This is a genomic window from Vibrio eleionomae, assembly GCF_009874545.1.
GTDB classification, from domain to species: domain Bacteria; phylum Pseudomonadota; class Gammaproteobacteria; order Enterobacterales; family Vibrionaceae; genus Vibrio; species Vibrio nitrifigilis.
Map to the genome: position 1 here is coordinate 1 of NZ_WEKT01000028.1, position 56,727 is coordinate 56,727.

A 56,727-nucleotide genomic window follows, 5' to 3' on the forward strand; every position below is an offset into this window, starting at 1 on the left:
CACTTATGTAGGGTAATTATCTGAATTATATTCGGTAAATTATCAAAAATGATGTCAAATGTTGGTTTTCATCAAATTATATGCGCCTAGTTTTGTTAAAAAGTGCAGTTTAGGTTGCGAAAAAAAGTTGGCGAAAATCATAAGCTTGGCATACACTTTTCAGGTATTGCTGATATGTTGTTGATTCAGCAAGGCAAATTATTGCCACGGCGCTGTCATCAAGACAGCAAGATTAACTAAGCTTTGAGGGAAGTTTTATGGCGCTCACAAAAGCCGATTTGGCAGAAAGCCTGTTTGAGAAATTGGGTTTTAGCAAACGTGATGCCAAGGAAACGGTTGAGGTGTTTTTCGAAGAGGTTCGTAAAGCACTCGAAAGTGGTGAACAGGTAAAACTCTCTGGTTTCGGCAATTTCGATCTACGTGATAAAAATGAACGTCCTGGTCGTAACCCGAAAACTGGGGAAGACATTCCAATTTCCGCTAGACGTGTCGTAACGTTCCGCCCAGGGCAAAAATTAAAAGCCCGCGTCGAGAACATTGAAGTCACTAAATAAGGACCGAGCATAAAGACCTTGTGATTAGGCAAGGTCTGTATGCCCTCGTGACGTTACTTACACGGATTTAAGCAGCCTGGAGTTGTGTAGTGATATATGGCTGCCAGGCTTGTTGATATAAGTCCTGTGAGCGACTGCGTATTCGATCTATTTTGGTTAACTCTAATTCCGTCAATTCACGGTTTTCCAGTAGAGCCGTGCGTTCAATTTTCTGTACCTGTTCATAAATCGTATGTTCAGGGCCGCTCTTTACTTGTGCAATATTTGCCAAGTGTAACTGAACCTCTGCCACAATATTTGTTTTTGGCAAACGAACCAACAAATTCAAGTCGCGATAACCGGAAGGGGCTGGTTTTTTAAAGCGGTTTTTCACCTTTACCACTGTCGCTTCACGATTCAAAATTTCATACGCTTTTACTAAACTCGGTACATCATCGGCTACGATGGTTGCACGGGCTAAGTCTGTAATACGAGTATTGTCTCCAGCAAATTCCGCTCGTATTTTCTCTTGGGCACGCTCTTTTGATTTTACCCCTGCAAAATGGGGCTGAGTACCAGTGAGCATTGCTGTCGATTTACAAAGATTCTCTAATTCCATTTGTGCTTGATGAGCTTTGGTATACAGAATATCGAAATCATCATAGGGCTGTTTGATTGCCGCGTTGGTCGTTTGAATGCCGTAAAGACCACTTAAACTATGACGAAACAGTTTGCTGCTGACTTCATTTTGAGATTCTGCTCGGTTTTCTGGTGCAGAAGTATCTGCAGGCATTGCTGCAAATGCTGGACCACGGCTGAAGATTAATAGCATGAGTGCCGTGGTACGTAATAAAAGGCTCATTGACTCTCCTTAGCTTACACAGTTGGGTCAGAGTTTGGAGTTAAAGTTTTTCGACACCAAGTAAAGCTGATAGATAGTGAGTACTTATCACGTATATCTATATATAAGGATATTGAGAGCAAACACAATCCCTTTGACGCAATGCTGACATAAACTTTGCAGTTCAGTTGGATAGTTTAATGGCGACTGTTTCCAGGATTAAGATTATCTATCAGTAGGTTAAGTTAAGATTGAGGGCGGTGCTAGGATTCGGTTAGAGAATACGATAATCTTACGCTCATTCCCTTTAAAAGACAGAGAACACTAATGAGAGATCCGGAATTTTGGCACAGTAAATGGGCGTCAAATAAGATTGGGTTTCATCTCGATGATGTTAACCCGTTGCTGGAGACGTTTTGGTCACAGTTAAATCCGCAACGCGAGCAATCCGTGCTAGTGCCACTGTGTGGTAAGTCAGAAGATTTGGTTTGGCTGGCAGAAAGGCATAATGACGTTACAGGTGTTGAGCTCAGTCCAATAGCTGTGAGGGCCTTCTTTGCTGAACACTTTTATACACCACTGGTGACTCAAATTAATCATGCTCATGAATTGTATCAGTTTGATGAACTCTCTATCTTTACGGGTGACTTCTTTACTGCGCCATTGGATAGTGTCGATCTTGTCTATGATCGGGCCGCTATGGTCGCTCTGCCTGAAGATATGCGAGTAGAGTACGTCGAGCATATTAAACGTTTACTAAAACCAGGTGGTAAGGTGCTGCTCGTCACGTTAGATTACCCACAGCAAGAGTTAAGTGGTCCTCCTTTTAGTATTCCGGAGCAAGAGGTGCGTCGCCTATTTGCGGACTGGAATATTACTATATTACAAGAAGATATCGCAGATGAGGATCATCCAAAAATTGCGCAGAAGGGACTATCGCGTTTTTCTGAAGTGGTTTGGATGATTGAAAAAGCCTAGTGGGTCGTTTTACGTCCTAGACGAAAATAAAAATAGCATGCCAAGGCATGCTATTTTTGTATCTGTGCAACGTGTGAAAGCGAACTTAGTTGTAATGAACTTGAATTGCTTTCATTGCATCAATGGCTTTATCAACTGCGCTTTGGGTATCTTTATCGCGGACTAAAGCGACACCTAAGCGACGACGACCAGCGATTTCAGGTTTGCCAAATAGACGAACTTGAGTTTGAGGTAGCGCTAGCGCGTCCTCTAAGCCACTGAATTGAATGTTTTGTGATGTACCATTACCTAGTAGCGCCGCGGAAGCCGCAGGACCGTATTGCGTGATTGAGCCAATCGGTAGACCTGTGAAAGCGCGAACATGCAAGGCAAACTCGGAGACATCTTGTGAGATCAATGTTACGAGGCCAGTATCATGTGGGCGAGGTGACACTTCATTGAAAATGACTTTGTCACCTTTTACAAATAGCTCAACACCAAATAAACCATAACCGCCTAAGGCATTAACCACTTCTTCAGCAACAAATTCAGCAGCTTTACGGGCATTTTCTGACATCACTTGTGGCTGCCAAGATTCACGGTAGTCACCATCTTCTTGGCGGTGACCGATCGGTGCACAGAAGTGCACGCCGTCTACTGCACGAACAGTTAATAGCGTGATTTCATAATCGAAATCGATAAAACCTTCAACAATCACGCGACCAGCACCGCTACGGCCACCTTCTTGAGCGTATGTCCAAGATTTTTCGACATCTTCAGGCGTTTTAATGACACTTTGGCCTTTACCTGACGAGCTCATCACTGGCTTACACACACACGGTGTACCGACGAATTCAACCGCTGCTAAAAATTCTTCGTAGCTATCAGAAAAACGGTAAGGTGAAGTTGGCAGAGAAAGTTCTTCTGCGGCTAAGCGACGAATCCCTTCTCGGTTCATAGTTAGGCGAGTGGCGTTCGCAGTAGGAACAACATTGAGCCCTTGCGCTTCCAGCTCCACCAGTTTTGGTGTAGCAATCGCTTCGACTTCTGGTACGACATAATCGGGTTTCTCTTCCGCGATGACTTTTGCTAGCGCGTCGCCGTCGAGCATGTCAAAAACATGACTACGATGAGCCACTTGCATTGCAGGTGCATCAGCGTAGCGATCACATGCGATCACTTCTAATCCAAGACGTTGACATTCGATCGCTACCTCTTTACCAAGTTCGCCTGAACCTAGAAGTAGTACACGGGTAGCGTTAGCGCGGGTAGCAGTCCCCAACATAGAGAATCCTTTTAAAAATTAATCGGCTTAGTCAAGATAGCCGCAATCATACTGAAAAAAACGAAAAAAGCAAACGTTTGCGTGAGCGTTTCTTTGCGGCAAGAGCTGGTCAATTTAAGCCGTTTTTATGACGGTTTGATGTCAGCTATTAGGCAATGAAAACGCAAACACCAGTAGTGCAGGCAAGGTAACGATAGCGAAGAAATTGCCAAACAAGACCATAGAGGCGACCTTGGTGGGCTCCACTTGGCATTGTTCCGCAAAGAGATAGTTCATCACTGCAGGCGGTAACATCGTGAACAGCACCATCATTTGCATTTGCATTGCTGGTAAAGGGATTAACCAATAGATCAAAGCAAAAGCGACGAAACCTGTGGCAAGAGATTGTAAGGTTGAGATGATGCCAATTTTTAACCCTGACAATTGCATATTGGTCATTTGCGACCCGAGCGACAATAGCATAATTGGGATACAAGCTTGGCCCAATAAATCTGAGGCTTGATAAAGTGGTTCCCATACAGTGACACCACTTAAGTTAATCGCGATTGCGAGCACGGCGGATAAAAAGAGTGGGGACACGAACACTTGTGCCACAGAGGCAGATTTTTTCAAAATACTTTGGCCGACACTCACTTGTAAGCAGGTTGACACTACCATTAGCATCACAGCAGCAGGCATCGCTTGTGGGCCAAATGTATAAGTAAAAATGGGAATGGCTAAATTGCCACTATTACGAAACATATGCAGTGGTGCCCAAGTTTTGTATTGCCAGTTACCCCAGTGGCAAATTGGAATCATCAGTAAGCCGGGGAGTAGAACCGCGATAAGCGACGCACCGATTAAGGGAAGCTGACTCATATCAAGCTTCATATGCAGTAATGATGAAAATACCAATGCAGGCGTGAACGCCACCAAATTCATCTTATTGAGAGGGCGAAAGTCGGGTTTAAACCAAACCGCTAACAAATAACCGACCACCGCAAGTGCCATGACGGGAAACAAAATCGCAATAACTTGGGAAAACATACCATTCCTTGGATAACGTTTAGCAACGTATTTGTATAACTGATTGACTGAGATGAGATTGAGAACTGCGCTTATCTTAACGTGTCTCGAGCGACGTGCCTACATCAAATTCGCTCGATTTATTGGTTAGCAATGAAAGAGGCATAGGACTGCCTCTTTCTAAAAGGGAGGGAGTTTAATCTAAGGCAAGGTACGCAAGGTCGATGTCTGGATTGATGGCTTCTAACGTTGATTGAGTACAAGCAAGGTGACTAATCGTGCCTTGCGCCATTTCAACCAAAGCGGCATGTTCGATAGCGGTAAATTCTTCGCCTCCCATGCGCACTAAGACAAGAGCAACTTGCAGTGGTGGCAGGCTGGGATTAAACGCTGCATTTTCGGCGTAAGCACCGGTGTAATAACGTCCTGATCGCGTTTGTAACGCCACTCCACTCAGGTTATGTGTGTAAGGTGCATGGCTGCGATTAAGCGCGGAAAGTGCGTGTTGAACAATGGCTTCGTCAACATCACAGTGCTGCCCATTGTCGATTTTGGCCATCAATGCAGATTCGATACCTAAATCCTTTGGTCCGAATGACTCTGGCAAATAGTGTTGAAGCGATTGGCTATCACGTGCTGGCAGTTGGATTTGCAGGGAATCAGCTGTGGTTAACTCATTCATAAATTGGCGACAGTGACCACATGGCGTGTGGTTGACTGTGAGATCTTTAATCCCTTCTTCTCCTTTGGTCCAAGCATGGCTAATTCCGGCTTGTTCAGCGTGAATGGTTTGTCCAAGCTGGGCTCCTGAAAATTCCATATTGGCACCAAAATAAATACGACCACTTAACCCGCGTACAATAGCGCCAACATAAAAGTTTGAAATAGGTACATAGGCAAAAGCGGCGGCCAATGGCAGCAGAGCGATACGCAGTTCAGCATCGCTATAACCGGACAACGTTAATAGTTGGGTAAAATGCTCGGCAGATAGTGTTGCATCAAAATCGTCGGCAAGCACGATAGGGGAAAGATAATCGGAAATGGCTTCAGGTAACGTTTTTAGTGCTTCTTCAATACGGCCTTTCATAAGCTGTCCTTGTTTATTTATGGAGAATTAGTGTAGGAAAATGAGGATTTTTATAAGTGATTTAAATCACAATTTTATTGAAATTGAATTTATTTGTTACATAAATAGAGTGCGATCACACATGTTATCGATTACAGGTGTGCAACTTGTGAACTATATCTATATTCATTCGCTCGCATACGAAAAAGCCGAGAACGGTGGTTTCTCGGCTTTAGATAAGTGCAATACAGTATGTTGATGGGTCAATTCACTATGAAGTGGTGTAACCAAACGATAATGCCAAAAAAGATGGGGGCAAGAATAGAGGTAATTACGCCACACATGACCAACGCTAATGAACTAAATGCGGCATCTTTAGGTTCACGTTCTGCACACGTTGCAGTACCTAGTGCGTGGGAAACTGATCCCATGGTAAGCCCTTTAGCAATAGGGTGAGTAATATTTAACATTTTAAATATTGGATAACCCATAATGGCGCCGAATAAGCCTACGAGCACAACGACAATGGCAGCAATAGAAGGTTCGCCGCCAAGATTTTTTGATACTTCCATCGCGATAGGAGTCGTAATGGATTTCGCCATTAAAGATGCAATCAGCGTAATATTGGTTCCCATTAATACAGCGATAATACCCGCTGTCATCATCGACATAATGCTGCCAACGGTACATGCCAACATGATAATTCGCCAGTTTGCCCTAATTTGCGGTAACTGTTCATACAATGGGAAAGCCAGAGCAACCACTGCAGGAGCTAAAAGATCACTGATATAAATGTTATCTGCGTAGTAGGTATCAAAAGGAACACCGAGTAGCATCAAAATAGCAATTAAAATGACAATACTCATTAGCAGTGGATTGGCTAACGGTGAATGGATTTTAGTTGCAATCCAGCGGCATAAGAAAAAAACCACAAGCGTAAGAATGAGCCACATTATGCTTTCTCCTTAATGCTTTGAGCGCCGACGCGCTGGAGCTTTTTTTCTTTTTTAGGCTTCTTATCGGTATTGAGGTAACGGTCTAAAATGAGACTTAACGTCACCATGACGATAGCACTGCCGCCAATAGCACTGGCGAGAATAGACCAAGCGTTATCCAGTAGCATGTCAAAATGGTTCATCAGCCCTACGCTGATAGGAACAAATAACAGCATCATATAACGGATGAAAATGTGACAGCCGGGACGAACCCAATCGACAGGCGCCAAACCACTTGCCAGTAAGGCAAACAGAATGAGCATACCAAAAATACTCCCTGGAACGGCCACGCCGAGCATTTTTTGAATCCAGTTTCCTATCGCTAAGCTGATGAAAATCAGTGCGAATGAAACGATATATTTAAATAGTGTGTTTAACATATATACTTCGCATACAAGAATTTAATACCCATTAAGAGGCGAGTTGTTCTACGTATTGATATACCGATTTTAAGAGTGCGATTTTCTTTGTATCGCTTTCATGTTCATGAACCAAGTTTTCTAAATTGAGCATATAAGATTCAAGATTTTGCTCGAAATAATCTCGGCAATGATGTGTCCATTGGCGCTGTTCGGTATCATTGAGCGTCCATGGGTAATTACGAGCTCGATAACGGAATAAAAGAGGCGCAATACGCGGGTCATTAAACTGAATATCAAGGGAACCTAAGGCTTCGGGATCACTTTCACGAATAATTTCCATTGCAGCTTTATCAGCTGGAGAGAAAAATCCGTCATACAGCTGAGTATCGACGTCACTGCTTTTTTCAAACTCACGCTCAACACCAAATAGCGCGATAAGTTTTTCGCGAATCTCTGGGTGACTTTTGATCGTAGCTAAGTGAGCCAAACATTGTTCACGATTAATACCAATCGCGTGTGCGTTATCTGCAGTTAGTGTTTTCGCTGGCGCTAATATCGGACACTTATTTAGTTGCACCAATTTAACGGGAACAGGGAGCTCATCAGGCGCTAAATCATCATGGCGAGTGTATAAACGCTCACGCAATGCATCTGCATCTAAATCGAGCAGTGGCTGCGGATCTTTAGCTAAATCAACCACAATCACGGCATTTTGATTCGTTGGGTGCCATGCAACGGGCACGACCCAGCTAGTGTATTGGCATTCTCTACCTAACATGCCTGACACATGCATTAACGGTGTCAGGTTTACGATATCGATCAGATCATTAAGTTTACGTTTATTACGCATGCTGTAGAAATAATCAAACAGCTTTGGTTGAGCGGCTTTGACTTTTTTCGCCATCTCAATTGTTGCAATAACATCGGCGAGCGCATCGTGCGCATTTTCATGTTCTATACCGTTAGCTTTCGATAGATGTTCGAGTTTAAAGCTAGTAAATCCATCTTCGTTTTCCGGCCACTCGATTCCTTCAGGACGCAATGCATGACATGCGCGCATCACATCTAATAGATCCCATCGAGAATTTCCGTTTTTCCAGCTCCACTCATACGGATCTAAGAAATTACGGTAGCAGGTATAACGTGTCACTTCGTCATCAAATCGAATGCTGTTATAACCAAGGCTGGTTGTATTTGGTGTCGCGAGCTCATCATAGATACGACGAATAAACTCTGGCTCTGGTAATCCTTCGGCCATTGCTTTTTGTGGTGAGATTCCAGTAATAAGTGCGGCTTCAGGCCCCGGTAGATAATCGGCAGGTAGGCGACAATAAATCACCACAGGTTCGCCGATGATGTTAAAGTCTTTATCCGTTCTTACTCCAGCGAACTGACTTGGTCTGTCTTTGGCTGGGCTGGTACCCCAAGTTTCGTAGTCAAAGAAAAAGAAAGTCGGCTGGTGTTCCTGTTGCATGTCTTATTACCTAGTGATCAATGATTCAAGGCTATTAGACCATTGCAACGATTACATAGCAATCGCCGCTCTTAGGATAAATGCACTGAGAATCATAAAAAGTGTTTAACCGAAAACGTTCGGTTAAAACAACGGCAAAACAATATTCCATCTATTACATAAAGACAAGGCGGTAGATCAATAAGTTGCTGGTTAGTTGATGCCAATTAAGCTCGGTTATTTTTGGGGTAGGAGTGAGGTTACTTGGGTATGGGCACTTATCGAGTATAGAAATAATGAGAGGGAATATTTTGTACCATTCCCTCGTTTTTATTATCAACAGCTTAGTGGCTGTTCTGATCATTGATAATTACTTGCTGGCGGCGATCCCTTTCATCACAATAATGCTGTAAATCACGTTTAGGATAAGCGTTGTTCGCTTGTTTACCGATAGCAGAGATTAAGTCATTGGTTAGCATATCAGGCTGACCAATTGCGTTAGCTAGACCCACACCAATATGTTCCAGTAAGTGGGTTAAACCACCTGCGCCGCCACCTAAATGAAAAGCGAGTAGCGGCCCAACACTTGCCCAGCGGATACCAAGGGAATGAGTCACGATATCATCCAGCTCTTTGATACCGACCACGCCTTCGTTAACCAGTTTAATCGCTTCGAGTACTAGCGCCATTTGGAGTCTATTGGCGACAAACCCTGATTTTTCATGATTCAGTGCGACAGGGAATTTGCCAAGAGATTGATAAAACTCAGTTGCTTGTTGAATCAGTTGCGGTGACGTTGTTTTAGCGGCGCAAATTTCTACTAAGGGTAGAATATGAGGAGGATTAAACGGGTGACCAATCACAATACGATGACTGTTATTCATTTTCGCCCCTTGCGTGCTGGCAACGATACCCGAGCTTGAGGACAATAATAAACAATCGGCGCTGACATATTGCTCAATCTCTGCCCAAAGCGCTTGCTTAAATGTCACAGATTCAGGACCAGATTCTTGAATGTATTTAGCATCCATTGTCGCTTTCTTGAGGTCGTGACAAGCATGAACGCGCGACAATATCGAGTTAACATCTTGTGGGAGGTCTGGAATCTGTTTTAGGTAGAGTGGGAGAGTATGGGTCAGTTGATCATCGAGATCGTCACGAGGATCGTATACTTGCACTTCGTACCCTTTGGCAGCAAATAACGCCGCCCAGCATAAACCGATGACACCAGCCCCTATGACTGCAACATGAGTTGAGTTATTCATAAGCATTTCCTTACGCAATCCAATTGAGATGTGCTGGGCAATGCTAAAACTGATATTTGTCGTTATGCACCGCCTAGCGATTAGCATACGGTTTACGCTAACGCTACATGGCGGTGGGTACTAGAAGAAAAGGTCACAAAATAGGCATTACTTACTGAGTTGCTGTTTGTATTCGATCATATAACTCAGTTTACTGAAGCGTTTTTGTAAATGCTTAAGCCCTTTTTTACTGACTTTTGGATATTGACCAAGATCGACGGCGTTTTTACCCGATCCGCCAAGGTTTGGGCTACGCAAGCGAATAATGGCATCGCCACCTTCGGCTAAGGCTTTCAAGTAACCTTGTTGAGTGTTGAGATCATACTGATTCAAATCAAACACAGTACGCACTGCTGTAGCCCAGTAAAACTCAATATACGGCATGGCTGGGTTAGGTTTATCCCAACTGATGCCTCGTGAAAAATACATAAATGACCGATAACGGTCATCATCAAATTTGCTTAACTCAAGATCGGTAGGTAATTGATGCCATGAAATTGGATTGTGGTAACGGTTGAATAGCCAAGCGTTATTATCCATGATCATGTTTTGCCAAAAATCAGTGGTACTTTCGCTGCGGTAATCTTTAGTGATAATGACATGCACTTTAAGGTCTTTCCCCGCTTCAGGCAGTTGCCATAAACTTACAAAAGTGTGGTGACCATCGGTAAGGTATAGTTTTGCATCAGGACCAATCACTGCGGTTTTCATATCATCGCGCTCAGTACCAACAGGCTCTTTACATTTATAGCTAGAAGCATCGGTTGGTTTGGAGTGCTCGTAAAAATGGGCAATCCCTTTCTCGCCGTTTATCTCACATAGCGTGTCATAAAGTTTTTTAGGCTCATGGGAAAACCGGCCCAATTTATAGTAGATTTCGTCGTAACCAACAGAAGGCTGAGTAGGATGTAGTTGTGACAGTGTCACTGATATGATTTGATTCGGTTTTACGTTATCAAGATTCTCAGCCAAAGCAGTATGAGATCCTGCGAGAAAAATGAAGGCTGACAGTATATGGCCTAGTTTCATTAACATCGTCCTTTTATAAGCAAATTAAGCCGTCACAGTGTAGAGAAGTGGTACGGTATGGCAGGTATCACACTTATTATCGAAGCGGCTTTTATCTCTATGATAATCCGCTAGGGATAAGATTGGGTTAAGATTTTGTTTAGATACCTAACAGCGGCTACTCATTGCGTGGAATAGAGAGAGTAATCGTCGCTTTAAGACCATGCGGGGAGTTGGCTGCAAGCATTAAACGACCACCAAAACTGGATGCAAGTGAGTGGGTGATGGATAGTCCAAGTCCGACATTCGATGAGCCGGTGTCTCGCGCTTCATTAAGGCGTGTAAAAGGTTTGAGAACTTCGGCTAATTGGTGTTCGGGAATGCCCACCCCAGTATCGGCTACGCAAATCTGTAATTGTTGTCCAGTTCGTCGCACCGACAAATCAATATCGGCTTCGTCACCGGCATATTGGATCGCATTATTAATTAAATTTTCGATCATGCGCTGCACACTTAGTGTTGGAATCGACGCTGTTAAACTCGATGTTGCTTGATAGTGTATTTCGACGCCTTTCTCATCGTATTCATCCACAATGGTTTGCAACAGGCTATTGATGTCTGTCATTTGACGTGGTTCGCGCTGCACATCGTTGCGGGCAAATTGCATGGTGGCAGTGAGCATTTTTTCCATGGTGTTGAGTGTCGATAACATTTGCTGTTTATCGTCACTGTCTTCGATAAATTCTAATCTCAGTCTTAAGCTGGTTAATGGTGTTCGCAAGTCATGGGAGATTGCTGCGAGAAGTTTAGTCCGCTCGGTAATATAGTCAGTTACTTGGTGTTGCATATCGTTAAAGGCATCAATCGTTGGAGTGAGGTCTCTAGGCGTGTTAGTCGAGTTCACGGGGTAGACTTGTTTGTTTCGCGCAAATGCCTGTGCCGCATTACCAAGTTCAGTCACTGGCGCTAAAGCGCGGCGTACCACCCACAGTACGAGCAAGATGGTGAGCACCATGACTGTCGCTAAACCAATTAAAACGCTGGTTGACCAGTGGGTGATGTTACTTTCAATGCCTGATGAGAAATTAAGCCATTGGCCGGAAGAGAGTTCAATCGAACCATTGACCGTTGCGGTATAACTTAACATCGCATTGGCTTGGCGATAATAAGCCATATTATGCCGGTGACTGGCTGATGAGTTAGCCATCATTCCATTTCCCATCATGGCACGATTATCCATCATAGATTCACCGCGGAGATTATCGGCTCGATGATTTTGTTGTGGCTGGGATAATGCCATTAATGGTCGTTGGTTTTGGGTGACGAGCTCAATGTGAGCGTTTTTAACCCCAATTTGCTCTAAGCGTCTGAGAATCGTTTGTTCCATCTCATTGGGTGAAGAATTTTGAGGGATGGTGGGCGTGTCGGTTAAAGAGAGTTGCAAATCAGAACTGCGACTAGCCGTGATGATCGAAGCGTGCACATTATCCGGCGTTTGCTCTAACGTATCTGCTACTGAAAGAACGCGTTGGAGTGAGCCTGATACCGATAACTGATTAAGCCGTTGAGATTTATCGTAACTTAGCAGGTAGAGTGACAGCACAAAACTCAGTATAAAACCGACCAGCACCACCAAGCCAATTTGATGAATCAGTTTCAGTTTTGAATACCAGCTAAACATGGGTTACCTCGCAGCTAAATTGATAGCCGCCTCCCCAAATGGTCTTGATCAGTCGAGGTTTTTTAGGATCAGTTTCGATCTTCTTCCTTAAGCGGCTGATCAGTGTATCGATCGCTCGGTCATAGACATCAGCGCCACGCCCTTGAACTAATTTAAGGAGATCTTCACGGCTAAGCACCACATTAGGATGCGATAAAAAGGCCAATAACATGGTGAATTCGGTTGAGGTGAGCGGCACCAACACTTGCGTTGGATTTTTTAGTTCACGGCTGGTGGTATTGAGCTGCCAATCGGCAAAAAGGTATTGAGTTGGGTTAGACGCAAGCTGCTCTTCCACATTTGGAATCGCAAAATGACGCCTTAATACGGATTTTATACGAGCCAGCAATTCTCTTGGATTAAAGGGCTTAGGAACGTAATCATCAGCACCGACTTCTAATCCGATAATACGATCAACATCTTCCCCTAGTGCCGTGAGCATAATGATCGGGATATTACTGTCACCGCGAATTTCTCGGCATAAAGTGATCCCATCTTTACCGGGAAGCATTAAATCGAGGATTAACAGATCAAACTTTTGTGCAGCAAGATGTTGATACATTTCAACCCCGTCCGCAGCTGTTGTGACAAGCAAGCCATGCTGTTGCAGAAACCTCTGCAACAAATCACGAATATCTTTGTGATCATCAACGACCAAAATTCGATACGCTCTTTCCATTTCAACCTCTTACTTCTCTGCTCCCTTACTACTATAAACAGATTTTTTGAGAATATGTGACAAAGTTTGTCAAAGAGCGCTTTTGCCATATTTTATTAGAAAGAGGGCGTTTCCACGTTGATATGCAGTCGAACGGAAAGAAAGCATCGTTCTGATAGGAGCCGTGTTTTCTTAGTTAATTGGGACCGAATAGGGGCGATGGTGGCAAACTCATTTCTGTCCTAAAACTGTTTATCTCAAGATTCCTGACCTACATATTCTAATAACAGGTGATGAGCCTAGTTGAGCTCTTATAATTATACAGATGCTTTCTACAATTTATGAGTGGAAGAAAAATAAAGAACTATAGAACAGCATGTTAATTCTAGGTGTCTGTATTTTCTGAAGATCTTATCAAGACAGTGATTTGGACCAAATGTTAGTAATGCTTTGAAGTTGATGGTTCCGTCATTCAGGCATCAAACAGTTCTGCTAGATGCTGTTCATCAATACTTTCACTAGGGGAATAAATATTTAGACGGCTATTCGAGTTTCCGTCAATGTTCCACCATATCTGTTTATCTAACGTTATATGCCCAATAGAAGCATGATTGTAAGTGTATGAGGTTTCCTCTGGCTGTAGCACGCTGTTGTTCTGCCAAGCAGACACAAATATTGGAGATTGAGAGATAAATGATTCAATTTTCAGTTTTAATTTTTCGTCGTTAGGATTCGCTGCCAGCGCATTTCTCAGAAATCCTGCTATTCGATATATCTGTCTTTCAAGCTTAGATTTGCTATCGATATTGAGAAATTTGTTCCAGTCAGTATTTGAGATGGTAAGGTACAAGTAATTTCTATTTTCAGGTTCGATTTCCATTACAGAAAACCCAACCATGAGATCAAATGCTTTATTAGAGCCAATAATATCGAGATATTCATTTTGCAATAATGCGGGCAGTGGGTTTAGTTGAAACAGGAGTTGGCTGGTTTTTGATGTTAATGTCGCAGATTGAACAACAGGTAGTCCGTTGGGTACTGAATTAACTAGGTTACAAATATATTTGTACTCAGAAGGGGATAACAGCAATGTATCTGATATTGCTTTTAAAACTTGCATCGAGATACCCAATGCTTGCCCACGTTCTATTTGGCTATACCAAACGGTACTGATACCAGCTTTGTATGCCACATCCTCTCTTCTCAATCCTTTAGCTCTAGAGCGAATAGGTCTTGATAGTCCAATCGATTCAGGTTGAACCTGCTCTCTCTTTATGCGTAAAAAATCACCTAAAAGCTTCAGATGTTCGTTTTGCACGACTACTTACCCTATACAATTTATATACATATAAACACTTACTTGTGCGAATTCTTGCCCATTTCATAATGACCACCTTCGTCTTAGTCGTATGACTTAAGACAAATTTACATCGGTTGAGTTGAGGGTAAGAGAAGTAATGAATGATAAGTTAACCAGACCACATTTTCTAGCAATCCTATGCATACTGATGGCGTTTGCCTCTTTATCTATTGATTTGTATCTACCCGCTATGCCATTGATGGAGAAAGAACTGCATGGGGACATTGAATTAACCGTTACCGCGTTTCTCATAGGATTTTCTATCGCTCAATTAATATGGGGACCTATTAGTGATTCTTTTGGGCGTCGTTTGCCTCTTTTCATCGGTATGTTTATGTTTATCGTAGGCTCTGCTGGATGTGCGTTCTCTATCAATATTGAGCAGATAGTGCTTTGGCGAATTGTTCAAGCATTTGGTGCTTGTACCGGTCCCATGCTTGCGAGGGCAATGATCCGAGATTCTTTTAGCCGTATTAAGGCGGCACAGATGTTTTCAACACTATTTTTCTTTATGGCTGTTGCGCCAATTGTCGGTCCTTTAATTGGAGGGCAGATAATTCGTTTTAGTCGTTGGCAAGTCATTTTCGGAATGTTAATCGTTCTCGGTGTGTTCATGTTTATCTCATTGTTTGCATTACCTGAAACGTTACCTGAAGAGAAGAGAGTCACGTTGTCTTTTGTAAACGCATTTCATAACTATCTAGTACTTCTGAAGAATCGAACCTTCATGAAATATACGCTTTGTCTGACATTCTTCTATGTTGCTGCATACGCTTATATGACTGGCTCGCCATTTGTTTACATCAGCTATTTTGGAATAGCGCCACAATACTTTGGTTTACTCTTTGGACTTAATCTTTTAGGAGTTATGGCAATGAGTATGATAAATCGGCGCCTTGTTTTACGATACCCATTAAAATACTTACTAAAAGCGGCAGCTTTCGTTTCTTTACTAGCAGCAGCTGTATTGGCTTTAGTGGTTAAGTTACAAATCGGAGGGGTTATTGCTGTTGTACTATCAATCTTTTTATTTTTTTCAATGAATGGGATCATCGCCGCTAATACTACAACAGCTGCATTAGATTCCGCCCCATTTTTAGCAGGCTCTGCTTCAGCCGTTATTGGCGCTCTGCAATATGGAAGTGGTATTGTATCGACTCTTTTATTGGCATTTTTTCATGATGGAACACCCTGGACGATGGCTTGGATTATGTTGGTGTTTACATTTGCTAGTGTTGTAACACTGTTACTACCAAATACCACAGTAAAAGAAAGTGTAGTGGTTGAGTAAAATAGACCACCGGTTTAGACGTTGACGTTTCTCATATATTTCATCTGAAATGAGCTAGTTACTATCCAATTCCTAGCTCATTTCTGTCCAAAAATGTGTTTCAATCTTTGTTAGTATCAATGGAAACAAGCTTAAAAATAGAAAATTTTCCAACTGTAATGTGCTCTGACGCGATATAGAAGGGGAAAGCGGCGAATTAGCGCTATTCCGCGTGGCTTTCCCTTGTTGTAGTGTTATCGGCTAAAACCGACAGACTTGAGGTAGTTCAGGCTTTCGGTGACGTCGGCTAAACTCCCGTCAACATTGAGGGGATCACGTTCTTGTTCAATCGTAATCCAACCTTGGTAGTCAACGTCTACTAAATATTTGTGGATTGCGGGATAGTCTATTGCCCCTTTACCTATCGGGCACATTACCCCTTCGGCACAAGCTGAGAAAAAGTCTAACTCTCGATTAATCACTGTTTTGTGAATTGCTGCATTGACGTCTTTAAAATGGATATAGTCGATGCGATCAAGGTATTTAGTTAACCACACAATAGGATCCATACCTGAGTAGTAAAGATGTCCTGTATCAAAACATAGCCCTGCAATGTCATAGGGAATCGCTTGCACTAACTGTTCAATTTCATCTGCAAATTCTATATATCCACCTGCATGCGGATGGATCACAGGTCTTACGCCATATTCTTGCCATGCGAGCTGGCTAATCTCCTTAATATGTTGCACCATTTTATTCCAATCATAGCTGTTCATTCGTGGTGCCTTATTTGAATTGCCCGCATAACGTGCGCGTTCACTATGACCAAAATCGATGATGACCAAATAGGGGGCGGGATAGTTGGACCCGAGCAGCCGTTCTGATGTGGGGATTTGAGACAAATTGCGGCAAATATTATGAGTCAACTCCAGAATGTTGGCGAAATTATCTTCGCTGACTAAATCATCAAAAATCGTGCCTGCGACGATAGAGAGGTCGCGCTGATTTAATTCGTCACTGAGCACTTTAGTATTAGTCGGTAAATAACTCCACGGCCCTAATTCAATACTTTTGTATCCCGCTTGGTGAGCTTCATTTAACACTTTATCCCACGGCGGAAGATGAGGGTTGTTGGGATCGTCCACCCCCCAACTGCAGGGGGCATTAGCAATATGAATCGTCATGATAATTGAGTCCTATTTAACATTTAGTTTGTTGCTTCTTTAGTGGCGTGACTTTTTATTGGCACATAGTTGTGATCAACACGTGCCGTCAGTAAGTCTTCAACTTCTTCTAGTGGGATCCCTTTAGTTTCAGGAATATAACGTTTCACGAACCATAATGAGAGCAGGCACGTCATGGAGAATAATAGTAATGGAAAACCACCATTAAATTTTTGGTGTAGCCAAGCATTGTTATTAATGACCGGAAATAACTGACTAATAATGAAATTCGATCCCCACATAGCGGCATAGGCAATCCCCATACCGATACCGCGGATGCGGTTAGGTAATATTTCACCAACGACAGTCCAAGCAATTTGCGACCATGTCATCCCGAAAATGAACATGAACCCTAGTAGGCCAATAATTGAAACATATCCTTTAATGCCTAGGTAAAAAATGACGAATGTTAAGGCGAGACAAAAGAAGGTGCCGAAAGAGCCAATCAGCAACAATACTTTGCGGCCGACTTTATCGACGAGTGCCATACCAGTGAGCACGCCAAGAAATTGCAAACCTGCGAGCCAAGTAACCAAAAACATCGCTTGTTCCATACTGTCGGTGACGTTTCGCAGTAAAGTTGGACCAAAATATTGAATGATGTTGATGCCGGTAAATTGGTTAAAGGCAGCGACTAAAGATGCGATTAAAATAAAGATTTTTGCGTTACGGCCAAGTGGTGTTTTCTGGGTAAGTTTTTTATTCATCCGATCCAATTTATCGATTTCGAATGATTTTTTAATTTCTTCTAAGACATGTGCCGCATGCTCTTTAGTCGAAATTCGCGCCAGTGTTTTCAGCGCTTCATCGTTACGCCCTTGCATCACATTCCAGCGAGGAGATTCAGGAATAAATCCCACAAAGATAAGGAAAGCGGCACAAGGAACAAGACCAAAACCAAGCATATAACGCCAACCTGTGGCGGTAAGCCAACTGTGATCCGCTCCTTTGACGATTAAGTAATTCACCGCTAGAACAAGTACTTGTCCACCCACAAAACAAATCATATTCATGGTGACAACACGACCCCGATAAGCCGCAGGAGCGATTTCGGTCATATAAATAGGTGAGACGACGGATGATAATCCGATACCAAATCCACCTACAATACGAAAGATAATAAAGGTAGTGAAGTTGGTCGCAAGTGCCATTCCTACGATTGAAATAAGCATAAAGAATACCGTTATCGTAAGAGCCATTCTGCGACCATAACGATCGGCAAGTTTGCCTGCTAGATAAGCCCCCAAAACGCATCCGATAACAATACTGGACACTGCCCAACCTGTTTGTGATGAGGTTAATGCAAAATGTGTTGTTAGTGGCTCAATAACCCCGGAAATAACCGATGTATCATAACCTTGTAATAAACCTCCTAATGCAGCAACCGTGCATATAGCAATAACATAAAGTAAGTTATGCTGCTTTGTTCCGCTGTTCATGATTATATCCTTTTGTAGAACATAATATTATTTAAGCGTGTAGGGTATTGCTTATATAACATATGTATAAGTTATTGGAATTAATATTTTTGTTCTTATTTTTAAACTAATATCTATATTTTTTGTGTGGGTATAAATGTGATCTTAGTTAATAGATGAATATTTATCTTTTCCTTTTGTTGTGGAATAAAATGTTCGTTTATAAATAAAGAGGAATATTGGTTCTATTTCTTTGATGAAGATCTAAGTTGTTTTACTTCGATGTTCGAAATAAAACAAAACATTTATTCAACATATTAAATATAATTTTGTTTTTATATAGTACTGAAAATTAATAACTTAATAGTAATTTTGTTTGAAATTTGAAGGTGTAGTGATCTGAGTAACAAAACGAAAACAATTTAATGAGCGGTTAGATAAGAAGCATTTTTTGGTTGTTGTGCTTATAATGTGACTGTCTTAATGGTGATTATTTTTCATTATGTATATTTTTGATCTAAATATTTCAATCAATGTAATTAATAGGTAAGTGTATTTAAATAGCCGTTTGTCTAATTTAAATATATCGAGGATTTATTATGAAAAAAGCGCTTCATGGGGTGTCAGTTTGGTATAGCAATGCAGCTACTCAATTACGAATTGCTAGAGATTGTGGTTTTGATGCACTAGAAATTCTGCCGGAACATTTATTTAGGTATTTAGATAATGGTGGAACTTTTGATAAATTCATTCAATTAATGGATGAATATAATATTGAGATCAGTTGTATTAATGCGTTGAAGCGTATTGGTCGATATAAAAATGGTGAACGTGATCAAATGCTACGCGAAGCAGAACGAATCTGCCAAGCCGCTAAGCGGTTAAAATGTCCAGTTGTGCAAATAATGGCTCTTAACGAACTTGATGATTTAACTGAAGGTGAGCGCACCTCCATTTTGGTCAGAAATATTCGCGATATAGCCGATATTGGAAAAAAATACGGGGTTAAATTTCAAATTGAAGTCGTTGCTTTCACTAAGTTTAATAGCTTAAGCCAAGGGTTAGAGATCATTCGCCGGGTTGATCGTGACAATGTTGGTCTTGTCATCGATTTTTGGCACTTACACTCTGGGGGCGCGACGACTCCAGATGAAGTTGCGAATATGGACGTAAACCTAATTTATGGTGTTCATTTTTGCGATGGCAGAGTAGTGAAACAAAATGAAAAATGGGATGAGTGGGTGCAGCGAGATTATCAACCGGGAGAGGGGGAAGTCGATGTACCTGCATGGATCAAGGCCGTTAAAGCCACTGGATATGATGGTGTTTGGAGCCCTGAACAATTGAGCCCAACTCACTGGGAAGATGATTTATGGAAAATTGGCAAAGATAACTACAACAGTCTTGTCAAATATTGTGCTTGAGATTTGTAGGATTCGTGGTTGGCGGCTAAGTAAAGCCTCTTAGCGCCATCCATTGAAGCAGCGCTAAAACGGTCACTTTGTGACAAAGTTTGTCAAAGTACAGTGTTGTCATATTTTGTCAGAAAATAAGGGATTTACGACACACATTATTCTCTTCGGAGTGCTGTAATAACCACAGTTACCGAGCAGGAGAATGAACATGAAAACATTAACTAAAGTGGCGTTAATTATTGGTGCTTTAACATTATCTGTTGGAGCGTATGCGCATTGGGGGAATATGGGAAATGGTTATTCGATGATGAGCAGTAACAATCCCAATTATCAAACCATGCAGTCATTAAAACAGAACCCGCAAGCCATGGCACAATGGCACCAAAATATGCAAAATAACCCCGAATTGCGCCAACAGTGGATACAACAAATGCGCTCAAACGGTGGCATGGCAATGAATGGCTCACAAATGGGAATGAAAGGGCATAGCCATCGTGGGCAAGGAAGTTGCCCAATGGCACTTACTTCGTTTGATTCAACACCAACAAAATAAGATCGTAGGCAGGGGATTCTCACTAGGTTCGATGCCTAAATACAGTAACAGCAGAGTGAGCAATCATTCTGCTGTTTTTTTGCGCAGACAAATCACAAGCTGTTTTTATCTAGGATGTTCTCATTCAAGACACATTGATAAAGGTCGATACTTTCGGCACTGACTTTGCTTGAGTTTTGTTGTATAAAGGCTTAATACCATAGATAAAAATCAATGGCTTAACGTTTTTGGCACTTGAATAGAGACATGAATATGCTCGACTATATGCTTAAACAGTTTTCCGACCTACCATGGCCAACTACCGTTTTACAAGAAAACTTGCAATCTTATATTAATCAGCAAGTCAGTTATTGCTCTGATCCTGAGTTCGCTTCTCGCTTTCCCTATCACCAATTAGAATTGCCTAAATCATTTTTTCATCAAGTTATCATGGATATTGATGGAATTAGCTATCTCACCGGGCCGCGATTTAAAGATGATGATATTACTCAACCGTATGTTGATATTGTTGCGAGTAATGGTCCTCTCACGCAAAATGCAGTGAATGAAATATTACGTTATTGGGCGCCGCTAAAAGCGAAAAAATTGCGAATATTGCGCCAACCCGACCCTCAAGGGGTTGGTGAAATTCAACGATGGTTTTATGCAGCCGGTATTGATCAAGTCATGAATGAAGGGAACGAAGACGCCGTAGCCTCTTTAGTTCAAGCCAGCGCTAGCGATTTAACTTGGTGTTTATGGGCGGTATCAGAATCTCATAGCCAAGCTTTACGCGATATTCCCCGTTTAAGAGGAACGCTACAACGAACGGATGAAGAGGTGTTATCCGATTATATTAGTCACGGATATGTCTGGATCATCATGTCAAACGGTGCAAAAGCCGGGTTAATCTGTTGTGTGCCCGGAACGACGTTATTTTTGCCTGGCTGGTGGATAGAAGAGGAAGTGGTGGTGCCTCGTTATAGAGGACATTATTTAGCCGCTGAAGTACAAAAGTTACTGCTCAAGCAAATTACAGACAATGACCCGCAATCCTTGCTGCTCGGTACTATTGCAGCAGAAAATCTCCCTTCTTTAAAAACAGCAGAACGTTCGGGCCGACAAGTGATACTTGAATATGCATTTGTTACTGAACAGGATTTCTCTTAGTTTGCCAGTTAACATCAAATTAAGCTGCCCCCAATAACGGGGGCGGTTTGTCTATGTTCTAAATAATGACTTTGCTTGATAAAGTCCAACCTGATGCTTACTTACCAGTTAAGTGAAGTTTTATGATATTTATGTTGTTAACAATCTGTTTTGTATTGAGTTTATTATAACAATAATTTGTGTTTACATATTTGTTACATTCATTCGTGTGTTTATTCAAATAAATGATAAAAGATAAGTTGTAACTTCTTAATACTTACTCTTACTGCTATTTCACTTCCTATAATTATCGCTGTCATTTCCACAACTATCTAATCGACAAAGGAATTTCTATATGGTTCGTGTAAAACACGTAATTTCAGGGCTTATTGCCTCTGTCGTACTCGGTACTTCAGCTCAGGTACTTGCCGCAGAAATTAAAGTTGGGATGTCTGCTGCGCTAACGGGTCCAGCTTCAGCCTTGGGTATCGCAGTGAAAGACGGCATTGAAACCTACTTTGATGAAGTGAATGCCCAAGGTGGTGTAAAAGGGAATAAGATTACGTTTGTTCCGTTAGATGATGGCTATGAGCCTGCTAAAGCCGCGCCTAATATGGAAACCTTGATAAAAAAAGATAATGTATTAGCCGTGCTGGGTAATGTGGGCACACCAACAGCGATTGTGACCGTGCCGATTGCTAACAAAGACAAAACGCTGCTGTTTGGTGCTTATACCGGGGCAGGGGTATTACGTCAAACACCACCAGACCGATACGTTATTAACTACCGAGCTAGCTACGCTGAAGAGACAGCCGCTATGGTGAAGAACTTACTTGCCAATGGTATTAAACCAGAAGAAATCGCCTTTTTTACGCAAAATGATGGTTATGGCGACGCAGGCTATAACGGTGCAGTAAAAGCGTTAAAAGCCGAAGGATTTAATGATGTCGACAAACTAGCGCATGGTCGTTATACCCGCAATACCACCAACGTTGAACAAGCGTTAGGGACCATTTTGGATGCCGAAGTTGAACCGAAAGCGATCATCATGGTTGGAGCCTATGCGCCTTGTGCGGAATTTATTCGTCAGGCTAAGCAGGATTTTGATGACATGATTTTCCTTAACGTCTCTTTCGTTGGCAGTATCCCTTTGATGAAGGCTCTGGGTGATGATGCTGAAGGCGTGATTGTGACCCAAGTTGTTCCTCACTTTGATTCCGATCTTCCGGGGGTCGCTGAATATCGTAAAGCACTGGCGAAATACAAACCGAATTCTTCTCCTGATTTTGTGTCACTTGAAGGGTATCTGCTAGCGAAAATTTTTGTCGCTGGTTTAAACGATGCACCATCAATGACCAGAGAAGGTGTGATTGATGGGTTGGAAAAACTGAAAAATTTGGACATTGGTATCAATGTACCTATCAGTTTCAGTGCCTCTCAGCATCAAGCAAGTCACAAAGTTTGGCCAACCATCATCCGCGGTGGCAAATATGAACCTTTGGATTGGGCAACGTTGCGTTAATTCTTGACCTCTTGAGGTAATTTTATGCTTAGACTTTCTGTTCGCCAGCTACTTGTTACATTATCCGCTGGAGCAATTGTATCGGTACTTGTGGTATCTGGAATGATGTATTGGCTTGGAGATGTTGCCAATACTTTAAGCGGGGTAATGAGTAGTAACGTTAAGCAGTCTGAGCAGGTGAATAACGTTAGCCAAGCGGCGTCGACGCTCTTGGCTAACACCTTAAAGATCTCTTCAGCTAATTCAAAAGAAGAGCTTGGTGGTATGGATAATTACAATGTCACGATTCCTCGTGCCCAGAACACTGAGCTAAATACGCTTATCGAACAGTTTTTCTCTGCTAGCCAAAAGTTATACAACACAAAACTAGCGGTGTTGAACAATCAGCAACAGATCGAGCAGTTATCCGAGCAAACATCGACTCTTGTGGATGAAATTCGCAAGGATGCTGGAGCACTGTTAGGGAAAACGTCATTACAACAAAAGCGATTAACACGAAGAGTCGAACGGACATTTCGTAAATTAAATGAAAACTCCTCCATCTCTGATTGGCAAAATGGATCGAAAAAGGTGATGGATGTTTTAGAAGGAGACAGCGATAAGGTTATTTCTGCAGCCACCGACTTAAGTCAGGCTATTACGCGGTTAGAAACAATCAGTTTTGCGATCCAAAACGCAACAGATCAGTCACGCTTGATCAGTTTGGAAAAAAATAGCGCAGCTCCAATTATTGCTTTGATTAACGACAAGACACTCCAACTCAGTGAGCTGTTAAATAAAGATAAAGGTTTAAAGCCGCTGATTGACGAAATGAGTGGTGAAAAAGATAAGCTTAAAGATTTATTGTTTAGCGGGGCAAATTCAGTATTAGCTGTGCGAAAACAATATATTGAATTACAAGAGCAATTAACTTCACAGAGCAGTGAACTGGCGACTTTTGCTGAAAAAGTTCGTATTGAAGTGAGTAAAGAAATCGATGCTAGCCAAAAGCAAAGTCTCATGGTTACAGCTGAAGCTGATACCAGCATTTCAAAATTGATGAGCAGCAGTATTACTGTATCGCTTGTTATTTTGGTGGCTCTGATCGTCTCATCGACCTTAATTACCCGTTATATTACTCGTCCAATCGCGATGATATCGAAAGGATTAGAGGACATCGCTGATGGGGAGGGGGACTTAACTCGCCGCATTGAGGTAACAGGAATTAAAGAGGCGGTGGATTTATCTGAGACGTTTAACCGTTTTATTGGCCAGCTACAAAGCACGGTTTCTTCTGTCGCAGATGTAGAGCAAGAGTTAAGTCAGGCGGTAAAAGGCACGGTGAGTGTTGCGCATCAAAGCCGAAGTAATATGACGATTCAGGAGAAGGAGACTATCCAAGTTTCCTCAGCAGTTGAGCAACTTAGTCAAAGTTTCGCTCAGGCTTCTGGCCTAGCTTCGCAAGCTCTCGATGCAACGAATGAAGCCTACACAAGTGCAGAAAACGGCCAAAAAACGGTGCATGATTCTGCGCAAGCCATATCTAAATTGGCCAGTAGCATAGAGAGTGGTGTGACATCAATGGAGAAACTCACTGAGACCAGCCGTCACGTGATGTCAGTACTCAGTGTTATTAGTGAAATCACAGAACAGACTAATTTATTGGCGCTCAATGCTGCCATCGAAGCCGCTCGTGCAGGCGAGCATGGTCGGGGATTTGCGGTCGTTGCCGACGAAGTGCGCTCTTTGGCAGGGCGAACACAGTCTTCAGCCACGGAAATCGGTGAAATATTAGAGGTGTTTAACCAAGATGCGCAAACGGCGCTCAAAACAATGACCGAAGGTAGAAAGCACGTTCAGACAAGTGTTGAAAAGTCCGACTTAGTGTCTGGTGCTTTTGGTGATATTAATCATAGTATTGCCGCTATTCGAGGGATTAATGAACAAATTGCACAATCTGCGACCCATCAAAATGAGGCGGCACAGTCTGCATCGGGTAGTGTTCAACAAATCAATACCTTGAGTCAGCAAACTACTGAATCAATGCAGCAGATTCAAGATTCGTCAGAGCAACTGGGATTATTATCGGGCCGATTACATACCGCCATTAACCGTTTTAGATTCTAATGTTGCTTTGATATAAATACAAAAAGGTGCTGAGACTGTTCAGCACCTTTTTTATCATCTTAACGATTAATCGAGACCTCGTTTGTGACCAACTGATGGTAAACGTTATACCCCTTTAAACAGTGTCACTTGCTGTTTAAGGTTTTCCATTTCCGTACTAATGGAATGAGTGGCTTGTTTACTTAGATCAAAGAGGCGAGATGTTTGATCGCTTTGTGCACCTAACTCCACTAGCTGCTGATTTATTTCAGAAACCGCAACATTTTGTAGCTCTGCTTGTTGAGCGACTTGTTGGTTCAAGCTAAAGAGTTGCCCCATAAACTGATTCAGTTGTTCAACAGTTGTGACTACCGTGTTTTGGCTTTCAAGCGTTGTTTCACTCGTTTCACAGGCGGTATCAATGCAATGTGTTACCTCTTTCGCAGAGCTGCGTAATTGACTAATAATAGTCTGGATTTCACCAGTAGAATCATGCGTGCGTTGTGACAACATGCGTACTTCATCGGCTACCACCGCAAATCCTCTGCCATGTTCTCCCGCTCGAGCGGCTTCAATGGCGGCGTTAAGGGCAAGTAAATTGGTTTGGTCAGAAATCGACGTGATAACACTTAATACCGATAGTATTTGTTCAATATGCCCATTCAGTTCATCAAGGCGCTGTTTACTGCTTTGCATTTCACTGCCGAGATCACGAAGGTACGCCAAGCTGTGTTGAATTTCGCTGTCCGCACGTTGTAAATCATGCTTGCCTTGCTCAGATAAGTTTCCAGCTTGATCAGCCAATTGCGTCATTTGCAAACTTTGCTGGGTAATATCTTGTGTGGCAGTGAATATATGTTTTACCGACTGTTCTTCAGCGGCCGCGGCTTGGAACAGTTCTCGCGATTGCTGATTGAGTAAGGTAACTGAAGAGTCGGTGGCATTGACTGCATGATTAACCGTTTGAATGGAGCTTTTTAATGTATTCAATAATGAATTAATTGCATCGGCAAGCCGTCCAATTTCTGCTTTATCTTTCGTTGGAATAGTCCGATTAAGGTCAAGATCTTCAGCCGTTTGATGGACTTCTTCTAGTATGGATTGCAGCGGCTTAGTTAATGAGCCTACAGCAAAATGCAGAGCTATCAGAGATAAAATAACAAATACAACAACAAATAAGATGATACTCACGAGCTGCTGATAGACGGGGCCGGTAATTTGTTGATAAGGCACTTCAACCACTAAATAACGACCAAGGGTCGGAACCCATAAAAAGCCTAAATAATAACTTTTTCCGTCAATTTCTTTGGTGATGATATTCACCGCATTCTTATTACCAAGTAAAGATTGGATGTTGTTACTGTTAAAAGCGGAGAGTATCTGCTCATCAGGTTTGGCTTGAATTTCTCCGTTTTCCGTAACGATCATTCCTCGACCATGTTCGCCAATCTTAAGCTTAGTGACCATATTAATTAAGCGGTCGACTTTTAATCCCAATCCAGCAACGACATAAGGTTTATTGGTATTGGGGTTGATTTTTTGGCTACGGTAATTAATAAATAGAACAAATCCTGTTTTAAAATGTTCCATGTTTAATTCATATTCTTTATTAGTCGCTAAGAAATTACTGTAGAAATCTTTAAATGGATATTTTGCTAAGGGGATCCGAGTGTATTGATCGGCATATTGAATATACTGAGTGCCATTCGAGCCATCTAATGCCAAAAATGTGTTGTCACTTCCTACTTTCTCTTTTATCGAGCGAAGGGTTTTTTGCACCGTTTGTTCGTCGTCAGCGGATAATTTTTCATCGACCCAGCGTTCGATAAACGGGCTGTTCGCCATCATCTCTGAAGCCGTAATATATGGATTTATTTCAGCACTTATTTGCGCCGATAGATCATGTAAATAAGTGGGGAGTGTCTCATCTCGAAGCTGGTCGAGTTCGTGGGAGATCGTCGTTGTTGTTTGTTTAACAGTAAATATTGAGCTGAAGATAATTAACAATAACCCTGTTACAACAAACATGCGGCTGCGAATAGACAGTTGGCGCCAATTCATTGGTCTTCCTTTTGATAGAGCTTTACTTTAGGTATACCTAAATAACAAGTTGCAATAGTAGGTAATAAGTGCTTCTTGAAATGTTGGTGTACCGTTAATTTTAATAAGCGTTGTTATTTGACGATTTTAGTGATTATTTTTATAGAATGTATGCGTATATATAACGTTACTTTTCGTGTTATGGATAGCGTTTTTATCTATACAATGAATATGATCACAAAAATATTAACTGAAGAATGAAACAGAATTATTTCAGTGAGATAGGAGATATTAAATGTATTTTACTAATTAATATTAAGCTTAATTAGTGTTTGTTTTTGTTGAAATAAAAAAGGCAAGCTTGTACTTGCCTTTTAGGTACTTAATATCAATATCGAATTATTCTAACCCACTAATGAGCCTTTGAGCGAGTTTAGGTAATTTTTTATCTAGCATGACGAAATATTTTTTCGCCTCTGGTTTGGACGCTTCAACGCCAATACCATATTGATACATCAACCCTGTCAGAATCAGCGCGCGCTCATTGCCAAGATTGGCTGCTTTACTCAGCATCTGCAGTGCTTTGGCTGGATCGGGTTTAACATAGCCCTCTTGCTCCCAATCACGGAAGATGGATTCAGCAAAATCTTTAGGTAAATAATCAAACCCAACTTCGACAAGGTAGTCAGGCATGCCACGTTTCGCTGCCTGTTCTTTTAATGTCCAAGCCTTTTTATAATCAATGATGGGTTTATAACGAGTCGCATAACCACCGTAAGCGCGGATCAGTGCATCTAACGCTTCATCATTGTGATTATCTGCCGATTTTTGATACCAAGTTAACATGTCATCAATAGCATTGCAGTGATCATAAAACTCGCCAAGCGCATATTGTGCATTCGCATCATTGTTGTTGGCGGCTTTTTTCTGTTTATCGGTAACGGCATATGAGCCACATTGTTCTAACACGACTTTATTATTTTTATATTCGATCACAGGAGCATGGCCATCTACGAATGTATTGAGTGCGTAGCCACGCTCATTTAAGTATTCGATTTTAATTAAATCCGCTGTTTTTGGATCAAAGTACTTACGTGGTGCCGTTGGTTTGCCTTTTTCATAGCGAGATTCAAAGATAAGTTGGCCCGTTGCAGGATCCCATTTACGATGGCGGCCATCTTTTTTACCTTTGAAGTAAGATTGCTCTTCAACCAGTTGACCGTTTTTATTCCAGTTCTGGATCCGGCGTTCGTCACCGTGCACAAAATGGGTTTTCTTCTTGAGCTTACCATTTGGATACCAATACGTTTCTTCGCCATCACGGCGTACTTTCTCATCGTAGGTGACACTCATTTTATGTGTGCCATCATCATACCAATAGTCTCTTGCTGCTTGGTAAGCTCGCTGAGGCTGATGAATGATTACGTCGCGCTTAATTTGTTTGCCTCTTTGGTTGTAATTCGTTTGAATCTCTTTGTTACCATCAAAGCGTAACGTAAATTTAAGCGTGCCTGTTGGATAGTATTCCGACTTACTGACCTGGTGGCCATCTTTATAAATTGAATGTGTTTCTTCTTTACCTGATGGGTAATAGTCGATGTAGTCCCCTTCATAGAAACCATTTTTGTAAGTATGAATCCGAGAGAGTTTACCGTGCTCATCGTAGTGTTTACATAGGCCATCATCGTGTTTGCCATTGTGGTAGTGTTCCTGACTTTCAATGACGCCATTGGCATGGTAGGTGACAACGGGACCATCGACTTCCCCATTTTTATAGAAAGCGGTTTGATGGAGTTGCCCAGTTTTAAAGTAGAGTTTCATCTCTTTATTTTGTGTGCCCATCAGATCGAAGTGGCTCATTTTTTGTAATTTGCCATTACGAAAATATTGCTTAAATTCACCGACAAAGCGTAGTTTATTTAATGCCTTATCATTGGTGTATCCCTCAATGGCTTTACTGTTACTGAGTCGGCCACCTTTAGAGTAGTAACCGACGACTTTCCATAGTTTTTTCTGTTTATCGTAGGTGAGGGGAGTTTTGATACCGACTAACCCATTGGAGCGGTAGTCTTTTTCGAGTGATGAGTTTAACCAGATGATGCTGTCATCGTGAGTGTATTTAGCGCCACAGATTTGTGCCGTACAATGTTCGATTTTGGTGATCATATACGGGTATTGATCACAGGCGGTGGTGGTAAATTTGAAGTAGTCACCGTCTTTTGCTTGTGCCCATGTTTTACGCAGGAACGTTTTATATTCTTCAGCTTTCATTCCCAATGAATCCCAGTTGACGTTAGCTGAGATTTCGTTACAACTTGTCAGGTCTTCAAAGCGAATTTTTTCTACGCGTACGAGGTTCATTCCTCCGCCTTTTCTGGAAATCGTACTGCGATTGACATCGATATCTGAAATTTGTCCTATGAAGGGTTGCCCCTCCGGTGGGGTTGATTGAGCGTCTGCCCATGCGAGTGAGGGGGCGAGAGCTGACAGCACAAGCATCGAGTGAGTGATTTTCATTATTAGCATTTCCTAGCCTTAGTTGTGAAAAGAAATATACCGTGCATGAATATTTGAACAACGCTCATCCAGTGCTAAAAACTTGAGTTTGCTCCAGAATCGATCAAATAGTTTGTGTTTGTACGGTGATTCAGCTTCTATAAATCGGACGCTGGTTGCGATGATGCGGCAAAATTCCACACTAAAGATATGTCTATATTCCACTAGGTGTATAAGCGAGGCTGTATATATAAAATATTTCGATTTCAAATTAATTTTGTTGTAAAAAAGTTGCTTTATTTTGTGATTATTCTCACATGATGAGAATAAGTTATTGAAAGTGAGCTTTGTGCCGTTAGTATTTAGCGAAACAAACAATTCGAGTTCTAAGTATTTTGTCAATGTGTCCGCACACTCCTTGTCCTACAAGGGCGGACAGACGCATTCATAAGGCGCTTTTTAAATAAAATTATCATGCAGTACGCATCAAAAAAATATAGTATCGAAACCACCGATTATTACGTAGGCCAAGACAATACGAAAAAGTGGGGGTTTGATATTCATACTCCTGTATTTCTCATTAGTTCTGGTCTTATCCTCGCATTTCTCATTGCTGTTCTTTCAACCAATCCAGCCACCGCTAAAGCTGCCATCGACCAAGTGCGAAATGGCATCATGAATCAATTCGATGATCTCTTTATGTGGTCAACGAACTTTTTTCTTATTTTTGCTTTGATCTTAACTTTTTCTCCCTTTGGTAAGATTCGCTTGGGTGGTAAGGATGCTGTTCCAGAGCACTCGACCAAATCATGGATTTCCATGCTGTTTGCCGCAGGTATGGGTAGTGGCGTGTTATTTTGGAGTGTTGCCGAGCCCGCGGCAGATTTCACCAATTGGTATTACATGCCTCTCAATGCGACACCCAATTCACCCGCGACGGAGCCGTTGGCCTTAGCAACGACTATTTTTCACTGGGGTATTCACGGTTGGGCTATTTTTGCATTAGTGGCATTAGGGTTGGCATTCTTCTGTTTTAACAAAGGCTTACCGCTCTCAATGCGTTCGATTTTCTATCCCATAATGGGTGATCGAGCGTGGGGTTGGTTCGGACATATCATTGATATTTTATCCGTGTTAGCAACCCTGTTTGGTCTCGTGACTTCTTTGGGTATTGGTGCTCAGCAAGCGACCAGTGGTATCAACCATGTATTTGGTACTCATGGCGGGTTGGGGATGTCGTTATTAGTAATTGCGGTTGTTACACTGATCACTATTGGTTCCGTAGCAAGAGGCATTAACGGTGGCGTTAAACTATTGAGTAACATCAATATGTACTTTGCTTTCGCCCTGTTTGTCTTTCTGGTTATTGTCACACACAGTATCGCGTGGGACTCATTGAAGATGGCCGTGTCTGGTTATATCGAAAATATCATTCCATTGAGTAATACCGTTGGGCGTGATGATAAAGACTGGATGCACGCTTGGACTGTCTTCTATTGGGCATGGTGGATTTCTTGGTCGCCATTTGTTGGTACCTTTATCGCTCGGGTTTCACGTGGCCGAACCGTTAGAGAGTTTTTAATTGCTGTTATGGTTCTTCCAACCTTAGTCATTGTGTTATGGATGGCTGTCTTTGGTGGTTTAGCGTTAGATCAAATCGTCAACAAAGTTGGAGAATTAGGCACTAACGGATTAACAGATATTAGTCTGACACTGTTCTATATTTACGATCAGCTGCCACTGGGAAATGTCTTGTCAATCCTCTCAATCTTCTTGATTTTGGTGTTTTTCATTACGTCTTCCGATTCAGGTTCGTTGGTGATTGATAGCATTACAGCCGGTGGTAAGGTCGATTCACCGCTACCACAACGTGTTTTTTGGGCGACATTAGAAGGTGCCATTGCTGCAACCATGTTGTGGGTTGGTGGTGAACAATCCTTGCAAGCCTTGCAATCAGGTGTAGTCGTGACTGGCTTACCGTTCACGTTCGTCTTGTTGTTAATGTGTGTCAGTTTAGTGATGGGATTGCGGTCTGAATATCAGGTTTATCACGCACCCAAAGTCGCCACGGCATAATGGATTACGCACAGCCTATCTAATCACGATAGGCTGTGTTCATTTTTCTCTTCTCTAAAGGCTTGTTCACTCAGATAGCCATACCCAGTTTTCCTGACAACTGCTACAATCACGCCATTGTGATTGACGAGCCAAGATTGGCCACAGGAAATACTTTGCAAGCAAATCAACCATTCAGTGCTATTAAACTTAAGCCTTCATTAACTCAGACACTTTCGGAACTGGGTTTCTCTTCAATGACGCCAATACAAGCGGCGGCATTACCAGAAATTTTGCAAGGCAAAGACGTGCTTGCACAGGCTAAAACTGGCTCAGGTAAAACTGCCGCATTTGGTCTTGGTTTACTTAACCAACTTGAAGTAAAGCGCTTTCGAGTTCAGTCATTAGTGCTGTGTCCTACTCGAGAATTGGCCGACCAAGTGGCCAAAGAGCTACGCCGTTTTGCGCGTGGTATTCACAACATTAAGATACTAACACTTTGTGGTGGTGTGGCCATTGGCCCTCAAATCGGATCTCTTGAACATGGCGCGCACATTATTGTCGGAACGCCAGGTCGAGTTTTAGATCATTTGGAAAAAGGGCGTTTGAATTTGGATCATCTTACGCAATTTGTGTTAGATGAAGCCGACCGAATGTTGGAAATGGGCTTTACTCAAGCCTTAGAAGATATTTCTAGCTACATGCCAACTCAGCGCCAAAACTTGTTATTTAGTGCCACGTTCCCTGAGCCGATTGCTCAGATGGCTCGTGGTATGATGAATGAACCTGTCACGATTAAAGTGGAAGCCACCGAAGATAAAGTGAACATTCAACAGCGTTTTTATGCCGTTGAAAATACTGCTGATCGCGAACAAGCTACCCAAACTTTGTTGCTTCAGCAACAGCCAGAAAGTGCGGTGGTGTTTTGTAATACCAAGCGAGAAGCTCAAGAACTCGCGGATTATTTATGTGATGTTGGTTTTGATGCTAAATCACTGCATGGCGATCTCGATCAACGTGAACGTGATGAAGCGTTAGCGTTGTTTGCGCTTAAATGTATTAACGTATTGGTTGCTACCGATGTTGCTGCGCGCGGGTTAGACATTGATGCCTTGGATTTAGTGATTAACTACCAGATGGCACATGACACCGAAACTCATATTCACCGTATGGGGCGCACTGGTCGCGCAGGTGCTGAAGGCGTCGCGCTGAGTTTAGTTGAACCAAAAGATGAGTATAAACTTTCTTTACTTGAAGAGCGTTTTAGTGCGCAATCGATGGCAACATTACCTGATGTGGCTAGTGATGTTTTCCCTGCTAAAGCGGCGATGACGTGTATTCGTATCGAAGGGGGTAAAAAGCAGAAATTGCGCCCTGGCGATATTCTTGGCGCTTTAACTGCAGGTAAAGAACTGGCGGGTGCCGATGTTGGTAAAATCCAGGTCCACGACATTTGGGCTCATGTGGCGGTGCAACGTGCAAAAGCTAAGCTCGCCCTCTCTAAATTGAATAACGGTAAAATGAAGGGTAAATCCTTCCGTGCGCGTTTTATGTCTTAATTCTTGCTGGTAAAGCAATTTTACTTTCAGTGGGGTTAACAGTGTTGACCCCATTTTTATATGTGTTACAACGCGCGTTTATTCTTGGCAGTATTGAATGCAGCGTTCGCACCAATCAATTAAGCCTTGCTCACGCATGATTGCTCCTTCTAACAACATATAATCACCAAAGCGATGAGAGTATTTATCCGGTCGAGCAGTGTATTGCTGCTTGGTTTGATTGAGCTCATTTAAACGTTGTTGATGCTGATTTCTTTGGCTAGTCAGTAGTTCAATACGAGTACCCATATCGATAAAGTCACAAAAATACATACGAACCCGAAAAACATCTTTCGCCGTTTTACCAATTTGGGCATCGTCTTTAAGCCATTCGATAAGGTCTGCTTTACCTGGCTCCGTAATGGAATAAAGCTTCTTCTCAAGCACTTCACCTGAAATCGTAATGTCGTAAGTGACCAGACCTTCTTCAAAGAGCTTTTTCAACTCTGTATAAATCTGACTATGCTTGGCATGCCAAAATTCGGCTAAATCATGATTAAACTCTTTAGTAATGTCGTAGCCAGTCATCGCGTGACGGTTGAGCAATCCTAGAATCGCGTACTTAAGCACCCGCATCGTGTTATCTCTATTTTTGGTTTGACGATCAAATCATAGCAAAGTCAGCATGTTGCAACAACGAATGTGATGTGCAGCAAAAATAAAACTAACCAATCATGTCAATATTGACATGTTTATTCTTACATCAAGGTTGATGTAGGGAAGGGTGGCACCATGTCACCGCGCTAGTCTTATTCTTTAACCATCTCAGGAAAAGAACGATGAATTACTCGAAGAAACGATGGTCGATTCTGATCGCAGCCTGCTTTATTAATTTATGTATTGGATCTATGTACGCTTGGAGTGTGTTTGCCGCCCCTATGGCCGAACATTTAAGTGCAATCAATCACATCAAACTCACGCCAGCGGATTTGGCTGTGGTATTTATTGTCGGGAACTCAGTCGGTCCTATTACGATGATTACTGGCGGAAAAATTAACGATGTTTTTGGTCCTAAATTGGTGATTTTAATTGGTGGCTTGATGTTTGGTGGGGGAATGTTTTTGTCGGGCTTTGCCACTAGCGTTAACCAATTGGTGATCGATTATGGCCTCATTCTCGGTCTTGGACTTGGCATGGTGTATGGCTCAACGATCAGTACGTCGATTAAGTTTTTCCCCGATAAACGTGGTTTAGTCGGTGGGTTGACTACGGCGCTGTTTGGCATTAGCTCTGTGGTTATTCCTCCTATCGCAGCAGCGATTACGGCTCATATGGGCGTGGTGGCATCATTTAAGATTATTGGTGCTGCTTTTACGATTATTGTGTGTGGCAGTGCGTTCTTTATCGATAAATGCCCGGAAGATTTTATTCCCGATGGTTGGACGCCTAATAAAGCGGGAAAAGCGGCTGCGGCTAATGATAAAGATTGGAAACAAATGCTAATGACGCCAACTTTTTACATGATGTTCTGCCTTTTGATGTGCGGCGCGATTGCTGGATTGATGTGTATTTCCCTCGCAGCACCATTAGCACAAAAGATGATTGGTATGTCGACGGTTGCGGCGACTGGTGCTGTTTCTACATTGGCTCTATTTAATGTGTTTGGCCGTATTGCCGCAGGTAGTCTTTCTGACAAAATTGGGCGAGTGAATACGCTAGCCATAGGGTGTTTTCTGACTATTCTTGGTTTGTATTGCCTCTACTTAGCTGACGTTGGTGATACCGTTATCTTCTATCTTGGTATCTCTATTATTGGTATTTGCTTTGGCGCGTTTATGGGGGTATTCCCAGGCTTAACGGCCGATCAGTTTGGTGCCAAAAATAACAGCGTGAATTTTGGTATTTTGTTTGCTGGATTTGCTGTCTCTGGCTTTACCGGCTCAACCATAATGCATCGAGTACTTGAAACAACCCATTCATACAAAGGTGCGTTTCTGATCGGAATTGGCTTTTGTCTTGGCGGCTTAGTACTTTCTGGATTATTTAAGTGGTATACCGCGCGCGCCAATAAATTAGCATTAGCCCACAATTACTAGTGGCTGTGTATAAAGGCTGTTGATGTTTGTGCTGCTTTTATCTCGGATAACTATCAACCACCAAACGTCAACAGACTTTCAATACCTGCCTTATGTCTGTTTTCGATAAAAGTAAGCTCAGGTAAATGAATGTGAAGATCATTGCTGTTTGTTAGTGAAGTTTCGACAATGCTTGATACTCCTGTGAGTAATTCGCGAAAAGATATCGAACAAATAGAGGCACATTGATGAAAAAATCATGGTTTGTATTGTGTGGGTTGGCTTCGTTAACCGGCTGTGCACCTGGACCAGATGGGCAACCTATGATTGATGCGAGAGTATTAACCCCAGTTGTAGGGCCATTAGTAATGGGTCCTCAGGGTGGACCTGCTCCTGGCCCACCGCCAGAAGGGATGCCTCCTCGTCCAGATAATGGTATGCCACCACCACCTGGAGGTTTTCGTCCTGGAGGGCCTAAAGTGGAGTTTGGCACTGCGGCTTATATCCTGTCTGACGGTGAACGCATTGATGGTGGAAAGTACATTTCAACCCGTGATGATGAAAACACTATCCGTGCCCAAGGCAATACCAGTGCGACATTAAATGGCGTCACAATCGTTAAAAACGAGGGGAGGGCGACCAGTAATGAAGGGTCTAGCTTCTATGGTTTAAATGCAGCGGTTCTGGCTAAAGACCATGCTAATTTGGATATTAATGGTGGTCGAATTGTCGCGAATGCTGAAGGCGCTAATGGTGTTTTCGCATACGGTGATACAATTATCCATATCCGTAATACTCAAGTTCAGGTATCGGGTGGCAATGCTGGTGGTATAGAAGTCGCGGGTGGTGGCGTTCTTTATGCGGATAATCTTGATGTTCATACGACGGTAAAAGCGGCGATTCGTAGTGATCGTGGTGGCGGTCAATTGTTTGTTAACGGTGGGCAGTACACAACTCAAGGGAGCATGGGCGCTCCAGCGATCTACAGTACCGCAGATATTCACGTTAACAATGCGACATTAACATCAAATGACTCTGAAGCTGTGGTGATTGAAGGGTTTAACTCTGTCACGTTAAATAACACCAAACTGACCGGACGGATGCGTGATCCGCAAGGTAAAGATGGAGATGATGTTATACGCAACATTATGTTATATCAAAGCATGTCGGGAGATGCGCAAGACGGCACTAGCAAATTTACTATGAATGGTGGTGAATTAACTGCTCGTAGTGGCGATATGTTCTATGTCACCAACACCGATAGTGTCGTGAATTTGCATAATGTGCAGGTGAACCTCGCTTCCAATTCATTATTACTGAGAGTCGCGGGCAATCATCATAAAAATGGCTGGGGAACCCAAGGCCAAAACGGTGGTGTTTGTGCCGTAAATCTTACCGACCAAAGCTTGGCAGGTAATATATATGTTGATGGCATTTCCCAGTTAACATTGGCTATTACTGCATCGTCTCACTATACAGGAGCGATTAATCAGCAAGGTGAATCGGCGAAGTCACTGTCTGTAACTCTCGATGATTCAAGTAGTTGGACATTAACATCTGATAGTTATATCAGTGAGTTCCATGGTGATTTACACCATGTCACATTAAACGGTCATACCTTGTACATTGCAGGTAAAGCCGTGAGTGCTGCCCGTCATTGATCGAAAAATGCTTTTCATTTTAAAACCCGATAAACGTTAGTAATACTTCACGATTATGATTTTGGCTGCCATGCTTTTAAGGCGCTGATTTTTTCTGCTCGACGCTGCTCAGTGCTTAAACTCCAGTTGCCACCAAACGCGGCACTTTCAAATGAGCCATATTCTGGGTTTGGCATCATAATCCAATCTTTACCCCAGTGCGCTTGGTTTGCTTTATAAGTGGCTAAACGTTCTTTTGGTGTACCAGATGCATCGGTGAAATCACCCAAATTGTCGCCCAACATTAAAATCACACGATAATGAGCCGCTACGAATTGGTCGCGAGTGGTTTTATTCGACGTCCAATCAGGTTTTTCGCCCTTAGTAAGCAGAACATCTTTAGCTCCAGTCATTGGGAATCCTAGTGCTTTCATGTTTTCTAACGTCGCCTGCTCGTTTTCTTTTTTACGGTTAGTCACGTAAAAAATCGTAATGCCTTTCTTCTGTGCATAGTTTGCAAACTCGACTGCGCCTGGCATTGCTCCTGTGACTTTATCTTGAACATATTGCGACCAAGTTTTAGAGCTGTAGCCTTTACCTGATTTGATCAGATAAGCTTCATAGACATTGTTATCGAGCATGGTTTCATCACAGTCGACAATGATTGCTGGTGGAAGTTGACCAAATCCTTCTGGTTGCATAGCTGGTAATGCGGACCAATTTTTATCATGTAATCCTGCTTCAGCACGCATGGTTGCTAATTGAAACATACCTTGCACATTAGCTTTGTACTCCACCGAATTTTGCATCCAAAGTGTTGCGTTGAGTAAGTCATTAGGATTGGCTTCTGCTGCGTTTGCATTAACAGCCATTGCTGCGCTGCATAGCGTGGTTGAGAGTAAAGCGGTCGAGAGAAGTGTGCGCTTGGGTAATGTCATGGTTTCCATCCTTCAAATAAGCAGCCAAAGAGCGAGTGATTAATAACTTAAACGTAACCAAATGTAACTGCAAGAAACTTATTGCTCAGACATGAAGAAGGATGAGATTAAAATTTGAGTGGAATAGTGGAACAAGAGTGCAGTGGTGAGCTAGACCAGAAAAGGGCTAGCTCACTGAAAACGATTAAAGAAACGACTGAGCGACGAATGCTGAACCCACATAAGTGCCAGTAAAAACGAGTAAAGAGACGATAGCAATCTTAATCCCTGATTGCTTAAATAATGTCACTTCCATATGTGTGACTGCCATTGCGGCATAGGCAAGTACAGGGGTCGCTAGAGAAAGGAAACTCAGTGCTTTTAATTGAGCCAACATCGTTTCAGAACCTGGGAATCCAGGCAGCGTGCAAACGACGCTGACTAAAGAGACCCAAGCAACGGTTGGAATTGGGCCGGGAATCACAGCTTTTAAACCCATGCCTATGACAATCATTACAAATAAGATGAGCATACCGGGTAGGGCATCAAAAAAACTATGACCAGTGCCAGCCCAGTTACTCATTAATGCAATGCCGCAAAAGATGATAGTCAAAATGATGTTTTCTTTAAAACCGAGTACTTTTTCTTCTTCAGAGCGAAGATCCATTTCTTGTGTTGTCATGACTTATTCTCCACTTTCTACAGCATTATTAACGGCGGTCTTACTGGCTTTGAAAGCACTTAATTTTTTGTAATACCATTCAGAGAATGGTAGAGCGATGAAGATGGCCACATAAAGCCCAGTTGCGTTAGTCAGTAAATTACTTGCACCCGCAAAGGCAAGAATATCGTTTTTCATTGTTGGGTAGGCCGCTGCTAAGGTGCCAGAACAGGCGGCAGTCATGCTACCACTGCCTACGCCACAGGCCATAGCAAGAGCGCGGGGATCAAACCAATGCGTTGTCGCTAAAAAGCCAGAGAGAAGTGCAAAATAGATGGTGCCAAACATAGTGCCCATTACGTACACGCCCATCACGCCAACACCTTCACTACTTTTCAAGCCGAAGCGATCTGAAATAACCGCAATGTTAGGTTCGCGAGCAATGGAGTATGTTGCGCCAATAGATTCACGGCCCATTTTAAATAGCAACACGGCTACAGGCATAGCGATTAACATGGTTGCGAGATTCCCCGCTTCTTGCAGAATCATGGCAACGCCTGAATCAAGAATTTTTGGTAATGCTGGCCCGATTAATGTGCCGAATTTAGCAATAAACGGCAGAATACCAATTCCGATAATCGATGTTGCAATGGATGCTTGTTTTTTAGTGATTAACTTACCCGAGAAACGAGTGATATTAGGGTTAAATACCAAGCAGAGTAAAAAAGAGTAGAAAAGAGGTAAAAATAGTAACTTTGCTGAGCCTAAAGGAATACTTTTAATGCCAATAAGTTCAGATAAAACCGTAGCAGCTAACACGATGACGTGTAAGCGCCAATCTAAAAGTGCTCTGATTGAATAATGGTTATTCATCATTACTCTCCTTGAGTAAACAATAATTCTGTGACAGTCCTTTGTGAGATTTTATTACAGCATAGTTAGTGTTCTATTAGAATTGCTTTATCGTTACCAAAAAGGCAACACTGAAATTCCTTTTATTTCAATTAATTAAAATGCTATTTCTGTTTGGTTATCTAATTAAGTGATTGTTTATATTAAATTTGTAACATTTTACGGGAATAAATAAGGTGATAAAAATCGGTGGTAATGCCAAGTGATCTGCGTCGAATATTGAATGATTATTGCGACAGATATTCAACACCAGTTAGAAATGCGCATTTGGTGGCATACTGATATGAGTAGTTATAAGCGTTTTATATGAGAAATGTTGTTAATTGGGTGTTTTTGTAAAAAAATACCGCCAAAGCAGGCGGTATAAAAAAACATGACTAAAAAATAGGTGTTTATTTGAGCAGGCGTTCAATCAGGTTTTTCCATAGTAGAATCCCTGTTTCAAGTAGCTCATCATTAAAGTCATAATAGGCATTGTGTAGAGGAACAGCAGAATCAGAACCATCTGCTCCAAGCCAGCAATAGGCCCCCGGACAATGCTCCAACATGTAAGAAAAATCTTCCGAAGCCATGCTTGGTGCAATATTCCAGGCGACACGCTCAGCGCCGAATGCATCGATGGCCGCAGCACGTATCTGCTCTGCTTGTTTTGGGTGATTCGTGGTAACCGAGTAGCCATCAAAAAACTCAATAGTTGAGCTAACACGGTGAGCAGTCGGTACTTGTTCTGCTATCTCGCCAATCAAGGTTTTCACTTTTTGACGTACCGTGTTGTCGAGGCAACGGTAGGTGCCTTCTAATACCACTTTTTCAGGGATAATGTTGATGGCTTCTCCTCCCTGTATTTTAGTGACACTGACCACGGCAGATTCCAAAGGTGACAGGCGTCTTGCCACAATGGTTTGCAATGCTGTTACGAGCTCAGCGGATGCAACGATCGGATCATAACCATCATTGGGAATCGCAGCATGACAGCTTTTCCCAGTTAAAGTGATCTTAAAAGTATCCAGCGAGGCCATCATAGCGCGCTCATTAATTGCTACCTCACCGACAGGACGTCCCGGCCAGTTATGTAAGCCATAGATGGCATCCATTGGAAATAAGGTAAACAATCCTTCATCCACCATCTTAAGGGCACCACCTAAATTTTCTTCTGCAGGTTGAAAAACAAAGTGGACTGTCCCTGAAAATGATTTCGTTTGGGATAACACTTTTGCCGCGCCTAATAATATTGCCGTGTGGCCATCATGTCCGCACGCATGCATCGCCCCAGAGTGGCAGGATTTGTGGGCAATATCGCCTAACTCTGTGAAGGGAAGGGCGTCCATATCTGCACGCAATCCAATCGTTGGGCCTTCACCATTACGTAAAGTGCCAACAACACCGGTACCACCCAAACCACGATGAACATCGAGTCCAAACTCTGATAATAACTGAGCGACGCGGTCTGAGGTACGATGCTCCTCGAACCCTAGTTCTGGATGACGGTGAAAATCTCTGCGCCATGATTTGACTTCGTCGAGTAATGAGTGGGGAATGGTCATAACTTATCCTTCTACTGTTCCGTAGTTAAAACTAAAGGCTGGCTGAGGTGCGGTTTCGACCCACACACTTTTTACTTCACTGTATTCGCGAAGTACTTCTAATCCTGATGAACGGCCATGGCCGCTATTACGATAACCACCAAATGGAGAGCTCACGTGGATGGTTTTGTAGCTGTTAATCCAAAATGTCCCCGCTTTGACCTGATCCGCGACGCGATGGGCGCGGGCGACGTCGTTAGTCCAGACTGCTCCGGCTAAACCAAATTCACTGTCATTGGCGATAGCGATAGCGTCCGCTTCGTCTTTAAAGGGAATAGCGACCACAACTGGACCGAAAATTTCTTGTTGAGCAACCGTCATTTGGTTATCGCCTATCAACACGGTTGGGTTAATAAATAATCCTTTACGCTCAGCAATTGGCTGAACGTTTTGTGCAATTGTTGCGCCTTCTTTTGTCCCAATGTCGAGCAGACGACAAATATGATCGTATTGCTTACGGTTTTGGATTGGCCCGATATCACATCCTGATTCTAACGGTGCTCCGACACGAATTTGCTGAGCAGCACTGGCAACAGCTGCAACAAATTTATCGAAAATGGTGTCTTGTACTAATAGGCGTGAGCCAGACACACAGCTTTGTCCCGAACCACCGAATATGGCGGCCATTGCGCCTTTCATCGCTGAATCCAGATTAGCGTCGTCGAAGACAATATTGGCGGATTTTCCACCAAGTTCTAATACACAAGGAATGCAACGTTTAGCGGCCGCCATAGAAATGTGCGCACCGGTATTGGGTGAGCCTACAAAGCAGATTTTACGAATGTCATTGTTGGCAATTAATGTTTGTCCTACGGTATGTCCGTACCCTGAAACCACACTGACAAGCCCTTTAGGAGCACCTGCTTTTTCAATTAATGCGCCTAGCATTAACGATGTAATCGGTGTTAGCTCAGAGGGCTTGAGAATCACAGCATTTCCTGCAGCTAGAGCAGGCGCTACCTGCCAACCCGCTGTAAAGATTGGTGCATTCCATGGGGTAAATTGCAAGATCGTTCCCATGGCCTCATATTTCACATAGTTCAAATGTGACGTTGGAACAGGGATGACCTCCCCATGAAGCTTGTCAGCCCAGCCGGCATAATATTCAAACATCTCAGCAACAATAATGACTTCAGCTTTGGCATTATTGAGCGGTTTATTGGCATTAATGCATTCAACGAAACCGAGAGTATCGGCATGATGACGAATCTCTGCACCAACTTGGTAAAGAATACGGCCACGCTCTTTCGCGGTGAGGGCCCACCATTGCTGTTGGGCAACCTTCGCTGCTTCATCGATAGTTGCTGCGATAGAGGCATCTGCGTCTTGATATGCCGTTAATAACGATTCATCTTCAGCATGATACAAATTGATTGTTTCACCAGATCCGTGAATGATGCTGCCATTGACCCAGCTTCCGATGGTGCCTGTCCCTAAAATGGTTTGCATTGCTTGGGTTAACTGTTCCATGTTGTATTCCCCTTAGTAAAGATCGTTATCAATAAATTTGGCTATTTCATTAAAATCCTGGCTGTCAGTCAGCTCTGAATCACTGGCTTGCCACATTTCAATGGCTTTACCTGTCAGGTTGAGAGAGAGGTTATATTGCTCGGCCAGTTTTTGTGCGAGACCAACGTCTTTACGCATCAGGCCCATGGTAAAACCCGAATCATAGCTTTGATTAAGGATCCATTTAGGAAAATTGACTTGGCTGACTCCGCTTCGACCTGACCCCGCATTGATACCGGCTAACACTTTTTCTGGGCTAACGCCTGCTTTGGCCGCAAGATTAACGACTTCTGATGTGGTGATAAGGTGTGCGGCGCACAGTAGATTGTTAGCAATTTTTGCAATATTACCCGCCCCAACATCGCCAATGTGCACTTGAGTGGTACTCATTGCTTGTAATACGGGAAGTACTTTGGTGTAAGTTGTTTCTGAACCACCGATCACCATACTCATGGTCCCGGATGCTGCCCCTGCTGGTCCTCCAGAAACTGGAGCATCAATAAATTCAACGCCTTTAATGGCTAACTGAGCGGCGACATCGCGGCTAGTTTGTGCTTCAGAGGTTGTCGTATCGATGACGATCAGTCCTGAATGAGCATGAGCTAGCAAGCCTTGTTCGTCTAAACAGACTTTTTGCACATGTTCTGCTTTGGGTAACGATAGAATGACAACATCACACTGTGGAATGAGATCGCTCAGTTGAGAAATGGGCGTCACACCATGCTCAGATATGGCTTGGAGCGCTTGAGCTGACAAATCATAACCGAAAACCGTGAATTCTTTTTTGGCAAGGGTAGCGGCCATGCCAGAGCCCATATTACCTAATCCTATAACACCTATTTTCATATCGAATCCTTTTGAATGAGAGTGAGTGTGGCCGGTATTTAATCCGTCGCGAGTCTTGGAAGTATTATGTAATATTCTGTTTTAACGTATAAATTAAGCAAAATTCCATTTGCTGGCAGCATCTATGCATCGAATGCGATCACAGAGGGTAATGCTAAGTAACTATCTGGAGATAGAGCATTACCAGTCTGGCGAGTATAGACAGCCCCTCTGTTGTGGACAATAATCGAAATTTGTAACTTTGTTGCGTTCAAGGCAACACAGCTGCCAAGGATGGATTGATGAGTTATTTACAAGAAAATCGAATTAAGTTCTTTTATGAAGCGACTAAGCACGGCTCGGTTCGGGCGGCGGCGGATTATTTGAATGTTGCCCCCTCTGCGGTAAGTCGGCAGATTAGTCATTTGGAGCAAGAGCTAGATACCGTGCTGATTGAACGTCATCGACGTGGAATTAAACCCACGGAGGCAGGGGAGGAGGTACTACTTTACTACAAAGGTTATTTGCAGCAACAAGAGTTATTGTTAGATAACTTGAAATCTCTGCGAGGATTGCAGTCTGGTAAAGTGGAGTTAGCCATTGGTGAAGGCTACATTGATTTGGTGACGGAAGTGATGAACCGGTTTTCTCAACAGTATCCGGGGATGAATATCCAGTTATCTGTGCATAATGGTAACGAAGTGATTAGAAAAGTCACCGAAGACGACGCTCATTTGGGGCTGGTTTTTAATCCGCCATCACATCCTAAACTGCGTAGCCATTTGCATTGTTCCCATCCATTATGTGCTGTGGTTGATAAATCGCACCCAATTAACGATGAATCGTTACCACTGAAAATGAGTGTGCTTAAACGCTATCCCATCGCTCTGCCTGATACTGCTCACGGGATTCGGCAAATCATTGCTGATGTTGAGAATGACACTAATATCACTCTGACCCCGAATGTGATCAGTAACAGTCTAACGGCTTTACATCGTTATGCTGCTCATGGTGGCGTCACCTTGATTCCTGCGTTTATCGTACAATGTCAACCTGAATGGCGTGATCAGTTTAATATCTTGCCGGTAAAAAACGCGAGATTAAATAGCACTCAAACACATATTGTTTCGAGGGTTGGTCGACATTTAGGCAAAGGTCCTACCGCATTTTTAAAAATGCTATCCACTCAACTGACCCAACAAAATCAAAATGTGTTGGATTCGGACTGACCTAATTATCCCTGGTTGGCATTACGGCAAAAATACGAGCTTAATTATGTTAGGATGAGCGTTTTGGCTAGAGATAAGAATATTATGGAAAAAGTTGCCATTTTGGTTGATGTACAAAATGTGTATTACACGACTCGCCAAGCCTATCAGTGCAATTTTGATTACAACGAATTTTGGCGTCAGGTAACCAATAACCGCGAAGTGGTCTCAGCCATTGCTTACGCTATTGATCGTGGTGACGAAAAGCAACGTCAATTTCAAAATATTTTACGTGCGATAGGTTTTGAAGTGAAAACTAAGCCGTTCATCCAGCGAGCCGATGGAACAGCAAAAGGCGATTGGGATGTGGGCATTACGCTTGATGCCATTGACTGCGCTAAACACGCGGATACATTGGTGTTGGTTTCGGGCGATGGTGATTTTAGTATTCTACTCGATAAGATATTTCAAGATCATGGCTGCGCGACAGAGGTGTATGGTGTTCCTCCCCTCACTGCCTATTCGCTACAAACTGCAGCCACACGCTTTTTACCCATTGAAGGCGATTTGCTACTCAAATAAGCGCGTAGATTGAAGATTACTATGTCAGTTGAAAGAGCGGTTTTCCGCTCTTTTGTTTATGAGTAACTAAATGTTCATTAGCGACCAAAACTTAGGTGTTTGGGGCTAGGCCCATACTCGTTTTCGTAGGGGTGACCATCGGCAATCGAAAAATACAGAGCTGATAAAAATCCAATGATTGGAATGAACAGTAGCAGTGCCCACCACCCAGAACGGCCTGTGTCATGGATGCGTCTGACAAAAAGTGCGAGCGATGGTAGGAAAATAAAGGCGCCATATATTGCACTAATGGTGCCTGAGCCTTCTATAGCGTTGATGGTGCCGAATAAACCGTCGAGTGCGGCAAAAATAAAACCAATGATGATATTGATAAGGTAAAAGTGCCAAAACGCTTTACGTCGCTCCCGGCCTCGAAAATTCACATACTGTCGGATCGCCGAAAGGTAGTAGTACATAATTCACCTGCAAAAATCTCTTAATTGAGAGCTAGTATATACATACTCATGTCAGCTGAGTTTTTGCTAATAGTAAATTGTGAGTTCACTCAATATAACGTACTTTTTTTTCTGGATATATTGTAACCAATTGCTAATCAAGCCGACATTTTTACTGGCTGAGGAATACCAAAGCCATAATGACTCAGAATATTTTTACCCGTTTTAGACGTTAAAGAATCTGCCAAAGCTGAGAGTTCTGGAGTGACTTGTTTTCCTAAGGCAAATTTATAGTGAGCGGTAATTTGATAAAGATCTGGTATTAGCATCGTATGTAATCCAGGGATGCTTTTCATAAGAGGAATGTTGCTCGCGTATCCCACATGAATATCACTTCTTCTATCTAATATCAGTCGAGCGGCAGTGGGGACACTTGCCGGTTGGGTCGTGCTAAATGCAGGAATATGGCCACCAAGTAAATGTTGCGCTTTATTGCGCATCATCTCTCCCAGCCCATGGTGCAATTGTTCTACACGATCGAAAAACATTTGCGCGTAGTCACCACCAGGGTCGCTACCGGGTTTTGATGTCGATAATACGATATTTGGATCGATCAAACGTGAGAGTAAATTGTCTTGGGTAACGTGAAGTTCTGGTCTGGTAATAATACATAACTGATTAGTGGCGAATACTTTCCCTGGCGCGAGTAACTGCTGGCGAACCAGTAAGTCTGGATGAGACTCATTGGCAGAGGCAAAGAGATCGACTTTTGAACCACGCTGAATTTTGCGTGCCAGTAAACCAGCGGGACCAAAATGGCAACGTACGGACGAATCAAATTGTGCTTCAAACTGAATAATGATCTCACTTAAGACGGCTTTTAAGCTGCCTGCTGCAAACACAGTTAAAGGTTGGTTATTCATGATGATAACGTCCGTTTGAATATGAGTGAATCGAGGTGAATCCAATAATTTTTGATGCGATTTTCTGTAGTCCGTTTTTCAGTGATACATTTTTTGACACATAGCATCGATGTATCTATTGCAATGGTGTAGGCAGTTCGACAATCAAAACGTTATTTGGATAGACATGATCACCATACTCTTAACCGTTGTTAGCGAATAGAATCTTTTAAACAAAAGTTGAGCTGTCTCAATTATTTTTTAATTTGACTAATAAAAGTTGAAAAAACGCCATAGAAAGTGATGATGAATCACAGAAATTGAGTGGATAGCGATTTAGGTGCAGTAAAACGTCACCAAGCAAAAATAAAAAGGGCAGATTATTCTGCCCTCGAAGGTTAGAGAGATGAGTGATTAGCTAATATCATCAAAGTCGTCAAAGCCACCACCATCGAAACCGCCGCCAAAGCCACCAGAGAATGGGTCATCACCCCCACCGAAGTTATCTCCGCCAAATAGGTTATCGTTATTGCTTGGGTCAAAACCAGTGTCGGCAAATCCTCCCGTACCGAAACCGTTATCCATGGAGCTGTTATCAAAGCCGCCATTATCAAAGCCACTATTGTCGAAGCCACTATTCATGAAGTCAGCATCATTCATGTTGTCGCCAAATCCACCATCCATGTTACCCATGTCTGGATTTTCATTGATGATGTTTACAATCTCTTCTGGTTGATGATGGCTAAACATATCCATCATTAGATTACCTAAAACTACACCACCAGCAACACCCGCTGCCGTTTGTAAGGCACCACCTAAGAAGCTGCTACCACGGTTATAGCCACCCCCATTCGGTGCGTAGTTGTTGTATCCACTCTGTGGACCTTGACCGTAACCATTGTTGGGTTGACCAAAAGGAGCACGCTGTTGACCTTGTTGCCACTGGTTACGGGGCTGCTGTTTATTTCCACCAAATAGGTTTGAGAAAAAACCGCCAGATTGTTGTTGCTGCGCTTGTTGCAACTGGCGTTGAAGTGTTTCTACCTGAGCATGTAATTGCTTCATGGTGGCTTCTTGCATGATCATGGTTTGCGCCATGTAATAGGGCGCTGAAGGTTGAGCCACAACATGTTTTTCGATCAATGATTCAGCTTCACGATCGCGGTTACTGTTTTGTTTTTCAGCTTGTTGCAGGCGCTGAAACAAATCATCAATCATCTGTTTTGTATTGGTATCCATATCATTACCTCTGTAATCGCTTGTGGATCGCTTTATTAATTGGTCTACAAAAATGGGACAAAGTTCAAACTTTATAAGCGGTAGACCGTGATAACCAGCAGTAACCCTCCGAAACAATTGGATGTCTTGTGTAACCCAACCCTGCTTAATAAATTGGTATTCAGACACAATAATTCAAGGGTACAAAGCTAATGGACATGCGCAGTGAGGTTGGCATTACCAAGCTGCATTATCAATAAATATGGCTGACTAAATTGGACAGTCTAAGCTGGACAGTCCGCATCCATTATCAAATCGACAGCGGCAGTTTGGACTCGGTTTACTCTCAATTCTATGATTTGTCACGCCCTAAAATAACGATTCTAGCTGGAGTTCAACCAGTAATTGCTGTATTTTGTGCAACCTTTTTCTCTTCAACGCTTGGGAGTTTTATGTATATCGGATTTGATTATGGCACCTCTAACTGTTCCATCGCGCATATGCTTGATGGACAACCAACTCCTATAGCGGTAGAAGGGGACAATATTTATATTCCGTCGACGGTCTCTGCACCTACGCGTGAATCGGTGACCGAACACCTATTTCGCTTTTGCAATATAAAACCTATCGATCAAGTTGGTGAAAGCTTGTTGCGCCGTGCAATTGCTTTCAACCAAGACGAAGGAATAGAGCTTGATCGTCGCGACATTAACTTTGGTCAGGCCGCGCTCGATCATTATCTTCAAGACCCGCAGTTTACTTATTACGTGAAATCGCCCAAATCATTTTTGGGCAGTATGGGATTACGCGACATTCAGGTGCAATTCTTTGAGGATCTGGTATGTGCCATGATGGTAAACATCAAATCTCAAGGTGAAAACCAGCTTGGACAGTCAATCGACGAGACCGTTATCGGTCGCCCTATCCACTTCCAAGGTCGAGGTGGTAATGATTCAGACCAACAAGCTGAAGCGATATTGTTACGCGCCGCAACGCGAGCTGGCTTTAAGAATGTTGAGTTTCAATTTGAACCTGTCGCAGCGGGGCTGGAATATGAAGCATCGTTAACCGAAGATAAATTGGTGCTTGTTGTCGATATTGGCGGAGGTACGACTGACTGTTCTTTATTACAAATGGGGCCAAACTGGGCTGGAAAAAATGATCGTAGCGATTCTTTAATCGCCCACTCTGGTGAGCGAGTCGGGGGTAACGATCTCGATATTCACGTTGCATTTCGCCAGTTGATGCCTGCCTTTGGTTTTGGTTCTAAGATGGTATCAGGGCTAGAGATGCCGATTACCCAATTTTGGAATCCTGTGGCGATTAACGATTTACCTGCACAAACGGATTTTTATACCAAAGAAAACTTTAAAGCACTTAAACAGCTACATAAGGACGCTAAAGATCCCGCCAAATTGGCCCGTCTAATTGAATTGCATCAAGAAATTCTAGGTCATGGCGTCGTGCGCCGAGCCGAAGAAGCTAAAATAGGGCTCTCCAAACAAGATGTATTTACTTCAACATTGGATTTCTTATCTCATGCCGTAGACGTTGATATCAATAGAAACGACATGATGGAAGCGATTGAATCCCCAAAAACTAAAATGATGCGCTTGGTTCAAGATGCGTTGGCACAAGGCGGTCGTAAACCGGATGTGGTTTATATGACGGGCGGGTCAGCTAAATCTCCTATTTTACGTCAGGCTGTTGAGGAAATATTACCTGGTATTCCTTTGGTGAGTGGTAATGATTTTGGTTCAGTAACGGCAGGATTAGCGCGTTGGGCTGAGGTGTGTTTTCGCTAGAAGATAAGCAGGACAGTCCAAATTGGACTGTCCAATATCATGGTTATTTTATTTCTGACAACCTAACTCATGGGCTGTCAAAATTGCTGATAATACGGCATCCGTTGTCACTTCGAATGGCATATTGTGAATCGTTTCATCTGGTACGCTTGATGCTGCCGCAACTTCACGTAACTTATCGATATCAATCGTTTTAACACCCAAATCAAAGAGGTTGGTTGGTAAGCCAACAGAACGGCAGAAATCAAGTACGGTATTAATTTCTTCCAGTGGTGCGTTTTCTAACACCAGTTGCGCAAGTGTACCAAATGCCACTTTTTCACCGTGATACATGTGGTGGCATTCTTCCAATTTAGTCATACCATTATGGATAGCATGAGCACCCGCAAGGCCTGAACTTTCAAAGCCGATACCCGACAATAGTGTGTTGGCTTCAATGATATTCTCTAAGGCTTTGCTTGAGAGGTTATTATCACTTGCCAATTTTGCTTTGTAGCCATCAGCAAGCAATGTTTCATAACACAGTTTTGCCAAAGCTTGGGCGGCAAGAGTTTGAGCACCGCCTGCCATTGTTTGTTTGCCAGAACGGGTATTGGCGCGTGCTTCAAAGTAAGTAGACATCGCGTCACCCATACCTGCAACAAGTAATCGAGTTGGAGCATTGGCAATAATTTGTGTATCAAGCACAACCATGTCTGGGTTTTTAGGGTAAACCAAGTATTCAGAAAACTCCCCTTCAGGAGTATAAATGACTGAAAGGGCACTGGTTGGTGCGTCAGTAGAAGCCAGTGTTGGCATGATAGATACTGGACACTCATTATAAAAAGCCACTGCTTTTGCCGTATCCAGTGTTTTACCACCACCAACGCCAACGATAACGTCAATATTCTTTTCTTTTGCTAAAGCAACAAGGCGTTCAATTTCAGGACGGCTGCATTCCCCATTAAACAAAGCCATGTGCATGTTTAGACCAGCGTTAGAGAAACTTTGATCAACTTTCTTGCCTAGTAAACCAGTCACAAAACTGTCGGCGAGAACTAACGCATTGCTCCCCATTGGTTTGATGTATTTACCCAAAGACTCGATAGAGTTCGGTCCTTGAATGTATTTGCTTGGGGAAATAATGATGTTATCCATAGGGGCCTCCATAACAGTGCTGTTGGACTGGTTCGTCCAAATCTAGATAATTGCAATAAGCGACAACACTGGTTGGTTTTATTTTAAGTGTACGCAGAACGCGAGGTAAAATTGATGTTAGTAGGGACTCAACATCAATATGGTTACCATCATACTTAGGGATGAATCGGTTTTTTGAGAGAGAGCTTATGTTTTAAAATATTAATAAAAACATAATATTATGAATAATTATAAGTATCCCTGTTCGTATTTGTTCACATCATGTTTTATTAGGGAGGAAGTAAAAGAACATACCATTTGGACTGTCCGGTCTAGGCAGCCCAAATGTGATGGTTTAATCAGTAGGGTAGCTTTGTGAAAAGGTAAAGGATTCGATCGGTTTGCGAGATTCCCATTTTAAGGTTTCTAGTTCTGGGACAGAATGAAATTCCTTTACATAACCAAGGCAAAGATAGGCAACTAACTTGCGGTTTTGGGGAGCATTGACAATAGTTTTGACGGTTTCTGGATTGATGATGCTAACCCAACCCAGGCCAAGGTTCATTGAACGAGCCATTAGCCACATATTTTGAATGGCACAAACCACACTGTATTCACCAGCTTCCGCCATCGAATTTTGCCCAAGAATCGGCTCGTTAGGCTTTTTATAAAAGACGGCGATATTTATCGGTGCTTCAAGAATACCTTCTAACTTTAACTGATGATAAAGCGCTTGTTTTTCCGTGGAAAACTTATCAGCAGCGATTTTTGTTTCGGTGGCAAAACTTTGATGAACTTGCTGTTTTATATCATTGTCTTTGATGACGACAAATTCCCAAGGTTGTGAGTAGCCCACTGAAGGACCGAGTGCCGCCGCTGTGATGAGTTCATTAATTTGTTGGTCGGAAATTGCATCGGGTAAAAAGTTGTTACCTCGAATATCACGTCTTAACAGAATGAGGTCGCGTAATGTCTGTTGCTCTTGAGAGCTAAATTGACGATTGTTCATCGACAACAAGTCCTTTTAATTATAAGTAAATGGATCGAGTGATAGTAAAAGTGAATCAGTATCTATTGATAAAATAGTGAATATTAAGTGAGGAGGGCATTAAAACAGATGATCTTCTTCGTTGTCTTTAATTTTTTGAATTTTTACTGAATACCAAATGGCAAACATCACATCAACGGGCATTAGAATAAAACTGATAATAAACAGATAAAATGCCTTTTTCATACCAGGATATAAGCTTTCCATCACATTGATTTCTGGAAAGTGTTTGGCATAGACGACAGGTAATTTACTGCCGATGGGATAGGGGAAATCGTCTTTAAAACTATCCACCTGATATTCACCTTCTAAGTTAACATCTAAAGAGGGAGAAAATCGGTATTTGATAAAAATAATATCTTTGTGGCGATGGTTTTCGTTGATTGCAATAACAGAACCCAGCGTAGAATCATAATCATAGCGAATCAATCCATACGTGAAGGCTTGCGTCTTTGAGTAGGCAATCAGTACGGCAAAGATAAAACCAACAATGACCAGCACCAATCGTCGCTGTTGCAATTTAACTAAATAGTTATGATTATCCTGATACATTTATTGAGGAGTTCCTCTGGCTCATTTTATACAAGAAAAGCAGTAAAAGTACTTATTACGCGCTGCGCCATTTGGTGTCATTGAGGTGATTTGGGCTTAATAGACAAATCCCTGTAAAATTTGCGGTCAAAGAATAACGTTAGTTTTCTCATGTTTAAAGTGTAGAAGTTAACTTTTTATTCCTCTGCTAAATAGTTCGGATGTTTTTTATGGATCACTGATTACTGATTGAGTTGTCATTGATGACATGATGTGATGTGACTGAACTATCAATTCCTATGTTATTGATTTTCATTATTTATAGTGTGAAACCGATTTCTTAATTTGTGAATTTTGCTATTAAGTTAGATCAAAAAGTTATATTTAAACTTGTCAATATTGAATCTTGATCATGTTAGCCTGTGCTCCCTTTGTGTTCTGCACACGAATTTTAGTTAGTCATCTCACAGGTTAAATCACATGAATAAGACACAAGCATGTTGGGCGACAGGTATTGCGCTTATCACGTTGTTACTTGGCGCAACTTTACTCGATAATGCATCACTGTTTCTCCGACTTCTGATGGGGCTTGCGCTTGGGTTCGCGCTTACGAAAGGATCGTTAGGATTTGCTGGTAGTGTTAACCGTGCTTATCGTCGCGGTTCAACGCAATTATTACAAACGCTAATGCTTATGTTTGTGGTCACTGCAGTCATTAATGCGGGATTACTGTTTAATGCTGATTCCGGTGATTATCGCTTATGGGTTAACCCGATTAACATGGGACTACTTATTGGTGGGGTGATGTTTGGCGCTGGAATGAGCTTGTCTAGCTGCTGTGCAACTGGGGTTATGGTTGAGATGGTTGGCGATATCCCTCGTGCGTTAACCACGTTGTTTTTCTTTGGTGCTGGCGTCTTTTTCGGCTTTCCATTACAAGCCACTCAAGGTTGGATTCGCCAAACGGTAATGTCGACTAAAAGCTATGAAGGAAAAGGTGTGTTTTTACCGGATCTGTTTAGTTGGGGACCTTTGCACGGTTACTTCTTTGCTGTTCTTGTCACAATTGCTTTTGCCCTAATCGTGGTAATGGCTGCTAAGAAATACCAACAGCGCCGTGAAGATATTGGTACTTATTACGGAGTTGATGGCGAGATGATGCGTGAACAAGTATCACGTAAAACACAACCGCAAAGCGCAGTACTGTGGAGCCAACAAAACTATCTGCGTTGGTTTGGTAATGTTTGGCAAATGAGTACTTCGGCACTCGTCATTGCGCTTATCTTTGGTGTGATGATGGTTGCTACGGGGTCTGGCTGGGGGGCTTCGACTCCTTTTGGTGTCTGGTTCGGTAAATTGTTGATGGCTTTTGGTGTCAGCTCTGCAAATATTGCGGCGTTTACTCACCGCCCTGAAGCGTTATTCAATCTACCTTTCTTTAGTCACAGCGTAAGTGTGCAAAACTTAGCGATTATGATTGGTACGTTAGTCGCGGTACTCTATTTAGGTAAGTTCTCTTTATCGTTGAAGAATAATTATACCATTCGTCATTATGCGCTGTTTGCATTGGGTGGTTTGTTGATGGGCTTTGGTACTCGTTTTGCTAACGGTTGTAATGTGGGGGCTCTCTTTACCCCTATTGCGAATTTTTCATTATCAGGTTGGGTGTTCCTAATCGTGTTACTGCTTGGCGGTGTGCTCGGTAATAAGTTGCAAGCCAGCGTACTAAAGCAATGTTAATGATGGAATAGATGAGTTGCGGTTGACGCAGTTTATAAGGCCTGATTTCGAATCCTATCGTAATCAGGCCTTTTTATTGTTCAGCTGATTTATATACCCAAATAACCTCAAGATACTGTTTCTGCGAGAATGGTTTCGCCCTTTGGGAGCTCATCAATAAACCTATCTCTGCGCCCAATCACGTTGAAAGGGAATGACCATTCCTGCCGTGATTGAACTTGACCTATGTTCGTTGATGAGGCTCTGAATCCTGCATTTTGAGGTCATTTGGGTATAGTTGGGGGCAACCAAACTAACTAAAAAGAAAAGGCGTACCAGTAGGTACGCCTTACCTCTTAAATCTCAATTACTGTTGGGTGACAACGTCAGGTTGATGAACCTGTTTTAGTAGTCGACTTGTAATCGTTCCGGCTGTCATTGCACCAGACACATTGAGAGCGGTACGAGCCATATCGATGAGTGGTTCAATCGAGATAAGCAACGCTGCAATAGTGACAGGTAACCCCATCGCTGGTAGAACAATTAATGCAGCAAAGGTCGCACCACCACCCACTCCGGCAATACCAAAAGAACTAATCGTCACGATAGCGACTAACGACATAATAAAGTGAGCGTCTAATGGATTGATGCCCATTGTTGGCGCAACCATAACCGCTAACATTGCTGGATAGATACCAGCACAACCATTCTGACCGATAGTAGCGCCAAAGGATGCGGCTAAGTTCGCAATTGCTGGTGGAACGTTAAGTTTGGTTATTTGGGCTTCAACGTTAAGCGGAATTGTTGCTGCTGAGCTGCGCGAACTAAACGCGAAAGTGAGTACCGGCCAAATTTTGGTGAAATACGCTTTAGGGCTTACACCAACGAAAGAAACCAGTAAACCATGTACTAAAAACATAATGGCAATGGCTAGATAAGACGCGACGATAAAGCCTAATAGTTTAAGAATGTCATTTGCACTTGAAGTCGCGACTACTTTAGTCATAAGAGCTGCGATACCGTAGGGGGTAAGAGCCATGACCATTTTTACTAAACGCATTACGATCGCTTGAACTGATTCAACAAATGAGCGAATTGGAGCTTCAAGTTCTTGTTTCTCAATCATTACTTTGCGAGTGGCAATGCCCACTAATACGCCGAAAATAACCACAGCAATGATAGAAGTCGAACGAGCGCCTGTTAAATCAGCAAAAGGGTTGGTTGGGATGAAGCTTACCAGCATTTGTGGAATAGTAAGATTCGCAACGGTAGAGGCCTTAGTAGTCAAAGCGGCCATCCGAGCGACTTCTCTTGACCCTTCGGTTAATCCAGCTGATGTTAAACCAAATGCCTGTGCGATAAAGATACCGATAAGGGCCGCGATTGCAGTCGTAAACAGCAATACCCCAATGGTTAACGTTGAAATCTTACCTAAAGATCCGTTTTTATCTAAACGAACAACCGCAGAGATCATCGACACTAAAACGAGTGGCATTACTACCATTTTTAGTAGTCCTACATACCCATTGCCAGCAATGGCAACCCAAGAGAGCACCTGTTGAGTGTTTGGTTGACCTTCTCCAAACGTAAATTGAAGGCCGAAACCGAATAGACTACCTAACACTAAGCCGATAAGAACTAAGCGAGATAGTGTATTGGTTTTGCTTTGCTGATGAAAAATCACCGCAAGAATGCCAATGAATATCGCTAATGCCGCGATAACCGAAAGTGACATAGTAATTCCTTATTATATTGAAGACTGTTATTTGGATGTTTCATTCTTATCACTTCATCGCTTGTAGCGAGATTAAGCGATAGGAAATATTAAGTTTGGTAAATGAGAGGCAGATCTCCCAAACTCAAGACTGCGATATGATAAACGCAAATTCTATTGATGGAATTGACAAATACACCATGGCTATATGATTTAGTTATAACTTAGTCAAATTAGTTGTTAAGAGGTCATTTGGGGATATTGTTGTCAGAATTGGTATTGACAGAAAAGCAATCAATAGCTGCGTTGCGAAAGGGAAGGAATAAAACGAAAAAAGGTCCCAAAAGGGACCTTTTCCATAAATCTTTTAGCAAGAATTATTTCACGCTAGTGATAGTACCTTTGTAACCAGTCACTTTCACGTGGATTTTCTTGAATACTACGTAGTCTTCAGTAGTGATTTCGTAGCGAGGAGCAACGATTAGATCTGCGCCAGATGCTTTAACAGCATTGTAAGCTGCAGCTGCTTTAGCAGAAGCTGATGGGTCTGCGAAAGATAGTGCACCACCTGTACCGTAATCTACGCCATCAACGAAGTGATCACCTGCACCCCATTTGATTAGGCCCATAAGAACGTTTGCAGTAGCTTCGCCAGAGATTTTTTGACCAACTTTGATGTCAGCTTTTACTGAAGATTCAACGTTTGCTACCAAACCAGAAGTTGGTTGGCTTGCATTGTAAGAAGAACAGCCAGCAAGAAGAGTTAGAGCCACTGCAGCAGCAGATAGTTTAAGTTTGTTTGTCATTTTATTTCCTAATTACCTAGTTTAAATGTGACGTTCACGTCAACAGCATGTGACGCTTTCGTAGCACTTGTGTGACGTTTGCGGGATTCATTATAGCGAACCTTAATATTTGTCCTATGGCTGCGATTATATTCTGGAATACACTTCACACTAGTTTTATTAGTGATTTATCAATTGCTTCAATTATGGGACTAATATCAAAATTTAATTTTTAATTTTATCAATTATAAGG

The 56,727-nt window shown here is 42.5% G+C and carries 47 protein-coding genes; 16 read left to right on the top strand and 31 right to left on the bottom strand.

Annotated features, from left to right (window positions below):
* The first annotated feature begins 257 nt into the window (after nucleotides 1–257).
* On the top strand, nucleotides 258–554 hold the full coding sequence (ihfA, locus tag F9817_RS14365) for an integration host factor subunit alpha (RefSeq protein ID WP_161156725.1): 297 nt from the start codon (nucleotides 258–260) through the stop codon (nucleotides 552–554).
* 67 nt (nucleotides 555–621) lie between these two features.
* On the opposite strand, the gene F9817_RS14370 is transcribed toward ihfA, so the two are convergent.
* Nucleotides 622–1,395 carry a RelA/SpoT domain-containing protein gene (locus tag F9817_RS14370; protein WP_161156728.1) on the bottom strand — a complete coding sequence of 258 codons (774 nt, stop codon included), beginning with the start codon at nucleotides 1,393–1,395 and terminating at the stop codon, nucleotides 622–624.
* 306 nt (nucleotides 1,396–1,701) lie between these two features.
* On the opposite strand from F9817_RS14370, the gene F9817_RS14375 reads away from it, so the two are divergent.
* Nucleotides 1,702–2,352: a thiopurine S-methyltransferase gene (locus F9817_RS14375; protein WP_161156730.1), complete on the top strand. Its 651-nt coding sequence runs from the start codon at nucleotides 1,702–1,704 to the stop codon at nucleotides 2,350–2,352.
* An 85-nt stretch (nucleotides 2,353–2,437) separates the two neighbouring features.
* On the opposite strand, the gene purT is transcribed toward F9817_RS14375, so the two are convergent.
* The 11 genes from purT to F9817_RS14430 form a co-directional block, all read right to left on the bottom strand.
* A complete protein-coding gene (gene purT / locus F9817_RS14380) occupies nucleotides 2,438–3,616 on the bottom strand; it encodes a formate-dependent phosphoribosylglycinamide formyltransferase (RefSeq protein WP_161156732.1) in 1,179 nt (392 codons plus the stop codon).
* A gap of 141 nt (nucleotides 3,617–3,757) precedes the next feature.
* Nucleotides 3,758–4,642 (bottom strand): AEC family transporter, encoded by an 885-nt coding sequence (locus F9817_RS14385; protein WP_161156734.1) that lies wholly within the window; start codon nucleotides 4,640–4,642, stop codon nucleotides 3,758–3,760.
* Between the two features lie 175 nt (nucleotides 4,643–4,817).
* On the bottom strand, nucleotides 4,818–5,708 hold the full coding sequence (gene cdd / locus F9817_RS14390) for a cytidine deaminase (RefSeq protein ID WP_161156735.1): 891 nt from the start codon (nucleotides 5,706–5,708) through the stop codon (nucleotides 4,818–4,820).
* Between the two features lie 242 nt (nucleotides 5,709–5,950).
* Nucleotides 5,951–6,640 carry an LrgB family protein gene (locus F9817_RS14395; RefSeq protein WP_161156737.1) on the bottom strand — a complete coding sequence of 230 codons (690 nt, stop codon included), beginning with the start codon at nucleotides 6,638–6,640 and terminating at the stop codon, nucleotides 5,951–5,953.
* Entirely contained in the window at nucleotides 6,640–7,062 is a 423-nt protein-coding gene (locus F9817_RS14400) for a CidA/LrgA family protein (RefSeq protein ID WP_161156739.1), read from the bottom strand. The genes F9817_RS14395 and F9817_RS14400 overlap by 1 nt, the downstream gene beginning before the upstream one ends.
* A gap of 31 nt (nucleotides 7,063–7,093) precedes the next feature.
* Nucleotides 7,094–8,518: an exodeoxyribonuclease I gene (gene sbcB, locus F9817_RS14405; RefSeq protein WP_161156741.1), complete on the bottom strand. Its 1,425-nt coding sequence runs from the start codon at nucleotides 8,516–8,518 to the stop codon at nucleotides 7,094–7,096.
* Between the two features lie 323 nt (nucleotides 8,519–8,841).
* The gene (locus F9817_RS14410) at nucleotides 8,842–9,762 is read right to left on the bottom strand and encodes a 3-hydroxyacyl-CoA dehydrogenase NAD-binding domain-containing protein (protein WP_161156743.1); all 921 of its coding nucleotides are present in this window, start codon (nucleotides 9,760–9,762) and stop codon (nucleotides 8,842–8,844) included.
* A 147-nt stretch (nucleotides 9,763–9,909) separates the two neighbouring features.
* Nucleotides 9,910–10,830, bottom strand: a complete 921-nt coding sequence (locus F9817_RS14415; RefSeq protein ID WP_161156745.1) for a ParB/Srx family N-terminal domain-containing protein — start codon at nucleotides 10,828–10,830, stop codon at nucleotides 9,910–9,912.
* A gap of 157 nt (nucleotides 10,831–10,987) precedes the next feature.
* Nucleotides 10,988–12,490, bottom strand: coding sequence for a sensor histidine kinase (locus F9817_RS14420; RefSeq protein ID WP_161156747.1), 1,503 nt, complete (start codon nucleotides 12,488–12,490; stop codon nucleotides 10,988–10,990).
* Complete coding sequence (locus F9817_RS14425; RefSeq protein ID WP_161156749.1) at nucleotides 12,483–13,208, bottom strand: response regulator; 726 nt, start codon at nucleotides 13,206–13,208, stop codon at nucleotides 12,483–12,485. Before F9817_RS14425 ends, F9817_RS14420 begins: the two co-directional genes overlap by 8 nt.
* A gap of 451 nt (nucleotides 13,209–13,659) precedes the next feature.
* On the bottom strand, nucleotides 13,660–14,505 hold the full coding sequence (locus F9817_RS14430; protein ID WP_161156750.1) for a helix-turn-helix domain-containing protein: 846 nt from the start codon (nucleotides 14,503–14,505) through the stop codon (nucleotides 13,660–13,662).
* A 139-nt stretch (nucleotides 14,506–14,644) separates the two neighbouring features.
* Between F9817_RS14430 and F9817_RS14435 the strand changes: the two genes are divergently transcribed.
* Nucleotides 14,645–15,838, top strand: coding sequence for a multidrug effflux MFS transporter (locus tag F9817_RS14435; protein ID WP_161156752.1), 1,194 nt, complete (start codon nucleotides 14,645–14,647; stop codon nucleotides 15,836–15,838).
* A 233-nt stretch (nucleotides 15,839–16,071) separates the two neighbouring features.
* Here the strand turns inward: F9817_RS14435 and F9817_RS14440 are convergent, their stop codons facing one another.
* A complete protein-coding gene (locus tag F9817_RS14440) occupies nucleotides 16,072–17,001 on the bottom strand; it encodes a TIM barrel protein (protein ID WP_161156754.1) in 930 nt (309 codons plus the stop codon).
* Nucleotides 17,002–17,024: 23 nt separating this feature from the next.
* Nucleotides 17,025–18,479, bottom strand: coding sequence for a sugar porter family MFS transporter (locus tag F9817_RS14445; protein ID WP_161156756.1), 1,455 nt, complete (start codon nucleotides 18,477–18,479; stop codon nucleotides 17,025–17,027).
* A 578-nt stretch (nucleotides 18,480–19,057) separates the two neighbouring features.
* Here F9817_RS14445 and F9817_RS14450 point away from each other — a divergent pair.
* The 5 genes from F9817_RS14450 (at nucleotide 19,058) to F9817_RS14470 (ending at nucleotide 25,182) form a co-directional block, all read left to right on the top strand.
* Nucleotides 19,058–19,882 carry a sugar phosphate isomerase/epimerase family protein gene (locus F9817_RS14450; protein WP_161156758.1) on the top strand — a complete coding sequence of 275 codons (825 nt, stop codon included), beginning with the start codon at nucleotides 19,058–19,060 and terminating at the stop codon, nucleotides 19,880–19,882.
* Between the two features lie 199 nt (nucleotides 19,883–20,081).
* The gene (locus F9817_RS14455; RefSeq protein WP_161156760.1) at nucleotides 20,082–20,426 is read left to right on the top strand and encodes a hypothetical protein; all 345 of its coding nucleotides are present in this window, start codon (nucleotides 20,082–20,084) and stop codon (nucleotides 20,424–20,426) included.
* 252 nt (nucleotides 20,427–20,678) lie between these two features.
* The gene (locus tag F9817_RS14460; RefSeq protein ID WP_161156765.1) at nucleotides 20,679–21,575 is read left to right on the top strand and encodes a hypothetical protein; all 897 of its coding nucleotides are present in this window, start codon (nucleotides 20,679–20,681) and stop codon (nucleotides 21,573–21,575) included.
* 334 nt (nucleotides 21,576–21,909) lie between these two features.
* Nucleotides 21,910–23,076, top strand: coding sequence for an ABC transporter substrate-binding protein (locus F9817_RS14465; protein WP_202436471.1), 1,167 nt, complete (start codon nucleotides 21,910–21,912; stop codon nucleotides 23,074–23,076).
* Nucleotides 23,077–23,100: 24 nt separating this feature from the next.
* A complete protein-coding gene (locus F9817_RS14470; RefSeq protein ID WP_161156767.1) occupies nucleotides 23,101–25,182 on the top strand; it encodes a methyl-accepting chemotaxis protein in 2,082 nt (693 codons plus the stop codon).
* 105 nt (nucleotides 25,183–25,287) lie between these two features.
* Here F9817_RS14470 and F9817_RS14475 read toward each other — a convergent pair whose 3' ends face one another.
* A complete protein-coding gene (locus F9817_RS14475) occupies nucleotides 25,288–27,222 on the bottom strand; it encodes a methyl-accepting chemotaxis protein (RefSeq protein WP_161156769.1) in 1,935 nt (644 codons plus the stop codon).
* A 378-nt stretch (nucleotides 27,223–27,600) separates the two neighbouring features.
* Nucleotides 27,601–29,718 (bottom strand): hypothetical protein, encoded by a 2,118-nt coding sequence (locus tag F9817_RS14480; RefSeq protein WP_161156771.1) that lies wholly within the window; start codon nucleotides 29,716–29,718, stop codon nucleotides 27,601–27,603.
* Between the two features lie 453 nt (nucleotides 29,719–30,171).
* On the opposite strand from F9817_RS14480, the gene F9817_RS14485 reads away from it, so the two are divergent.
* Both F9817_RS14485 and dbpA read left to right on the top strand, forming a co-directional pair.
* Nucleotides 30,172–31,773, top strand: a complete 1,602-nt coding sequence (locus tag F9817_RS14485) for a BCCT family transporter (RefSeq protein WP_161156773.1) — start codon at nucleotides 30,172–30,174, stop codon at nucleotides 31,771–31,773.
* A gap of 155 nt (nucleotides 31,774–31,928) precedes the next feature.
* Entirely contained in the window at nucleotides 31,929–33,311 is a 1,383-nt protein-coding gene (gene dbpA / locus F9817_RS14490; protein WP_202436472.1) for an ATP-dependent RNA helicase DbpA, read from the top strand.
* Between the two features lie 78 nt (nucleotides 33,312–33,389).
* Here the strand turns inward: dbpA and F9817_RS14495 are convergent, their stop codons facing one another.
* Nucleotides 33,390–33,926 carry a PadR family transcriptional regulator gene (locus F9817_RS14495; protein ID WP_161156777.1) on the bottom strand — a complete coding sequence of 179 codons (537 nt, stop codon included), beginning with the start codon at nucleotides 33,924–33,926 and terminating at the stop codon, nucleotides 33,390–33,392.
* Between the two features lie 203 nt (nucleotides 33,927–34,129).
* On the opposite strand from F9817_RS14495, the gene F9817_RS14500 reads away from it, so the two are divergent.
* Both F9817_RS14500 and F9817_RS14505 read left to right on the top strand, forming a co-directional pair.
* Nucleotides 34,130–35,386, top strand: coding sequence for an L-lactate MFS transporter (locus F9817_RS14500; protein ID WP_237476260.1), 1,257 nt, complete (start codon nucleotides 34,130–34,132; stop codon nucleotides 35,384–35,386).
* Nucleotides 35,387–35,613: 227 nt separating this feature from the next.
* Nucleotides 35,614–37,026 carry a hypothetical protein gene (locus F9817_RS14505; RefSeq protein ID WP_161156779.1) on the top strand — a complete coding sequence of 471 codons (1,413 nt, stop codon included), beginning with the start codon at nucleotides 35,614–35,616 and terminating at the stop codon, nucleotides 37,024–37,026.
* A 53-nt stretch (nucleotides 37,027–37,079) separates the two neighbouring features.
* On the opposite strand, the gene F9817_RS14510 is transcribed toward F9817_RS14505, so the two are convergent.
* From F9817_RS14510 to F9817_RS24410, 6 genes are all read right to left on the bottom strand, one after another.
* The gene (locus tag F9817_RS14510; protein WP_161156781.1) at nucleotides 37,080–37,943 is read right to left on the bottom strand and encodes a 5'-nucleotidase, lipoprotein e(P4) family; all 864 of its coding nucleotides are present in this window, start codon (nucleotides 37,941–37,943) and stop codon (nucleotides 37,080–37,082) included.
* A 184-nt stretch (nucleotides 37,944–38,127) separates the two neighbouring features.
* Complete coding sequence (locus tag F9817_RS14515; RefSeq protein ID WP_230389342.1) at nucleotides 38,128–38,604, bottom strand: hypothetical protein; 477 nt, start codon at nucleotides 38,602–38,604, stop codon at nucleotides 38,128–38,130.
* Nucleotides 38,605–38,607: 3 nt separating this feature from the next.
* Nucleotides 38,608–39,459 carry a DUF3100 domain-containing protein gene (locus F9817_RS14520; protein WP_230389343.1) on the bottom strand — a complete coding sequence of 284 codons (852 nt, stop codon included), beginning with the start codon at nucleotides 39,457–39,459 and terminating at the stop codon, nucleotides 38,608–38,610.
* A 428-nt stretch (nucleotides 39,460–39,887) separates the two neighbouring features.
* A complete protein-coding gene (locus F9817_RS14525) occupies nucleotides 39,888–41,039 on the bottom strand; it encodes a M20 aminoacylase family protein (protein WP_161156783.1) in 1,152 nt (383 codons plus the stop codon).
* A 3-nt stretch (nucleotides 41,040–41,042) separates the two neighbouring features.
* On the bottom strand, nucleotides 41,043–42,548 hold the full coding sequence (locus F9817_RS14530) for an aldehyde dehydrogenase family protein (protein WP_161156785.1): 1,506 nt from the start codon (nucleotides 42,546–42,548) through the stop codon (nucleotides 41,043–41,045).
* 12 nt (nucleotides 42,549–42,560) lie between these two features.
* The gene (locus tag F9817_RS24410; protein WP_345789735.1) at nucleotides 42,561–43,508 is read right to left on the bottom strand and encodes an NAD(P)-dependent oxidoreductase; all 948 of its coding nucleotides are present in this window, start codon (nucleotides 43,506–43,508) and stop codon (nucleotides 42,561–42,563) included.
* Between the two features lie 206 nt (nucleotides 43,509–43,714).
* Between F9817_RS24410 and F9817_RS14540 the strand changes: the two genes are divergently transcribed.
* A complete protein-coding gene (locus F9817_RS14540; RefSeq protein WP_161156789.1) occupies nucleotides 43,715–44,641 on the top strand; it encodes a LysR family transcriptional regulator in 927 nt (308 codons plus the stop codon).
* A gap of 84 nt (nucleotides 44,642–44,725) precedes the next feature.
* Nucleotides 44,726–45,202 carry a LabA-like NYN domain-containing protein gene (locus F9817_RS14545; protein ID WP_161156820.1) on the top strand — a complete coding sequence of 159 codons (477 nt, stop codon included), beginning with the start codon at nucleotides 44,726–44,728 and terminating at the stop codon, nucleotides 45,200–45,202.
* Nucleotides 45,203–45,279: 77 nt separating this feature from the next.
* On the opposite strand, the gene F9817_RS14550 is transcribed toward F9817_RS14545, so the two are convergent.
* The 3 genes from F9817_RS14550 to F9817_RS14560 form a co-directional block, all read right to left on the bottom strand.
* Nucleotides 45,280–45,657, bottom strand: a complete 378-nt coding sequence (locus F9817_RS14550; RefSeq protein ID WP_161156791.1) for a DUF805 domain-containing protein — start codon at nucleotides 45,655–45,657, stop codon at nucleotides 45,280–45,282.
* A gap of 137 nt (nucleotides 45,658–45,794) precedes the next feature.
* A complete protein-coding gene (locus F9817_RS14555; RefSeq protein WP_161156793.1) occupies nucleotides 45,795–46,559 on the bottom strand; it encodes a substrate-binding domain-containing protein in 765 nt (254 codons plus the stop codon).
* Nucleotides 46,560–46,952: 393 nt separating this feature from the next.
* Nucleotides 46,953–47,777: a DUF2076 domain-containing protein gene (locus tag F9817_RS14560; protein WP_161156795.1), complete on the bottom strand. Its 825-nt coding sequence runs from the start codon at nucleotides 47,775–47,777 to the stop codon at nucleotides 46,953–46,955.
* A gap of 431 nt (nucleotides 47,778–48,208) precedes the next feature.
* Between F9817_RS14560 and yegD the strand changes: the two genes are divergently transcribed.
* Entirely contained in the window at nucleotides 48,209–49,561 is a 1,353-nt protein-coding gene (yegD, locus tag F9817_RS14565) for a molecular chaperone (RefSeq protein ID WP_161156797.1), read from the top strand.
* A gap of 48 nt (nucleotides 49,562–49,609) precedes the next feature.
* Here yegD and F9817_RS14570 read toward each other — a convergent pair whose 3' ends face one another.
* The 3 genes from F9817_RS14570 to F9817_RS14580 form a co-directional block, all read right to left on the bottom strand.
* Entirely contained in the window at nucleotides 49,610–50,698 is a 1,089-nt protein-coding gene (locus F9817_RS14570; RefSeq protein WP_161156799.1) for a glycerol dehydrogenase, read from the bottom strand.
* 334 nt (nucleotides 50,699–51,032) lie between these two features.
* A complete protein-coding gene (gene bluB / locus F9817_RS14575) occupies nucleotides 51,033–51,686 on the bottom strand; it encodes a 5,6-dimethylbenzimidazole synthase (RefSeq protein WP_161156801.1) in 654 nt (217 codons plus the stop codon).
* A gap of 99 nt (nucleotides 51,687–51,785) precedes the next feature.
* Nucleotides 51,786–52,277: a hypothetical protein gene (locus tag F9817_RS14580; RefSeq protein WP_161156803.1), complete on the bottom strand. Its 492-nt coding sequence runs from the start codon at nucleotides 52,275–52,277 to the stop codon at nucleotides 51,786–51,788.
* Nucleotides 52,278–52,736: 459 nt separating this feature from the next.
* Between F9817_RS14580 and F9817_RS14585 the strand changes: the two genes are divergently transcribed.
* On the top strand, nucleotides 52,737–53,996 hold the full coding sequence (locus tag F9817_RS14585; RefSeq protein WP_161156805.1) for a YeeE/YedE family protein: 1,260 nt from the start codon (nucleotides 52,737–52,739) through the stop codon (nucleotides 53,994–53,996).
* Between the two features lie 346 nt (nucleotides 53,997–54,342).
* On the opposite strand, the gene F9817_RS14590 is transcribed toward F9817_RS14585, so the two are convergent.
* Both F9817_RS14590 and F9817_RS14595 read right to left on the bottom strand, forming a co-directional pair.
* A complete protein-coding gene (locus F9817_RS14590; RefSeq protein WP_161156807.1) occupies nucleotides 54,343–55,710 on the bottom strand; it encodes an L-cystine transporter in 1,368 nt (455 codons plus the stop codon).
* 356 nt (nucleotides 55,711–56,066) lie between these two features.
* Nucleotides 56,067–56,495 carry a hypothetical protein gene (locus F9817_RS14595; protein WP_161156809.1) on the bottom strand — a complete coding sequence of 143 codons (429 nt, stop codon included), beginning with the start codon at nucleotides 56,493–56,495 and terminating at the stop codon, nucleotides 56,067–56,069.
* Nucleotides 56,496–56,727: the final 232 nt, after the last annotated feature.

Bases quoted from the DNA above. Each gene is read 5' to 3' on its own strand.
- F9817_RS14370 (WP_161156728.1), bottom strand. From the start codon at position 1,395: ATGAGCCTTTTATTACGTACCACGGCACTCATGCTATTAATCTTCAGC.
- F9817_RS14520 (WP_230389343.1), bottom strand. From the start codon at position 39,459: ATGATGAATAACCATTATTCAATCAGAGCACTTTTAGATTGGCGCTTA.
- purT (WP_161156732.1), bottom strand. From the start codon at position 3,616: ATGTTGGGGACTGCTACCCGCGCTAACGCTACCCGTGTACTACTTCTA.
- F9817_RS14480 (WP_161156771.1), bottom strand. From the start codon at position 29,718: ATGAAAATCACTCACTCGATGCTTGTGCTGTCAGCTCTCGCCCCCTCA.
- F9817_RS14515 (WP_230389342.1), bottom strand. From the start codon at position 38,604: ATGACAACACAAGAAATGGATCTTCGCTCTGAAGAAGAAAAAGTACTC.
- F9817_RS14500 (WP_237476260.1), top strand. From the start codon at position 34,130: ATGAATTACTCGAAGAAACGATGGTCGATTCTGATCGCAGCCTGCTTT.
- F9817_RS14580 (WP_161156803.1), bottom strand. From the start codon at position 52,277: ATGTATCAGGATAATCATAACTATTTAGTTAAATTGCAACAGCGACGA.
- F9817_RS14485 (WP_161156773.1), top strand. From the start codon at position 30,172: ATGCAGTACGCATCAAAAAAATATAGTATCGAAACCACCGATTATTAC.
- cdd (WP_161156735.1), bottom strand. From the start codon at position 5,708: ATGAAAGGCCGTATTGAAGAAGCACTAAAAACGTTACCTGAAGCCATT.
- F9817_RS14460 (WP_161156765.1), top strand. From the start codon at position 20,679: ATGCTCGACTATATGCTTAAACAGTTTTCCGACCTACCATGGCCAACT.
- F9817_RS14450 (WP_161156758.1), top strand. From the start codon at position 19,058: ATGAAAAAAGCGCTTCATGGGGTGTCAGTTTGGTATAGCAATGCAGCT.
- F9817_RS14410 (WP_161156743.1), bottom strand. From the start codon at position 9,762: ATGAATAACTCAACTCATGTTGCAGTCATAGGGGCTGGTGTCATCGGT.
- F9817_RS14415 (WP_161156745.1), bottom strand. From the start codon at position 10,830: ATGAAACTAGGCCATATACTGTCAGCCTTCATTTTTCTCGCAGGATCT.
- bluB (WP_161156801.1), bottom strand. From the start codon at position 51,686: ATGAACAATCGTCAATTTAGCTCTCAAGAGCAACAGACATTACGCGAC.
- F9817_RS14560 (WP_161156795.1), bottom strand. From the start codon at position 47,777: ATGGATACCAATACAAAACAGATGATTGATGATTTGTTTCAGCGCCTG.
- F9817_RS14465 (WP_202436471.1), top strand. From the start codon at position 21,910: ATGGTTCGTGTAAAACACGTAATTTCAGGGCTTATTGCCTCTGTCGTA.
- F9817_RS14400 (WP_161156739.1), bottom strand. From the start codon at position 7,062: ATGTTAAACACACTATTTAAATATATCGTTTCATTCGCACTGATTTTC.
- F9817_RS14440 (WP_161156754.1), bottom strand. From the start codon at position 17,001: ATGACGATTCATATTGCTAATGCCCCCTGCAGTTGGGGGGTGGACGAT.
- F9817_RS14525 (WP_161156783.1), bottom strand. From the start codon at position 41,039: ATGACCATTCCCCACTCATTACTCGACGAAGTCAAATCATGGCGCAGA.
- F9817_RS14585 (WP_161156805.1), top strand. From the start codon at position 52,737: ATGAATAAGACACAAGCATGTTGGGCGACAGGTATTGCGCTTATCACG.
- yegD (WP_161156797.1), top strand. From the start codon at position 48,209: ATGTATATCGGATTTGATTATGGCACCTCTAACTGTTCCATCGCGCAT.
- sbcB (WP_161156741.1), bottom strand. From the start codon at position 8,518: ATGCAACAGGAACACCAGCCGACTTTCTTTTTCTTTGACTACGAAACT.
- F9817_RS14495 (WP_161156777.1), bottom strand. From the start codon at position 33,926: ATGCGGGTGCTTAAGTACGCGATTCTAGGATTGCTCAACCGTCACGCG.
- F9817_RS14555 (WP_161156793.1), bottom strand. From the start codon at position 46,559: ATGAATAACCAACCTTTAACTGTGTTTGCAGCAGGCAGCTTAAAAGCC.
- F9817_RS14595 (WP_161156809.1), bottom strand. From the start codon at position 56,495: ATGACAAACAAACTTAAACTATCTGCTGCTGCAGTGGCTCTAACTCTT.
- F9817_RS14545 (WP_161156820.1), top strand. From the start codon at position 44,726: ATGGAAAAAGTTGCCATTTTGGTTGATGTACAAAATGTGTATTACACG.
- F9817_RS14540 (WP_161156789.1), top strand. From the start codon at position 43,715: ATGAGTTATTTACAAGAAAATCGAATTAAGTTCTTTTATGAAGCGACT.
- F9817_RS14420 (WP_161156747.1), bottom strand. From the start codon at position 12,490: ATGTTTAGCTGGTATTCAAAACTGAAACTGATTCATCAAATTGGCTTG.
- F9817_RS14570 (WP_161156799.1), bottom strand. From the start codon at position 50,698: ATGGATAACATCATTATTTCCCCAAGCAAATACATTCAAGGACCGAAC.
- F9817_RS14505 (WP_161156779.1), top strand. From the start codon at position 35,614: ATGAAAAAATCATGGTTTGTATTGTGTGGGTTGGCTTCGTTAACCGGC.
- F9817_RS14425 (WP_161156749.1), bottom strand. From the start codon at position 13,208: ATGGAAAGAGCGTATCGAATTTTGGTCGTTGATGATCACAAAGATATT.
- F9817_RS14395 (WP_161156737.1), bottom strand. From the start codon at position 6,640: ATGTGGCTCATTCTTACGCTTGTGGTTTTTTTCTTATGCCGCTGGATT.
- F9817_RS14385 (WP_161156734.1), bottom strand. From the start codon at position 4,642: ATGTTTTCCCAAGTTATTGCGATTTTGTTTCCCGTCATGGCACTTGCG.
- F9817_RS14510 (WP_161156781.1), bottom strand. From the start codon at position 37,943: ATGACATTACCCAAGCGCACACTTCTCTCGACCGCTTTACTCTCAACC.
- F9817_RS14475 (WP_161156769.1), bottom strand. From the start codon at position 27,222: ATGAATTGGCGCCAACTGTCTATTCGCAGCCGCATGTTTGTTGTAACA.
- F9817_RS14445 (WP_161156756.1), bottom strand. From the start codon at position 18,479: ATGAACAGCGGAACAAAGCAGCATAACTTACTTTATGTTATTGCTATA.
- F9817_RS14455 (WP_161156760.1), top strand. From the start codon at position 20,082: ATGAAAACATTAACTAAAGTGGCGTTAATTATTGGTGCTTTAACATTA.
- F9817_RS14530 (WP_161156785.1), bottom strand. From the start codon at position 42,548: ATGGAACAGTTAACCCAAGCAATGCAAACCATTTTAGGGACAGGCACC.
- F9817_RS14550 (WP_161156791.1), bottom strand. From the start codon at position 45,657: ATGTACTACTACCTTTCGGCGATCCGACAGTATGTGAATTTTCGAGGC.
- ihfA (WP_161156725.1), top strand. From the start codon at position 258: ATGGCGCTCACAAAAGCCGATTTGGCAGAAAGCCTGTTTGAGAAATTG.
- F9817_RS14375 (WP_161156730.1), top strand. From the start codon at position 1,702: ATGAGAGATCCGGAATTTTGGCACAGTAAATGGGCGTCAAATAAGATT.
- F9817_RS14435 (WP_161156752.1), top strand. From the start codon at position 14,645: ATGAATGATAAGTTAACCAGACCACATTTTCTAGCAATCCTATGCATA.
- F9817_RS14590 (WP_161156807.1), bottom strand. From the start codon at position 55,710: ATGTCACTTTCGGTTATCGCGGCATTAGCGATATTCATTGGCATTCTT.
- F9817_RS14470 (WP_161156767.1), top strand. From the start codon at position 23,101: ATGCTTAGACTTTCTGTTCGCCAGCTACTTGTTACATTATCCGCTGGA.